The sequence below is a fragment of the Pseudomonas sp. LBUM1663 genome, from assembly GCF_059695905.1.
The window spans coordinates 5668425-5724372 of the sequence record NZ_CP166792.1; the positions used below are offsets into that span (position 1 = coordinate 5668425).

Annotated in this window: 55 protein-coding genes, 4 tRNA genes and 1 pseudogene (1 of these 60 running past the window's edge); 30 read left to right on the top strand and 30 right to left on the bottom strand. The window is 59.3% G+C overall.

The genetic code is table 11. The features are described 5' to 3' along the window. The 11 genes from ACA075_RS25930 to ACA075_RS25980 all read left to right on the top strand — a co-directional run. Nucleotides 1-196, top strand: the end of a protein-coding gene (locus ACA075_RS25930) for a polynucleotide adenylyltransferase PcnB (protein WP_008153304.1). The gene continues 1205 nt to the left of window position 1, outside the view; 196 of the gene's 1401 nt are visible here — the last part of the coding sequence; the start codon falls outside the window, past its left edge; its stop codon occupies nucleotides 194-196. A 3-nt stretch (nucleotides 197-199) separates the two neighbouring features. Further along, entirely contained in the window at nucleotides 200-685 is a 486-nt protein-coding gene (folK, locus tag ACA075_RS25935) for a 2-amino-4-hydroxy-6-hydroxymethyldihydropteridine diphosphokinase (RefSeq protein WP_497296150.1), read from the top strand. A gap of 437 nt (nucleotides 686-1122) precedes the next feature. Then, the gene (gene panB / locus ACA075_RS25940) at nucleotides 1123-1923 is read left to right on the top strand and encodes a 3-methyl-2-oxobutanoate hydroxymethyltransferase (protein ID WP_497296151.1); all 801 of its coding nucleotides are present in this window, start codon (nucleotides 1123-1125) and stop codon (nucleotides 1921-1923) included. Further along, nucleotides 1920-2780 (top strand): pantoate--beta-alanine ligase, encoded by an 861-nt coding sequence (gene panC / locus ACA075_RS25945; protein WP_497296152.1) that lies wholly within the window; start codon nucleotides 1920-1922, stop codon nucleotides 2778-2780. Before panB ends, panC begins: the two co-directional genes overlap by 4 nt. Before the next feature lie 187 nt (nucleotides 2781-2967). Beyond that, nucleotides 2968-3348, top strand: coding sequence for an aspartate 1-decarboxylase (panD, locus tag ACA075_RS25950; RefSeq protein ID WP_003228271.1), 381 nt, complete (start codon nucleotides 2968-2970; stop codon nucleotides 3346-3348). Nucleotides 3349-3573: 225 nt separating this feature from the next. Continuing rightward, nucleotides 3574-5238, top strand: a complete 1665-nt coding sequence (pgi, locus tag ACA075_RS25955; RefSeq protein ID WP_497296153.1) for a glucose-6-phosphate isomerase — start codon at nucleotides 3574-3576, stop codon at nucleotides 5236-5238. Nucleotides 5239-5405: 167 nt separating this feature from the next. Further along, a complete protein-coding gene (gene acs / locus ACA075_RS25960) occupies nucleotides 5406-7343 on the top strand; it encodes an acetate--CoA ligase (protein WP_497296154.1) in 1938 nt (645 codons plus the stop codon). Between the two features lie 50 nt (nucleotides 7344-7393). Then, nucleotides 7394-8266 carry an oxygenase MpaB family protein gene (locus ACA075_RS25965; RefSeq protein WP_497296155.1) on the top strand — a complete coding sequence of 291 codons (873 nt, stop codon included), beginning with the start codon at nucleotides 7394-7396 and terminating at the stop codon, nucleotides 8264-8266. Nucleotides 8267-8489: 223 nt separating this feature from the next. Next, the gene (locus ACA075_RS25970; RefSeq protein WP_497296156.1) at nucleotides 8490-9506 is read left to right on the top strand and encodes a class I SAM-dependent rRNA methyltransferase; all 1017 of its coding nucleotides are present in this window, start codon (nucleotides 8490-8492) and stop codon (nucleotides 9504-9506) included. 104 nt (nucleotides 9507-9610) lie between these two features. Beyond that, nucleotides 9611-12565 (top strand): DUF748 domain-containing protein, encoded by a 2955-nt coding sequence (locus ACA075_RS25975; RefSeq protein WP_497296157.1) that lies wholly within the window; start codon nucleotides 9611-9613, stop codon nucleotides 12563-12565. Next, the gene (locus ACA075_RS25980; protein WP_497299337.1) at nucleotides 12565-12861 is read left to right on the top strand and encodes a DUF2845 domain-containing protein; all 297 of its coding nucleotides are present in this window, start codon (nucleotides 12565-12567) and stop codon (nucleotides 12859-12861) included. The genes ACA075_RS25975 and ACA075_RS25980 overlap by 1 nt, the downstream gene beginning before the upstream one ends. Nucleotides 12862-13144: 283 nt before the next feature. Here ACA075_RS25980 and ACA075_RS25985 read toward each other — a convergent pair whose 3' ends face one another. Next, entirely contained in the window at nucleotides 13145-13498 is a 354-nt protein-coding gene (locus ACA075_RS25985) for a BON domain-containing protein (RefSeq protein WP_497296158.1), read from the bottom strand. A 319-nt stretch (nucleotides 13499-13817) separates the two neighbouring features. Continuing rightward, on the bottom strand, nucleotides 13818-14240 hold the full coding sequence (locus ACA075_RS25990; protein ID WP_497296159.1) for a pilin: 423 nt from the start codon (nucleotides 14238-14240) through the stop codon (nucleotides 13818-13820). Nucleotides 14241-14466: 226 nt separating this feature from the next. Here ACA075_RS25990 and pilB point away from each other — a divergent pair, with 226 nt between their 5' ends. The 5 genes from pilB to yacG are packed head-to-tail and all read left to right on the top strand — an operon-like array spanning nucleotide 14467 to nucleotide 19078. Next, nucleotides 14467-16167 carry a type IV-A pilus assembly ATPase PilB gene (gene pilB / locus ACA075_RS25995; RefSeq protein ID WP_094470602.1) on the top strand — a complete coding sequence of 567 codons (1701 nt, stop codon included), beginning with the start codon at nucleotides 14467-14469 and terminating at the stop codon, nucleotides 16165-16167. A 2-nt stretch (nucleotides 16168-16169) separates the two neighbouring features. Next, nucleotides 16170-17387, top strand: a complete 1218-nt coding sequence (locus ACA075_RS26000) for a type II secretion system F family protein (RefSeq protein ID WP_497296160.1) — start codon at nucleotides 16170-16172, stop codon at nucleotides 17385-17387. 1 nt (nucleotide 17388) lies between these two features. After that, nucleotides 17389-18261, top strand: coding sequence for a prepilin peptidase (locus tag ACA075_RS26005; protein ID WP_497296161.1), 873 nt, complete (start codon nucleotides 17389-17391; stop codon nucleotides 18259-18261). After that, the gene (gene coaE, locus ACA075_RS26010; protein ID WP_497296162.1) at nucleotides 18258-18881 is read left to right on the top strand and encodes a dephospho-CoA kinase; all 624 of its coding nucleotides are present in this window, start codon (nucleotides 18258-18260) and stop codon (nucleotides 18879-18881) included. The genes ACA075_RS26005 and coaE overlap by 4 nt, the downstream gene beginning before the upstream one ends. Beyond that, nucleotides 18878-19078, top strand: a complete 201-nt coding sequence (yacG, locus tag ACA075_RS26015; protein ID WP_059401976.1) for a DNA gyrase inhibitor YacG — start codon at nucleotides 18878-18880, stop codon at nucleotides 19076-19078. Before coaE ends, yacG begins: the two co-directional genes overlap by 4 nt. Before the next feature lie 3 nt (nucleotides 19079-19081). Here the strand turns inward: yacG and ACA075_RS26020 are convergent, their stop codons facing one another. From ACA075_RS26020 to ACA075_RS26030, 3 genes are all read right to left on the bottom strand, one after another. Beyond that, complete coding sequence (locus ACA075_RS26020; RefSeq protein ID WP_497296163.1) at nucleotides 19082-19267, bottom strand: hypothetical protein; 186 nt, start codon at nucleotides 19265-19267, stop codon at nucleotides 19082-19084. Nucleotides 19268-19360: 93 nt separating this feature from the next. Next, the gene (locus ACA075_RS26025) at nucleotides 19361-20050 is read right to left on the bottom strand and encodes an energy-coupling factor ABC transporter permease (protein ID WP_497296164.1); all 690 of its coding nucleotides are present in this window, start codon (nucleotides 20048-20050) and stop codon (nucleotides 19361-19363) included. Beyond that, entirely contained in the window at nucleotides 20047-20514 is a 468-nt protein-coding gene (locus ACA075_RS26030) for an FAD/FMN-containing dehydrogenase (RefSeq protein WP_497296165.1), read from the bottom strand. The genes ACA075_RS26025 and ACA075_RS26030 overlap by 4 nt, the downstream gene beginning before the upstream one ends. 129 nt (nucleotides 20515-20643) lie before the next feature. On the opposite strand from ACA075_RS26030, the gene ACA075_RS26035 reads away from it, so the two are divergent. From ACA075_RS26035 to ACA075_RS26060, 6 genes and pseudogenes are all read left to right on the top strand, one after another. Further along, entirely contained in the window at nucleotides 20644-21270 is a 627-nt protein-coding gene (locus ACA075_RS26035) for a DUF1780 domain-containing protein (protein WP_109634930.1), read from the top strand. After that, nucleotides 21267-21794, top strand: coding sequence for an MOSC domain-containing protein (locus ACA075_RS26040; protein ID WP_497296166.1), 528 nt, complete (start codon nucleotides 21267-21269; stop codon nucleotides 21792-21794). Before ACA075_RS26035 ends, ACA075_RS26040 begins: the two co-directional genes overlap by 4 nt. A 51-nt stretch (nucleotides 21795-21845) precedes the next feature. After that, nucleotides 21846-22019, top strand: a complete 174-nt coding sequence (locus ACA075_RS26045) for a DUF3094 domain-containing protein (RefSeq protein WP_008028730.1) — start codon at nucleotides 21846-21848, stop codon at nucleotides 22017-22019. A 60-nt stretch (nucleotides 22020-22079) separates the two neighbouring features. Next, nucleotides 22080-23378: an NAD(P)/FAD-dependent oxidoreductase gene (locus ACA075_RS26050; RefSeq protein WP_497296167.1), complete on the top strand. Its 1299-nt coding sequence runs from the start codon at nucleotides 22080-22082 to the stop codon at nucleotides 23376-23378. A 530-nt stretch (nucleotides 23379-23908) separates the two neighbouring features. Then, nucleotides 23909-24265: pseudogene (locus tag ACA075_RS26055) on the top strand (FAD-dependent oxidoreductase); the annotation flags it as partial. A 315-nt stretch (nucleotides 24266-24580) separates the two neighbouring features. Further along, nucleotides 24581-24976: an HvfA family oxazolone/thioamide-modified RiPP metallophore gene (locus ACA075_RS26060; RefSeq protein WP_497296168.1), complete on the top strand. Its 396-nt coding sequence runs from the start codon at nucleotides 24581-24583 to the stop codon at nucleotides 24974-24976. Nucleotides 24977-25140: 164 nt separating this feature from the next. Here the strand turns inward: ACA075_RS26060 and ACA075_RS26065 are convergent. From ACA075_RS26065 to rluD, 7 genes are all read right to left on the bottom strand, one after another. Beyond that, nucleotides 25141-25217, bottom strand: a tRNA-Pro gene (locus tag ACA075_RS26065). 95 nt (nucleotides 25218-25312) lie between these two features. Continuing rightward, nucleotides 25313-25388, bottom strand: a tRNA-Lys gene (locus ACA075_RS26070). A gap of 5 nt (nucleotides 25389-25393) precedes the next feature. After that, nucleotides 25394-25470 (bottom strand) — tRNA-Pro (locus ACA075_RS26075). 9 nt (nucleotides 25471-25479) lie between these two features. Then, nucleotides 25480-25555: transfer RNA gene (locus ACA075_RS26080), tRNA-Asn, on the bottom strand. A 300-nt stretch (nucleotides 25556-25855) separates the two neighbouring features. Further along, entirely contained in the window at nucleotides 25856-28420 is a 2565-nt protein-coding gene (clpB, locus tag ACA075_RS26085) for an ATP-dependent chaperone ClpB (RefSeq protein WP_461955766.1), read from the bottom strand. Nucleotides 28421-28550: 130 nt separating this feature from the next. Beyond that, on the bottom strand, nucleotides 28551-29276 hold the full coding sequence (gene pgeF, locus ACA075_RS26090; RefSeq protein ID WP_497296169.1) for a peptidoglycan editing factor PgeF: 726 nt from the start codon (nucleotides 29274-29276) through the stop codon (nucleotides 28551-28553). Then, complete coding sequence (gene rluD, locus ACA075_RS26095) at nucleotides 29273-30235, bottom strand: 23S rRNA pseudouridine(1911/1915/1917) synthase RluD (protein ID WP_007942311.1); 963 nt, start codon at nucleotides 30233-30235, stop codon at nucleotides 29273-29275. The genes pgeF and rluD overlap by 4 nt, the downstream gene beginning before the upstream one ends. 151 nt (nucleotides 30236-30386) lie before the next feature. On the opposite strand from rluD, the gene ACA075_RS26100 reads away from it, so the two are divergent. The 4 genes from ACA075_RS26100 (at nucleotide 30387) to ACA075_RS26115 (ending at nucleotide 34678) form a co-directional block, all read left to right on the top strand. Continuing rightward, nucleotides 30387-31409 (top strand): outer membrane protein assembly factor BamD, encoded by a 1023-nt coding sequence (locus ACA075_RS26100; RefSeq protein ID WP_219096095.1) that lies wholly within the window; start codon nucleotides 30387-30389, stop codon nucleotides 31407-31409. A gap of 113 nt (nucleotides 31410-31522) precedes the next feature. Beyond that, nucleotides 31523-31756, top strand: a complete 234-nt coding sequence (locus ACA075_RS26105; protein ID WP_094470587.1) for a PP0621 family protein — start codon at nucleotides 31523-31525, stop codon at nucleotides 31754-31756. Continuing rightward, entirely contained in the window at nucleotides 31746-33335 is a 1590-nt protein-coding gene (locus tag ACA075_RS26110; RefSeq protein ID WP_497299338.1) for a sensor histidine kinase, read from the top strand. The genes ACA075_RS26105 and ACA075_RS26110 overlap by 11 nt, the downstream gene beginning before the upstream one ends. A gap of 2 nt (nucleotides 33336-33337) precedes the next feature. Next, nucleotides 33338-34678, top strand: a complete 1341-nt coding sequence (locus tag ACA075_RS26115; protein ID WP_497296170.1) for a sigma-54-dependent transcriptional regulator — start codon at nucleotides 33338-33340, stop codon at nucleotides 34676-34678. A 131-nt stretch (nucleotides 34679-34809) separates the two neighbouring features. Here the strand turns inward: ACA075_RS26115 and thiO are convergent, their stop codons facing one another. The 7 genes from thiO to ACA075_RS26150 are packed head-to-tail and all read right to left on the bottom strand — an operon-like array spanning nucleotide 34810 to nucleotide 41573. Next, entirely contained in the window at nucleotides 34810-35910 is a 1101-nt protein-coding gene (gene thiO / locus ACA075_RS26120; protein ID WP_497296171.1) for a glycine oxidase ThiO, read from the bottom strand. A gap of 56 nt (nucleotides 35911-35966) precedes the next feature. Further along, entirely contained in the window at nucleotides 35967-36368 is a 402-nt protein-coding gene (locus ACA075_RS26125; RefSeq protein ID WP_497296172.1) for a type IV pilin protein, read from the bottom strand. A gap of 14 nt (nucleotides 36369-36382) precedes the next feature. After that, entirely contained in the window at nucleotides 36383-39490 is a 3108-nt protein-coding gene (locus ACA075_RS26130; RefSeq protein WP_497296173.1) for a pilus assembly protein, read from the bottom strand. Further along, on the bottom strand, nucleotides 39477-39947 hold the full coding sequence (locus ACA075_RS26135) for a pilus assembly PilX family protein (protein WP_200667037.1): 471 nt from the start codon (nucleotides 39945-39947) through the stop codon (nucleotides 39477-39479). The genes ACA075_RS26130 and ACA075_RS26135 overlap by 14 nt, the downstream gene beginning before the upstream one ends. Beyond that, complete coding sequence (locus ACA075_RS26140; protein WP_497296174.1) at nucleotides 39944-40657, bottom strand: PilW family protein; 714 nt, start codon at nucleotides 40655-40657, stop codon at nucleotides 39944-39946. The genes ACA075_RS26135 and ACA075_RS26140 overlap by 4 nt, the downstream gene beginning before the upstream one ends. Further along, on the bottom strand, nucleotides 40654-41103 hold the full coding sequence (gene pilV / locus ACA075_RS26145) for a type IV pilus modification protein PilV (RefSeq protein WP_497296175.1): 450 nt from the start codon (nucleotides 41101-41103) through the stop codon (nucleotides 40654-40656). Before pilV ends, ACA075_RS26140 begins: the two co-directional genes overlap by 4 nt. Continuing rightward, complete coding sequence (locus ACA075_RS26150; RefSeq protein ID WP_497296176.1) at nucleotides 41100-41573, bottom strand: GspH/FimT family pseudopilin; 474 nt, start codon at nucleotides 41571-41573, stop codon at nucleotides 41100-41102. Before ACA075_RS26150 ends, pilV begins: the two co-directional genes overlap by 4 nt. Before the next feature lie 131 nt (nucleotides 41574-41704). Between ACA075_RS26150 and ACA075_RS26155 the strand changes: the two genes are divergently transcribed. Then, on the top strand, nucleotides 41705-42262 hold the full coding sequence (locus ACA075_RS26155; RefSeq protein ID WP_497299339.1) for a GspH/FimT family pseudopilin: 558 nt from the start codon (nucleotides 41705-41707) through the stop codon (nucleotides 42260-42262). On the opposite strand, the gene ispH is transcribed toward ACA075_RS26155, so the two are convergent. From ispH to murJ, 6 genes are all read right to left on the bottom strand, one after another. After that, on the bottom strand, nucleotides 42231-43178 hold the full coding sequence (gene ispH / locus ACA075_RS26160) for a 4-hydroxy-3-methylbut-2-enyl diphosphate reductase (protein ID WP_109634961.1): 948 nt from the start codon (nucleotides 43176-43178) through the stop codon (nucleotides 42231-42233). The genes ACA075_RS26155 and ispH overlap by 32 nt on opposite strands. A gap of 151 nt (nucleotides 43179-43329) precedes the next feature. Continuing rightward, complete coding sequence (gene fkpB / locus ACA075_RS26165) at nucleotides 43330-43767, bottom strand: FKBP-type peptidyl-prolyl cis-trans isomerase (RefSeq protein WP_497299340.1); 438 nt, start codon at nucleotides 43765-43767, stop codon at nucleotides 43330-43332. A gap of 7 nt (nucleotides 43768-43774) precedes the next feature. Then, nucleotides 43775-44287, bottom strand: a complete 513-nt coding sequence (gene lspA, locus ACA075_RS26170; protein WP_497296177.1) for a signal peptidase II — start codon at nucleotides 44285-44287, stop codon at nucleotides 43775-43777. Then, the gene (gene ileS / locus ACA075_RS26175) at nucleotides 44280-47111 is read right to left on the bottom strand and encodes an isoleucine--tRNA ligase (protein ID WP_497296178.1); all 2832 of its coding nucleotides are present in this window, start codon (nucleotides 47109-47111) and stop codon (nucleotides 44280-44282) included. The genes lspA and ileS overlap by 8 nt, the downstream gene beginning before the upstream one ends. Beyond that, nucleotides 47112-48062 (bottom strand): bifunctional riboflavin kinase/FAD synthetase, encoded by a 951-nt coding sequence (ribF, locus tag ACA075_RS26180; RefSeq protein WP_497296179.1) that lies wholly within the window; start codon nucleotides 48060-48062, stop codon nucleotides 47112-47114. A 129-nt stretch (nucleotides 48063-48191) separates the two neighbouring features. Continuing rightward, complete coding sequence (gene murJ / locus ACA075_RS26185) at nucleotides 48192-49730, bottom strand: murein biosynthesis integral membrane protein MurJ (protein ID WP_497296180.1); 1539 nt, start codon at nucleotides 49728-49730, stop codon at nucleotides 48192-48194. 252 nt (nucleotides 49731-49982) lie between these two features. On the opposite strand from murJ, the gene rpsT reads away from it, so the two are divergent. Next, nucleotides 49983-50261 (top strand): 30S ribosomal protein S20, encoded by a 279-nt coding sequence (gene rpsT, locus ACA075_RS26190; RefSeq protein WP_008154937.1) that lies wholly within the window; start codon nucleotides 49983-49985, stop codon nucleotides 50259-50261. A gap of 185 nt (nucleotides 50262-50446) precedes the next feature. Here rpsT and ACA075_RS26195 read toward each other — a convergent pair whose 3' ends face one another. The 5 genes from ACA075_RS26195 to rplU form a co-directional block, all read right to left on the bottom strand. After that, complete coding sequence (locus ACA075_RS26195) at nucleotides 50447-50911, bottom strand: CreA family protein (RefSeq protein ID WP_010467533.1); 465 nt, start codon at nucleotides 50909-50911, stop codon at nucleotides 50447-50449. Nucleotides 50912-50923: 12 nt separating this feature from the next. Then, nucleotides 50924-52042: a glutamate 5-kinase gene (proB, locus tag ACA075_RS26200; RefSeq protein WP_219096089.1), complete on the bottom strand. Its 1119-nt coding sequence runs from the start codon at nucleotides 52040-52042 to the stop codon at nucleotides 50924-50926. Between the two features lie 123 nt (nucleotides 52043-52165). Next, on the bottom strand, nucleotides 52166-53389 hold the full coding sequence (gene cgtA, locus ACA075_RS26205) for an Obg family GTPase CgtA (RefSeq protein ID WP_010467530.1): 1224 nt from the start codon (nucleotides 53387-53389) through the stop codon (nucleotides 52166-52168). A gap of 192 nt (nucleotides 53390-53581) precedes the next feature. Then, the gene (gene rpmA / locus ACA075_RS26210) at nucleotides 53582-53857 is read right to left on the bottom strand and encodes a 50S ribosomal protein L27 (protein ID WP_003215862.1); all 276 of its coding nucleotides are present in this window, start codon (nucleotides 53855-53857) and stop codon (nucleotides 53582-53584) included. A 34-nt stretch (nucleotides 53858-53891) separates the two neighbouring features. Continuing rightward, a complete protein-coding gene (gene rplU, locus ACA075_RS26215; protein WP_003176051.1) occupies nucleotides 53892-54206 on the bottom strand; it encodes a 50S ribosomal protein L21 in 315 nt (104 codons plus the stop codon). A 240-nt stretch (nucleotides 54207-54446) separates the two neighbouring features. Between rplU and ACA075_RS26220 the strand changes: the two genes are divergently transcribed. Further along, complete coding sequence (locus ACA075_RS26220) at nucleotides 54447-55415, top strand: polyprenyl synthetase family protein (protein ID WP_497296181.1); 969 nt, start codon at nucleotides 54447-54449, stop codon at nucleotides 55413-55415. A 169-nt stretch (nucleotides 55416-55584) separates the two neighbouring features. After that, a complete protein-coding gene (locus ACA075_RS26225) occupies nucleotides 55585-55926 on the top strand; it encodes a zinc ribbon domain-containing protein YjdM (protein WP_010467527.1) in 342 nt (113 codons plus the stop codon). Nucleotides 55927-55948: the final 22 nt, after the last annotated feature.

The following is a 55948-nucleotide window of genomic DNA, read 5'->3' on the forward strand; positions in this document are numbered from 1 at the left end:
AAGCGCTGGCGAGCAGACTGATGGCCTGGGCGAATGGTGGACGGATTATCAGGACGCCAACGACAGCGAACGTCGCGACATGATCCGCGACCTCAGCGGCAAGGATGACGGCACTGGCGCGCCACGCAAACGTCGCCGCAGCGGTGGCGCCAAGCGCAAACGCACCGCAGGCGCACCGAGCGCAACGGGCGAGTAATCCATGGAACGCATCTACATCGGCATGGGCAGCAATCTGGCTGACCCCGCCGAACAATTGCGCAGCGCCGTCGAGGCGCTGGCGCAGTTGCCGCAGACCCAACTGGTCGAGGTGTCCGGGTTTTATCAAAGCGACTCGCTCCTGCCCGGCCAGCCGCGTTACACCAACGCGGTCGCCGTCCTCGACAGCACGCTCCCGCCGCTGGACCTGCTTGATGCGCTGCAAGCCATCGAGAACGGACAAGGCCGCGAGCGCCTTGAACGTTGGGGGCCGCGCACGCTGGACCTCGATATCGTGCTGTTTGGCGATCGCCTGATCGACGAACCGCGCCTCAAGGTGCCCCACTACCATATGCAGGAACGGGCCTTTGTTCTGTATCCGCTGGCCGAACTGGCGCCTGCGGAGCTGCGTCTCCCGGATGGCCGCAGCCTGAAAGAACTACTCGCCGGCTGCCCGTTCGTCGGCCTGGAACGCCTCCCCCAAAATTGAAACCAATCCCTGTGGGAGCGGGCTCCTGTGGCGAGGGGGCTTGCCCCCGTTCGGCTGCGAAGCAGTCGTGAAATCAGTGCATTCGGTAAACCTGACACACCGGTTTTCAGGTTTTAGGGCCGCTACGCGACCCAACGGGGGCAAGCCCCTCGCCACAAGAGCTCGCCCCCACAGTTTTTTTGTGTCGAACACCAGATTGCAGCTGCTGAATCGCATCAGTTACCCCGGTAACACCCCCCGCGTAACAATGCGGTAACACATGCAATTGACTTCCCGAGTTCTCCTCACGACTATAGGCGTCCCGCTGCCGCCAACACGGCGTTGAAGGGCGCAATCCAGGCCTTAAAAGCACGACATCAGAGCGTGCGCCTGTATTTAACGAAGAATCACGCGCGTTACTCGCAGTAGTTTCCAAGCGCCTGAATGAGGAACTTTTCATGCCAGCCATCACCCTGACCACCCTGCAAGGTCTCAAGCAAAAAGGTGAAAAAATCACCATGCTGACCTGCTATGACGCGACCTTCGCCCATGCCTGCAATCAGGCTGGCGTCGAAGTGCTGCTGGTGGGCGACTCCCTCGGCATGGTTCTGCAAGGTCACGACAGCACCCTGCCGGTGACCACCGCGGAAATGGCTTACCACGTGGCTTCCGTCAAACGCGGCAACGCCGATGCGCTGATCCTCGCCGACCTGCCCTTCATGGCCTACGCCACCACCGAACAAGCCATGAGCAACAGCGCCCTGTTGATGCAGGCCGGTGCGCACATGGTCAAGGTGGAAGGGGCGTTGTGGCTTGCCGACTCGATCCGTCTGCTAGCCGAACGTGGCATCCCGGTGTGCGCGCACATGGGCCTGACGCCGCAATCGGTGAACATGCTGGGCGGTTACAAAGTCCAGGGCCGCAGCGAGAACCAGGCGCGGCAGATGCGCGCCGACGCCATCGCCCTGGAGCAGGCCGGTGCCGCCATGCTGCTGCTTGAGTGCGTACCGAGCGAACTGGCCCAGGAAATTACCCAGGCAGTGGGCATTCCGGTGATCGGCATCGGTGCCGGCAGCGACACCGATGGCCAGGTCCTGGTCCTGCACGACATGCTCGGCCTGTCCATTACCGGCCGCGTACCTAAATTCGTAAAGAACTTCATGAGCGGCCAGACCAGCATTCACGCCGCACTGAGCGCCTACGTCAGTGAAGTCAAAGCAGCTACTTTCCCTGGGATCGAACACGGATTCTCTGCATGAACACCGTAAAAACAGTACGCGAACTCCGGGCCGCCGTGGCCCGTGCCCGCAGCGAAGGTAAGCGCATCGGCTTCGTGCCGACCATGGGCAACCTGCACAGCGGTCATGTCGCGCTGATCACCAAAGCGACCCAACGGGTGGATTTCGTGGTCGCAAGCATTTTCGTCAACCCGCTGCAATTCGGCGCTGGCGAAGACCTCGACAAGTACCCGCGGACCCTGGCGGCTGACCAGGAGAAACTGCTCCAGGCCGGTTGCCACTTGCTGTTTGCGCCAACCGTCGAAGAAATGTACCCCGACGGCATGGCCGGCCAGACCCGCGTCAGCGTCCCGCAACTCTCCGAAGGCCTCTGCGGCGCCAGCCGTCCGGGACATTTCGAAGGCGTCGCGACGGTCGTCAGCAAGCTGTTCAACATGGTCCAGCCGGACCTGGCGATCTTCGGCCAGAAAGACTTCCAGCAATTGGCGGTGATCAAATCCCTGGTCCATGACCTGAACATGCCGGTGCAGATCATTGGCGAACCGACCGTTCGGGCGGCCGATGGCCTGGCGCTGTCGTCGCGCAATGGTTTCCTCAGCGAAGAGCAACGGGCCGTTGCGCCGGTGGTGTATCGCGGCCTGAGCCAGATTGCCGAGGCGATCAAACAGGGCGAGCGGGATTTCCCGGCGCTGATCGACGCCCAGATCAAGCAGCTCGAAGCGGCGGGTTTGCGCACCGATTACCTGGAGATTCGTCACGCGCAAACCTTGCGCCCGGCAACCCCGGAGGATCGGGACCTGGTGATATTGGTAGCGGCGTTCCTCGGCACCACACGGCTGATCGACAACCTGCACCTGAACCTCGACGCCCCCGCCTAAACACAAATCCCCTGTAGGAGCCGGCTTGCCGGCGATGACATCACCTCGGTCCGGCAGATGCACCGCGGTGAGGCCATCGCCAGCAAGCCGGCTCCTACAGAGGGCTGCTCCCTCGCGCCTTATATTGCTGCCCACAATGCCTTCGGGCAAACTGCCCGCCGTTCGATTCCGACCTGGGAAAACACTCATGCACGCCATCATGCTCAAAGCCAAGCTGCATCGCGCCGAAGTCACGCACGCCGTTCTCGATTACGAAGGTTCTTGCGCCATCGACGGCGAATGGCTGGACTTGTCCGGTATCCGTGAGTACGAACAGATCCAGATTTATAACGTCGACAACGGCGAACGCTTCACCACCTACGCGATTCGTGGCGAAGAAGGTTCGCGCATGATCTCGGTCAACGGTGCTGCAGCGCACAAGGCCAAGGTCGGTGATCGGGTGATCATCTGCGCTTACGCGCATTACAGCGAAGCCGAGTTGCTCAATTTCAAGCCGCGCATGCTCTACATGGCACCGGGCAATGAACTGAGCCACACCAGCAATGCCATTCCGGTTCAGGTCGCCTGATCGAACCGACGCCCCTCCCGTTTGTCGAACCGTTCCCTGCTTTGTGTATAAAAAAGTACCGGGAACGTGTTAGACAAAGTCAAGACAGATCGCAGCGCGAGGTTTACTGTATTCGCCCTGTGTCATTGAAATCGTGTCGACGCAGTTGACCGGACGCCCACCCACAGCGCTCCGGGATTTTCAGTGTTCAAAAAAGCCGTTCAAGTAAAAAGGAAACCCGCAGCGATGGCGTACTACCGCACTCCTCACGACGTGACCGCTCTGCCCGCCTGGCAAGCGTTGAATGACCACCGCCAAGCCATGCAGGATTTCAGCATGCGCGAGGCTTTCAATGCCGATCCGCAGCGTTTTACTCAATTCACCCTCAGCAGCTGCGGCCTGTTTCTCGATTACTCGAAGAACCTGATCAACGCCGAGACCCGCAATCTGCTGGTGGGCCTGGCCAATGAAGTCGACCTCAAGGGCGCGATCAAGTCGCTGTTCGACGGCGAAATCGTCAACTCGTCGGAAGGTCGTCCAGCCCTGCACACCGCCCTGCGCCGCCCGGTCGGCGACAAGCTGTCGGTGAACGGCGTCAACGTGATGCCTGAAGTGCACAAAGTGCTGAACCAGATCACCGACCTCGTCGGCCGCATCCACGACGGTTTGTGGCGTGGTTACACCGAGAAGCCGATCACTGACGTGGTGAACATTGGCATCGGTGGCTCGTTCCTCGGCCCTGAGCTGGTGTCTGAAGCGCTGCTGTCCTACGCCCAGAAAGGCGTGCGTTGCCATTACCTGGCGAACATCGATGGCAGTGAGTTCCACGAACTGACCATGAAGCTGCGCGCCGAGACCACGCTGTTCATCGTTTCGTCGAAATCCTTCAACACCCTCGAAACCCTGAAAAATGCCCAGGCCGCACGCGCCTGGTACCTGGCTCAGGGTGGTTCGGAAGCCGAGCTGTACCGTCACTTCATCGCCGTGTCCAGCAACAACGCGGCGGCCGTGGCGTTCGGTATCCGCGAAGAAAACATCTTCCCGATGTGGGACTGGGTCGGCGGCCGTTACTCGCTGTGGTCGGCCATCGGCTTGCCAATCGCGCTGGCCATCGGCATGTCGAACTTCAAGGAACTGCTGTCCGGTGCCTACACCATGGACCAGCATTTCCAGAGCGCGCCATTCGAACAGAACATGCCGGTGCTGCTGGCCTTGCTCGGCGTCTGGTACGGCAACTTCTGGGGCGCGCAAAGCCACGCGATCCTGCCTTACGACCACTACCTGCGCAACATCACCAAGCACTTGCAACAGCTGGACATGGAATCCAACGGCAAGAGCGTGCGCCAGGACGGTACGCCAGTGTCCACCGATACCGGCCCGGTGATCTGGGGCGGCGTGGGTTGCAACGGTCAGCACGCGTATCACCAGTTGCTGCACCAGGGCACCCAACTGATTCCGGCCGACTTCATCGTGCCGATTGTCAGCTTCAACCCGGTGTCCGACCACCACCAGTGGCTGTACGCCAACTGCCTGTCGCAAAGCCAGGCGCTGATGCTCGGCAAGACCTTGCCGGAAGCCGAAGCCGAACTGCGCGACAAGGGCATGAGCGAAGAAGAAGTGCATAAAATCGCGCCGCACAAGGTGATCCCGGGCAACCGTCCGAGCAACACCCTCGTGGTCGAGCGCATCAGCCCCCGTCGTCTCGGCGCGCTGGTGGCGATGTACGAACACAAAGTCTTCGTGCAAAGCGTGGTCTGGGGCATCAACGCCTTCGACCAGTGGGGCGTGGAGTTGGGTAAAGAGTTGGGCAAAGGCGTCTACAACCGCCTGGTCGGCAGCGAAGAAACCCCGGCTGACGACGCTTCGACCCAAGGCCTGATCAACTACTTCCGCGGTCGTCACCGCGGTTGATCTGACGTCGTTCCTGCGGGGTACTAACCTTGTAGGAGCCGGCTTGCTGGCGAAGCGGTGTGACAGTCGACAACAATGTTGAATGACACACCGCTTCGCCAGCAAGCCGGCTCCTACGAGGGTCGCGCAGCTCCCCTCTTGTCGCAAAACAAGAATAAGGAACCGTCATGTTCGATATCAGCACGTTCCCCAAAGCCGATGCCGTCCGCCGGGCTGCACACTTGAGTCAAGACGACTACCACCGCCTCTACCGCCAATCCATCGAACACCCCACTGAGTTCTGGGCCGAGCAGGCCACCCGCTTTCTCGACTGGAGCACGCCGTGGGAAACCGTCCAGCGCTATAACCTGAAAACCGGCGAGGCCAGTTGGTTTGCCGGTGGCAAGTTGAACGTCAGTTACAACTGCATCGACCGTCACCTGGAAAAACGCGGCGATCAGATCGCCATCCTCTGGGAAGGCGACGACCCCGCCGAATCGGCGCAGATCACCTACAAAAAACTCCATCACAACGTCTGTCGCCTGGCCAACGTGCTCAAAAGCCGTGGCGTGAAAAAGGGTGATCGCGTGTGCATCTACATGCCGATGATTCCCGAAGCGGCCTACGCCATGCTCGCGTGTACGCGGATTGGCGCGGTGCATTCGGTGGTGTTCGGCGGCTTCTCTCCAGACTCTGTGCGCGACCGGATTCTCGACGCCGACTGCCGCACGGTGATCACCGCCGATGAAGGCGTGCGCGGCGGCAAATACGTGCCGCTCAAGCAGAAGGTCGACGAGGCGCTTCAAAGTTGCCCGAACGTCAGCACCGTCATCGTCGTCGAGCGCACCCAAGGCAAAGTGGACTGGGTTGAAGGTCGCGATCTCTGGTATCACCAGGCCCTGCGCGACGTCAGCGACGATTGCCCGACGGAACCCATGGACGCCGAAGACCCGCTGTTCATCCTCTACACCTCCGGCAGTACCGGCAAACCCAAAGGCGTGCTGCACACCACCGGCGGCTATCTGCTGCAAGCGGCGATGACCTTCAAGTACGTGCTCGACTACCGCGATGGCGAAGTCTTCTGGTGCACCGCCGACGTCGGCTGGGTCACCGGCCACAGTTACATTGTCTATGGCCCGCTGGCCAACGGTGCGACCACGCTGATCTTCGAAGGCGTGCCGAGTTACCCGAGCAGTTCGCGCTTCTGGCAGGTGATCGACAAACACCACGTCAACATCTTCTACACCGCCCCGACTGCCCTGCGCTCGCTGATGCGCGAAGGCCCGGAGCCGTTGAAGGAAACTTCTCGCCAGAGCCTCAGATTACTCGGCAGCGTCGGTGAGCCGATCAACCCGGAAGCGTGGGATTGGTACTTCAATGTCGTCGGCGAACAACGTTGCCCGATCGTCGACACCTGGTGGCAGACGGAAACCGGCGGCATCATGCTCAGTCCGCTGGTCAGCGCGCAACGGATCAAACCCGGTTGCGCCACCCAACCGATGTTTGGCGTACAACCGGTGCTGCTGGATGAAACGGGCAAGGAAATCAAAGGCGCCGGCAGTGGAGTGCTGGCGATCAAATCCAGCTGGCCGGCGCAGATCCGCAGCGTCTATGGCGATCCGCAACGGATGGTCGACACCTACTTCAAACCCTACCCCGGCTACTACTTCACCGGCGACGGCGCGCGGCGCGATGAGGATGGCGATTACTGGATCACCGGGCGCATCGACGACGTGATCAACGTCTCCGGGCACCGCATCGGCACTGCCGAAGTAGAAAGCGCGCTGGTGTTGCACGACAGCATTGCCGAAGCGGCGGTGGTCGGTTATCCCCACGACCTCAAGGGCCAAGGCATTTACGCCTTCGTCACGCCCATGAACGGCACCGAGCCCAATGACGAACTGAAGAAAGAACTGCTGGCCCACGTCAGCAAGGAGATCGGCAGTTTCGCCAAACCGGACTTGATCCAGTGGGCGCCGGCCTTGCCGAAAACCCGTTCAGGCAAGATCATGCGGCGCATCCTGCGCAAGATCGCCTGCAACGAACTGGACAGCCTCGGTGACACCTCGACCCTGGCCGACCCGAGCGTGGTGCAGGAGTTGGTCGATAAACGCCTGAACCAATAAGCCCTGCGCGGTCAGTAATGGCCGCGTTTTATTTTCGCCACTGAGTTGCCATGGAATTCATCCGTACCCGCATCGAAAGCCAGCTCATGAGCTTGACCGGTCTGTCCCTGGGCAAACTCGATCTGGAAAACCCCAAGGGCGATCCCGGTCTGTTCGGCCCCGACTCGGTGAGCTGGCAAGTCCATGGTGATTTCAGCAGCATGCTCATTGGCGGCATCAGCGCGCTGATGCTGCAAGCGCTACATCCACTAGCCCTGGCCGGGGTTTGGGATCACTCGAATTTTCGCGAAGACATGATCGGCCGATTGCGCCGCACCAGTCAGTTCATCTCCGGGACGACGTTCGGCTCGAGCAAGGACGCCGACTGGCTGATCGAGAAGGTTCGCACCATTCACCTGCAAGTGGTCGGCATTGCCCCAGACGGCCGGCCTTACGCCGCCAGCGATCCCGAGTTGCTGACGTGGGTGCACGTGGCCGAGGTCAGCAACTTCCTCGGCGCGCATCTGCGTTATCGCAATCCGCACCTTTCGTTGATTGATCAGGACCGTTACTACGGCGAAATCGCACTGGTTGCCGAACGCCTGGGCGCCCGCGATGTGCCGCGCAGCCGCAAGGAAATCGCAGATTACCTTGAACGAATCCGCCCGCAATTGCTGTGCGACCAACGCAGTCGCGAGGTGCTGCGACTGCTGTTGAACGCGCCCGCCCCCAGTCGCCTGGCCAAACCGTTTGGCGGTTTGATGATGCAGGCCGGGATCGATCTGCTGCCGGACTGGGCCAGTGACATGCTCGGCGTCAAACAGCACCCGTTGCAACGCCAACTGATCCGCGCCAGCGTCAAGCGCAGTGCGCCAATGCTGCGCTGGGCTATGCGTAATGGCTCGGTGCAGCGGGCCAAGCGGCGGATGGGGTTGTTGAGCTGACCCGCCGCCCCTGCATCGATATACCTGTGGCGAGGGAGCTTGCTCCCGCTCGAGTGCGAAGCGCTCGCGAAAATCCCCGATAAGGGCTGAGATTTTGGGGCCGCTGCGCAGCCCAGCGGGAGTAAGCTCCCTCGTCACAGGCAAGCCCCTCGCCACAGAGCACCTCGCTCCCCTGCCAAGCTGTTAAACTCCCGCGCCAAATTCCCTCCTGCAAGGCGCCAGCATGTCTTCCTTGAATCAGGCGCTGCGCGCCGCCCTCGATCATCGCCAGGACCTGCTCGCCGAGCTGCATCAGCAAGGCACCGATTGCTATCGCCTGTTCCACGGCAGCCAGGAAGGCGCAGGTGGCTTGACCCTCGACCGCTACGGCCCGCAATTGCTGGTGCAAAGCTTCCACCAGGCGCTGGAACGTGACGCGTTGCTGCAACTGCACGAGACTGTCAATCAACACCTGGGCCTCGAAACGCTGCTGGTCTACAACGACCGCTCCCGTGGCAACTCACGCATCGACCGCGAAGACACGGTCTACCGCGCCGACGAGGCAGCCCTGCAAGACCTGATCGGCCACGAATGGGGTCTGAACTACCGGGTTCGCGGGCGTCATGCCGGCCAGGATCCGCTGCTGTTCCTTGACCTGCGCAACACGCGCGGCTGGGTCAAGGAGCACAGCAAAAACAAAAGCGTGCTGAACCTGTTCGCCTACACCTGTGGTGTCGGCCTCAGTGCTGCGGCCGGCGGGGCAAGTGAGGTCTGCAACCTGGATTTCGCCGAGGGCAATCTGGCGGTCGGCCGTGAAAACGGTCTGCTCAATCCGCAATTGCCTGAGATGGAGTTCATCCAGTCCGATTACTTCCCGGCCATCCGCCAACTGGCGGGGCTGCCGATCAGTCAGCGGCGCGGGCAGAAACTACCGACTTACACGCGTCTTGAACAGCGTCAGTACGACCTGGTGCTGCTCGATCCACCCGCCTGGGCCAAGAGCGCGTTCGGCACGGTCGACCTGCTGCGCGACTACCAGAGTCTGCTCAAACCCGCGCTGCTGACCACCGCCGACAACGGCGTGCTGATCTGCTGCAACAACCTGGCAAAGGTCAGCATGGACGATTGGCGCGAACAGGTTTTGCGTTGCGCGCAGAAGGCCGGGCGTCCGGTGCGTGAGTGGACCGTCATGAAGCCGGGTGGCGATTTCCCGTCGATGGATCAACAGCCGCCGCTGAAAACGTTGATTCTGCAACTCTGATCACGCAGGAAAATTCCTACGCTAATTTCTGAAAAACCAGAAGAGTGCGATCACTTCGGAACCGGAATCGCGTGCCATACTCCAACGCACTCCGATTCAGACAGATGAAGCCGCACATGCCCAAAGGATTGATTCGCGCTATTGGCGCTTTGTTGACTGCTCTGGCCCTTTACAGCCTGCTGGGGTTTCTGATTTTGCCGGGTATCGCGTTGCGGGTCGCCAACCAGCAATTGGCCAACTACGCGACGATGCCCGCCACGATTTCCCGGATCGAACTCAACCCTTTCAGCCTGGAAGTGACCCTCTGGGGTCTGGTCATTGGCGAGCCGGGCAAGGAACAGGTCGGTTTTGAACGCCTGTATGCCAACCTGCAGATCGACAGCCTGTGGACCAAGGCGCTGCACCTGTCCGATATCGAACTGGACAAACCCAAGACCGAAATCCTCTTCAGCAAGGACGGCAAACTCAATCTGCTTGGCCTGTTCAAACTCCCCGCCAGCGAACCGACCCCAGCCGACCCGAACGCCAAGCCATTCCCGTTGCGCGTGGAACGGATCAAGCTGGCTGGCGGCAATGTGCACTTCCAGGATGCACGCCCCAGCGAACCCATCGAATTCCTATACGACAAGCTCGACTTCGAACTGAAAAACCTCAGCACCCTGCCCGAAGACAGTGCCGACATGACGTTGGTGGCCGTCGGCCCGGCCGGTGGACAGATCGACTGGAGCGGTAACTTCAGCCTGATCCCGATTGCCTCCGAAGGTAAGCTGAAGATCACCGACGGCAAGATGAAAGCCTTTTGGCCCTATGTGCGTGACGCTTTGCCCCTGGTGCTCAAAGACGGCGTCGTCAACCTGAGCACCGACTACAAACTCAACCTGTCCAAGGAAACCGAGCTGCTGCTGAGTAACGTCGCCGTCAGCATCGCGCCATTCGCCATCAACGCCCCGGATGGTCGACCGCTGGCGAAACTCGAGCGTCTGGACATCAGCGAAACCACGGTGGACCTCGCCAAACAGCAAGTGGTGGTCGGCAAGATCCGTAGCAATAAACTGGAAACCTGGGCCGCCTTGGAAGCCGATGGGCAACTCGACTGGCAAAAACTGTTCGCCAGCCAACCGTCCAAAGCAGCGGTAAAAGCCAACGCCGAACCGGCGAAAACTCCGGCGGCAGCCGATTCGCCTAAAGCCGAACCCGCGCCACCGAGCAAACCGTGGCAGGTGTTGCTCAAAGACGTGCAACTGCGCAATTACCAGGTGCATCTGGCCGACCGCAATGCACAACCCGCGGTGGCACTGGATGTGGGCCCGCTGAACCTCGACTTGCAGAACTTCGACAGCCTCAACGGCTCGCCTCTTAACCTCAAGCTCGACACCGGCGTGGGTAAACAGGGCAAGCTCATGGCCGACGGCGTGGTCAATCTGGCGCCGGTCAGCGCCAAATTGAACGTGCAGACCAAGGACATCGACCTGCGTGTCGCCCAGTCCTACATCAACCCATTCATTCGCCTGGAACTGCGCAGCGGCATGCTCGGCAGCGATCTGGCGGTCGACTTGAAAAGCACCGAGCCATTGGCGTTCAGCGTCACCGGTAAAGCGCAGGTCGATCAACTGCACACCCTCGATACCCTCAAGACCCGCGACTTCCTCAAGTGGCAGCAGTTGGTGCTCGAAGGTCTGAACTATCAGCATGGCGACAGCCTGTCGATCGACAAGGTCAACCTGTTCCAGCCTTACGTGCGTTTCATGATCAACGATGACCGCACCACTAACATCGATGACCTGCTGATCCCGCAACCGGCCGACACCGGAGTTGCCAAGACAGCCGCAGGCAAACCCGCCAGCAAGGACAAACCGCTCGGCATCCATATCGGCGGCATTGCCATCAATGACGGTTCGGCGAACTTCGCCGACTTCAGCCTGACCCCGAACTTCGCCACGGCCGTGCAACAGCTCAACGGGCAGATCGGCACCATCGATAGCCGGCAGGCGAAAACGGCCAGCGTCGATATCAAAGGCAAGGTCGACCGTTACGCGCCCGTGACCATCAAGGGTTCGGTCAACCCGTTTGACCCGATGGCCAGCCTCGACATCGCCACCAGTTTCAAACGCGTGGAACTGACCACGCTGACGCCCTACTCCGGCAAGTTCGCCGGGTACCGCATCCGCAAGGGCCGGCTCAATCTCGACCTGCACTACATCATCGTCAAGGGCCAGCTCAAAGCCGAGAACAAAGTGGTGGTCGAGCAGTTGCAACTGGGTGAGAAAGTCGACAGTCCGGACGCTGTCAGCCTGCCCCTGAAATTGGCGATTGCCTTGCTCAAAGACGTTGACGGCAAGATTTCCATCGAGCTGCCTGTGACCGGCGACCTGAACAATCCGCAGTTCAGCGTCATGCCGATTGTCTGGCAGACCCTGCGTAACCTGATCGTCAAAGCCGCTGCTGCCCCGTTCAAGATGATTGGCGGGCTGGTCAGTGGCGGTGGTTCGCAAGACTTGGGCACCGTCTCGTTCGCACCGGGTTCAAGCGAACTGAGCAAGGACGCCGAGGGTTCGCTGGTCAAACTGTCCCAGGCCCTCAAGGAACGTCCGGCCCTGCGCCTGGAAATCGAAGGCACGGCCGCTGCAAGCAGCGACGGCCCGCTGATTGCCGAGCAACGGCTTGAACGCGAATACCAGTACAACTACTACAAAATGCTCCAGCGGCGCGGGGATAAGGTTCCGGCCCAGGCTTCCTTGGTGCAGGTGCCGGACAGCGAAAAAGGTCCGCTGCTGGAAGGGATCTACCGCACCCGCCTGAAGACCCAGCCACCGGCCGAATGGAAGGACCTGGGCAAGGAAGAACGCACCGCAAAATTGCGCGCAGACGTGATCAAATTCTGGAGCACCAGCGATGTGTTGCTGCGCCAACTGGGCCAGGAACGCGCCAGCAGCATCAAGGATTATCTGGTGGACAAGACCCAAATGGCCGATGACCGCGTCTACTTCATCGACGCCCAACTGGGCGAGGCGGAAAGTGACGGTCGGGTGGTAACACCGATGCACCTGGATGCCGAATGATGAACAGACAATTGCTGATCAGCCTGACCCTGGCGCTGGCGGCCGGTCAGGCCTCGGCGGCCGATACCCTGCGCTGTGGCAGCCAATTGGTCAGCGTCGGGGACAGGTCCAGCGAAGTGTTGCAGAAGTGCGGTGAACCCGTCAGCCGTGATTTGCTGGGCTACAAGCGCAGCGCCAACCGACGGGAAGAGTTTCAGGTCGAGGAATGGACCTACGGGCCCAATGGCGGGATGTATCAATACCTGCGGTTTGAAGGTAATCGCCTGAAACAGATCACCAGCAAGCGCGGTAACTGAACCCATAATCCAAAGTGGGCACATACAAATGTGGGAGCGGGCTTGCTCGCGAAGGCGGAGTGTCATTCAGCATTGATGTTGGCTGACACACCGCCTTCGCGAGCAAGCCCGCTCCCACATTGTTTTTTGTGGTGCCCACAATAGAACAGGCCCCCGACACGAATGTCGGAGGCCTGTAATGGCCACATCCTTGTGGCCTTTCGCATGAACTCTCCAAAGGCGGCTGGCGTATTGCTCGGCCCGCCTGCCGCGCCTTCTCCCGGTCCAGGCGAGAAGTCTTGCCTTACTCGGCTTTCAGGCCGTCAGCGGAGACCGCTTTGACGCCTTTGATTTTCTTGGTGATGGCCACCGCAGTGGCTTTCTGAGCGTCAGTCACCGCGACGGTGGACGACAGCGATACAACACCTTTGTTGGTTTCGACTTTGATGTCGGTGCCAGGGATGCCTTTTTCGGTTACCAGGTCACTTTTGACTTTGGTAGTAATCCAGGTATCGGAAGTGGCTTCTTTAGCCTTGGTTACTTCACCCGCCGCCAGAGTCATCGGAGCCTGGGTGGTAGTGGTCTGTGCAAATGCAGCGTTGGCCATAGTCAGGGTCAGCGCGGTAGCAGTAGCGGCAGCGATAGCGAACTTCTTCATACGAGTAACTCCTGTTTTTCTAGAAAGTCTGCTGCGTGTCTTGTCAGCAGGGTTACTGGGTATATTGCGAACGCTGTGCCAACTTTGAGACAGGCAATAAATCCTTATAAAACAGCAACTTATGAAACTGGCCGATTTTCGCAATCATGCAAAATGCATGACTTCGAGATTCTCTACATGCAAGTTGCGGGTTTTGACGTGGGCCTAAGGCCATGAATTGTCGGGGTTTTCTCGTTTATCGAAATCTGAGGATGTCGTACCAACAAAAAAGCCCCGCTTTTTAAGGCGGGGCTTTGGCATTCAAGGGAATAGTCGAGCGTTATGTTGCGGAACCGGTGCAACCTTTAGGCAGGAAGTCCTGCTGAGCTGTACTGGTGCAGACCCAGCCAGTGGTTGCATCACGGGTCAGTGTGATTGTCTTGCTAAGCACTGGCGCTGGAGCGTTCAAAATCGTACATACGATGGTGCCCGCGCCTGAGGATGCAGTCCCCGTCACAGATATTGTGCAGTTAGGGGTAGTCGCAGTACCCGCCGGAGCCACGTTGGCTATCGTGGGCGCAGTCCCCTGATTGATCACCTCTTCATAAGGCACTTTCATCGCCGAAATCTCGGCCAGGCCCGCAGTGACCTTGGCTTTCGCTTGATATTTGGAGTACATCGGCAACGCAAACGTCGCCAGAATCCCGATGATCGCGACGACGATCAGCAGTTCGATCAGGGTAAAACCTTTTTGAGTATTCATAGACAGGCTCCATGCATGAGTCGAAATCTCATGATCTGAATTAAACCGCAGCACAGCCCATGCCAAGCGCCAAGCCCCCTGCTGGCGGGGCACGAGACCACCATAGAGACCTTTCCTACCCCCAGGATCCGCACTATCTGACACTATTTGTCACCTGATGGCCGCTGGTTTGGCTCAGCGCCTTGACTAGGCTATAAGTCATGAACTGTCTGCATCCGGTATCCCAATGAATGACATCGCCCTTAGCGGTCTGGCCAAGCAACTGGTCCTGGCCGAACTGCTTACTGAACAAAGCGCGCAACAGGCGTATCAGCAAGCCCAACGCAGCAGAATCTCCCTGGTCAGTTACCTGGTGCAGAACAAACTGGTGAAGAGCCGACAGGTCGCCGAGATTGCGTCGGAGCATTTCGGCATGGCGCTGCTCGACCTCAATTGCCTGGACAGGGAAACCCAGCCCCGAGGGTTGGTCAGCGAGAAGCTGATCCGTCAGCACCACGCCCTGCCCCTCTGGCGCCGTGGCAACAAACTGTTCGTGGGGATTTGCGACCCGACCAATCATCAAGCCATCAATGACATCCAGTTCAGCACCGGGTTGAACACCGAAGCCATCCTGGTGGAGGACGATAAACTCAGCGACGCCATCGAGAAATTCTTCGACAGCCATTCCACCGGCCTGGAAGACATGGCCGATGTTGACCTTGACGGGCTGGACATCGAGTCGGTCGACGACAACAAAAAGGACGCCATCGCCGGCCAGGATGCCGATGACGCGCCGGTGGTGCGTTTCGTCCACAAGATGTTGCTCGATGCGATCAAAAGCGGCTCTTCCGACCTGCATTTCGAACCCTACGAAAAAACCTACCGGGTGCGGATGCGCACCGACGGCATGCTCCGCGAAGTCGCCAGTCCGCCAAGCCAACTGGCCAACCGCATTGCGGCGCGGCTGAAAGTCATGGCCAGCCTCGACATCTCCGAGCGGCGCAAACCCCAGGACGGGCGGATCAAGATGCGCCTGTCCAAGACCAAGTCCATCGACTTCCGGGTCAATACCCTGCCAACCCTGTGGGGCGAGAAAGTGGTGATCCGGATCCTCGACCCGTCCAGCGCGCAAATGGGCATCGATGCCCTCGGCTACGAGCCTGAGCAGAAAGACTTGTACATGGCCGCGCTGAAGCAGCCACAGGGGATGATCCTGGTCACCGGGCCGACCGGCTCGGGCAAGACCGTGTCGCTCTACACCGGCCTGAATATCCTCAACACCGTGGACATCAACATCTCCACCGCCGAAGACCCGGTGGAGATCAACATGGAGGGCATCAACCAGGTCAACGTCAACCCCAAGCAAGGGCTGGATTTCGCCCAGGCGCTGCGATCATTCCTGCGTCAGGACCCGGACGTGATCATGGTCGGTGAAATCCGCGACCTCGAAACCGCCGAAGTCGCCATCAAGGCCGCCCAGACCGGGCACATGGTGCTTTCCACCTTGCACACCAACAGTGCTGCAGAAACCCTGACCCGCTTGCACAACATGGGCATTCAGGGCTTCAACATCGCCACCTCGGTCACGCTGATCATCGCCCAGCGGCTGGCGCGCAAACTGTGCAGCCATTGCAAAAAACCCATCGTGATTCCCCGCGAAGCGCTGCTCAAGGAAGGCTTCCCCGAGGAACGCATCGGCTCATTCACGATCTATGAGCCGGTCGGCTGCGATCAGTGCAACCGCGGTTACAAAGGGCGAGTGGGGATTTATGAAGTGGTGAAGAACACACCGGACCTGCAACGACTGATCATGGCCGAAGGCAACTCACTGGAAATCGACATCCAGATGCGCAAGGACGGTTTTAATGACTTGCGCACCTCGGGCTTGATCAAGGCCATGCAAGGCGTCACCAGCCTTGAAGAAATCAACCGGGTCACCAAGGACTGAACATGGCGGTCAAAGCAGCAAAAATCAGTGTCTACGCCTGGGAAGGAACGGACAGGAAGGGTTCCAAAATGACCGGCGAGTTGAGCGGTCTCAACCCGGCGCTGATCAAGGCTCAGTTGCGCAAGCAGGGGATCAACCCCGGCAAGGTGCGCAAGAAATCCGCCTCGATTTTCAGCTTCGGCAACCGCATCAAGGCTCAGGAAATTGCCCTGTTTACCCGGCAGATGGCAACGATGATGAAAGCCGGCGTGCCGCTGCTGCAATCGTTCGACATCATCGGTGAAGGCTTCGACAACCCGGCCATGCGCAAACTGGTGGACGAGGTGAAACAGGAAGTCGCTGCGGGTAACAGCTTCGCCGCGTCTTTGCGTAAAAAGCCGCAGTATTTCGATGAGCTGTACTGCAACCTCGTAGACGCAGGTGAGCAGGCCGGCGCGCTGGACACCCTGCTGGAACGGGTGGCGACCTATAAGGAAAAGAGCGAAAGCCTCAAGGCCAAGATCAAGAAAGCCATGACCTATCCGATCGCGGTCGTCTTCGTGGCGATCATTGTGACCGGGATTCTGCTGGTCAAGGTGGTGCCGCAGTTCGAGTCGGTGTTCAAGGGCTTTGGCGCCGAATTGCCGGCCTTCACCGTGATGGTCATCGGTTTGTCGGAGTTCTTGCAGCACTGGTGGTGGGCGCTGCTCGGCGGGCTGATCGCGGCCATCTTCGGCATGCGCCACGCCTTTAAAACATCCCAGGCCTTTCGGGACCGGATGGACACCTGGCTGCTGAAGCTGCCGCTGATCGGCACCTTGATGTACAAGTCTGCCGTGGCCCGTTACGCCCGCACCCTGTCGACCACGTTTGCCGCTGGCGTGCCACTGGTGGAGGCCCTGGAATCGGTGGCCGGCGCGACCGGCAACATCGTGTTCAAGCGTGCGGTGCTGCGCATCAAGCAGGACGTGTCGACCGGTATGCAGCTGAATTTCTCCATGCGCACCTCCGGCATCTTTCCCAGCATGGCCATTCAACTGACCGCCATTGGCGAAGAATCCGGTGCACTGGACGACATGCTCGATAAGGTCGCGAGCTTCTACGAGGACGAAGTGGACAATATGGTCGATAACCTCACCAGCCTGATGGAGCCGTTCATCATGGTGGTGCTGGGTGTTATTGTCGGTGGCCTGGTGGTTGCGATGTACCTGCCCATCTTCCAACTCGGCTCAGCGATCTGACATGCCCTTGAACGAAATCCTGATCCTCTACCCGCTGGTGTTCGTGGTCATCGCCCTGGCGGTCGGCCTGCTGGTTGGCAGTTTCCTCAACGTGGTGGTCTGGCGCCTGCCGAAAATGCTCCACCGCGAATGGCGGCTGCAAGCCCATGACGTGTTGGGCGTTCCGCCCGAAGCACCGGGCCCGGCCTACAACCTGATGCTGCCTCATTCCCACTGCCCGCAGTGCGACCATCGAATCCGCGCCTGGGAAAACATTCCGCTGCTCAGTTATCTGTTTCTACGGGGTCGATGCTCGAACTGCGCCGCGCCAATCAGCAAACGTTATCCGCTGACTGAACTGGCCTGCGGTCTGCTCTCGGGGTTTATCGCCTGGCATTTCGGCTTCGGCTGGCAGGCCTGCATGGTGCTGGTGCTGACCTGGGGTTTGCTGGCCATGAGTCTGATCGACGCCGAGCACCAACTGCTGCCGGATGTGCTGGTACTGCCGCTGCTGTGGCTGGGGTTGATCGTCAACAGTTTCGGGTTGTTCGTGTCATTGCATGAAGCGTTGTGGGGCGCAGTGGCCGGTTATATGACGTTGTGGTCAGTGTTCTGGCTGTTCAAGCTGCTCACCGGCAAGGACGGCATCGGCCATGGCGATTTCAAGCTACTGGCCCTGCTCGGGGCCTGGGGTGGCTGGCAGATATTGCCGCTGACCCTCCTCCTGTCATCGCTCGTGGGGGCCATCATCGGGGTGATTTTGCTGCGCTTGCGTAACGCGAAAACCTCGACTCCGATCCCCTTCGGACCGTTTCTGGCAATTGCCGGCTGGATTGCCTTGCTCTGGGGTGGTCAAATAACCGGCTTCTATTGGCAGTTTGTCGGTTTGAAATGAATACCCCTGTGGAAAAACCCTGGATTCTGGGCCTGACCGGCGGCATCGGCAGCGGCAAAAGCGCGGCTGCCCAGCACTTTATCGACCTGGGCGTGCACGTAGTGGACGCCGATCACGCCGCCCGTTGGGTCGTGGAGCCGGGACGCCCGGCGCTGGCGAAGATCGCTGAACATTTCGGCCCCGGCGTGTTGCAAACCGACGGACAACTGGACCGCGCGGCGTTGCGCAAACTGATCTTCGAGATGCCGGAGGAACGCCGCTGGCTCGAAGCGTTGCTGCATCCGCTGATCGCCAAGGAAATCGCCGATCACCTGGCCAAGGCACAATCGCCTTACGCGATTCTGGTTTCGCCGTTGCTGATCGAGTCCGGCCAGTACGCCATGACCCAACGGGTCCTGGTGATCGACGCCCCGGAACAACTACAGATCGAACGCACCTTGCAGCGTGACCAGACCAGCGAGCAACAGGTCCAGGCGATCCTCAAGGCGCAATCCAGCCGCCAGGACCGCGTGAGCCACGCCGACGATGTGGTGGTCAACGACCGCGACCTCGCCTGGCTGCACAGCGAGGTCGAACGCCTGCATCACTTTTACCTTACTTTGCGTGGAGGCCAGTCATGAGCCAGACCCCAACCGTCAATTGCCCAACCTGTGGCGCCCCCGTTGAATGGAGCGCCGAGAGCACGTTCCGGCCATTCTGTTCGGACCGTTGCAAACTGATCGACCTGGGCGCCTGGGCATCGGAAGAACACAAGATTCCGGTCAGCCCGGACGCCGAAGACGAGATGTTCAGCGAAGACTTCGAGCCGCGCCACTGACACTCAGGGCCGCATAAAGCCATAGTCCTGGTCTTCATCGAGGTTTTCCGCGAGAAAGCGCAACTCGTCGGCCAGGTCTTCGGCACTGCGCACGGCCTTGCTCTGCTGCACCACCGCACTGAGCAAGGCGCGCAGGCTCAATCCCGGATCAAACCCCACTTCCTGCGCGCCATCCAGACTCTGACGCAATTCCTGCCTTGCCCATTAGTACACACTCATTTCGATGCTCCTGAAGGTTTTGCGGAGCATGGAAGCGTCAGCGATTGTTGGATTTGATGTGGATCAAGACTTGGGATCGTCGTCTTTCCAGGGCGCCGAAAGGTAGCGTGTGCGGTTGAAGGTCTCCAGCCATTCCGGGCTGAACACCACCAGCGCGCTGACAATCATTCCGTTGATGAAAGCTTCCGGAAAAATCAGCAGCCACAGATAACCGACAAAATCTTCCAGCCAGTACGGCATCTCGAAACGTTCGTTGAACCACAACAGCCACAGCGCCAGTAATAGGCACAGCAACGCTGACAGCGCCGCTGCAAAGAAGCCGGAAACGAAGATATACACAAAGGGATTTCGCGGCTGTGCGCGCTCGACCAGGATCGCACAGCACTCGGTCACCAGCACCGGCAACAAAATCAGCAGCGCACCGTTGACCCCGACGGCCGCCAGGTCCTGACGCCCGAGCAGCACCAGCCCGCATTGCGCCACCAAGGCGCCGATGATCGCCAACGGCCAATCCAGAAGCAACGTCACAGCCGTCATGCCAATGAAGTGATACGACACGCCTGTATCGAAATCACGTCGTACCAGCCACAGCATGAACAGCGCGAACACCGTGCCAAACAGCAAATGCTGACGGCGGCTGTCGGTGAACAGCTCAACCCACGGTGCACGCCAGATGGCCCAGAGCAACACAGGCACAAGAATCAGCCAGCCGACTGTCAGCGTTTGCAGGGACAGCAGCTCGGCACCGATCATGGTCGAACCTTCTCCAGTGCCTCATGCAGCTGCGCAGCCGTGGCATATTCGTGTTGCGCAACCAATTGACCGTCTTTGAGTTGCAGCCACAGCACTTTATCCACAGCCCCGGGATAACGCGGCGCCACACGTCCCTCTCGGTCCAGCATGACCCGGTAGGCATAATCGCGCATCGCCGGAACCGCAAACATCTTCGCGATCAGCCGTGGCATGCGCTGGATGTCCGCTAAAAACACGACGTGGCGCGCCTCCAGATAACCCTTGGGCTGGCCTTGCAGCGCAGCGTCAACCAGTTTGGCAGCGTCCATGCTTCGCGCCACCAGCAACGTCTGAGTCTGCTTGTCGAGCGTGAAAGCCTGGTCGAACTGATCGAGCAAGGTCCAGGGCGCCAGTCGCTCACCCACCTCCAGCGCCTGGGCCCATAAGGGCAGAAGACTCAGCAGTAACACCGGCCAATATTTCACGTTCAACCCCTTGTCAGATCGCTTAGGCATCATTGCCATCAGTCTACACCGCCCGTTCCGACTGCCCAGTGACGTCCTTTACCGGTAAACGCTTTCTGCTTGTCGCATTTGAACGCTAAGCTTGGGCCTATGGATGACTCAGATTATTTACGCCTGCTGACCATCGCGGCCGAGCAAGCCAACGCCTTTCTGTCCAATGCCCGCAAATGGGAGCGTGAGCGTTGGGTCTGCCAGCGCCTGCTGCAAGGCCTCAACATTCCCTATCGCGCCGACGAGTTCGCCCCTGCCGGGGAGCCTCCAGACGTGCTGTTTCGCGACGCCAGCTTCGAGGTGTTCTTCGTCCTCGACGAAGGCCGGCGCCTCAACGACGAATGGCGCGATGAGCTGCAACGCCGACGCAGTGCGTTTTCCCTGAGCCAACTGGTACGTCGCGAGGCCAAGCCCCGGCGCATTCCCGCTAATGAATTTCTGCTGAGACTGGCGCCGACCTTGCGTAAAAAAGCGCACAACTACAAAGAGCGTGGCATGGACCTGGGCGAGCTGGACATCATCGCCTTCGCCAGTCTCAAGCGTGAAGTGCTGGACCTCAACAGCCATTTCCCGCCGCCAACCGAATACCTGCGCCAGGGCTGGCGCTCGCTGTCGCTGGTCGGCCCGACGTTCGCCCGCGTGCTGTTTGCCCACCCGGATGCCCCGGATTTCCTGCGCAATAACCTGGGGCGCAGCATCGTCTTCGACGTCGGGATCAGCCTGTGAGCCCATTACAGGAATTAATCGCCGAAGTCCCGCAAACCGGCCGCGTGCGCTGGATCGGCGTGCGCCCGGAACCTCACGTGCCAATGATCGAACTGGATGCCGTGGAGGCGCGACTTGAAGCCGGCCTGACCGGCGATCGAGCCCGCCCCGGTGTCCGCAATGCGCGGCAAGTGACGTTGATTCAGTGGGAGCATCTGGCGGTGATCAGTTCGCTGATGGGCCGCCCGCACGACAAACCGGTATTGCCTGAAGAGTTGCGGCGCAACCTCGTTATCAGTGGTCTCAACCTGTTCAGCCTCAAGGGTCGTCGCTTCCGCATCGGCCAGGCCATTTTCGAAACCACCGGCTGGTGCCAGCCTTGCGCGCGTCTGCAAAACAACCTCGGCCCCGGGACGTTTCAGGCCGTGCGCGGACATGGCGGAATCACTGCCCGAGTGTTACAAGGTGGAATCATTCGCCTGGACGATAGGGTGAGCGTCGAGCCCATTCCCGACAGCGGCTATGCTCCGTTCAACGTTCGTTAATCAGCCTGTAGCTTCTACACCTTCAGCAACGTCTACCTGACGAGGCCCAATATGACCAGCCGCCTGAACCCCGACGACCAGAAGCATGTCGAAGAGTACCTGCACTTGTCCCAGCACCGAGTCGAGCGCCGGCCTTTCCGGCCGTGGATGCTCCTGGTGGTGGTGTTGGCAGTGACCATTGGTTTAGGCCTGTTGAGCCGATTTATCAGTTACCTGACGCTATGAGCAGCTTCGCGCTCGCTCGGGTAATTGCACCGATTTCTTTTAGCCTTGCGAGATATCCCTATGACTCATCGTATTGTCATCGTTGGCGGCGGCGCCGGCGGTCTGGAGTTGGCTACCCGTCTGGGTAAGACTCTGGGCAAACGTGGCACGGCCAGTGTGATGCTGGTCGACGCGAACCTGACCCACATCTGGAAGCCGCTGTTGCACGAAGTGGCGGCCGGGTCGCTGAACTCTTCCGAAGACGAACTCAACTATGTTGCCCAAGCGAAATGGAACCACTTCGAGTTCCAGCTGGGGCGCATGAGCGGGCTCGATCGCGAGCAGAAGAAAATCCAGCTGGCCGCCACTTACGACGAAGCCGGCCTGGAACTGGTGCCGGCGCGTGAAGTGGCTTACGACTCGCTGGTGATTGCGGTTGGCAGCACCACCAATGATTTCGGCACGCAGGGCGCGGCGCAGCATTGCCTGTTTCTCGACACCCGCAAACAGGCCGAGCGTTTCCATCAGCAACTGCTCAATCACTACCTGCGCGCCCATGCCGGACAGACCGACAAGGTCGAGCAGATCAGTGTCGCCATCGTCGGCGCGGGTGCCACCGGGGTTGAACTGGCCGCTGAGCTGCACAACGCCGCGCATGAGCTGGCGGCCTATGGCCTGGACCGGATCAAACCGGAAAACATGCACATCACCCTGATCGAAGCTGGCCCACGGGTGCTGCCAGCCCTGCCGGAACGCATCGGCGGGCCTGTGCATAAAACCCTGGAGAAGCTCGGGGTCAACGTCATGACCAATGCGGCGGTGAGTGAAGTGACCGCCGACAGCTTGATCACCGCCGATGGCAAAGTGATCAACGCCAGCCTGAAAGTCTGGGCCGCTGGTATTCGTGCACCGGGTTTCCTCAAGGACATCGATGGCCTGGAAACCAACCGCATCAACCAGCTGCAAGTGCTGCCGACCCTGCAAACCACCCGCGACGAAAACATTTTCGCCTTCGGTGACTGCGCGGCCTGCCCGCAACCGGGCACCGATCGCAACGTACCGCCGCGCGCCCAGGCTGCGCACCAGCAGGCCTCGTTGCTGGCCAAATCGCTGAAACTGCGGATCGAAGGCAAGGCGTTGCCGGAATACAAGTACACCGACTACGGCTCGCTGATCTCGCTGTCACGTTTTTCGGCTGTGGGTAACTTGATGGGCAACCTGACCGGGAGCGTGATGCTTGAGGGCTGGCTGGCGCGGATGTTCTACGTGTCGCTGTATCGCATGCACCAGATGGCGCTGTATGGCGCGTTTCGTACGGCGATGCTGATGCTCGGCAGCAAGATTGGGCGCGGGACTGAGCCGCGGTTGAAGCTGCACTAGTACGTAAGTGCGTTACTAATGAAAACGCCCGGTTGTTTTACAACCGGGCGTTTTACTTGCTGATGCAGCACTTCATCAGATCACTTGAACACAGCGTATAGGACTACGTGCCAACTCTTGACCGTCATCCCATAATAGAATCTGAAAGCAACACTGCCCTTTCGGTAAGGTTGTATTGATCTGCAAATTGAAATGACCTTCGTCTCCCATTTTCTGCTGATCACTCAAGTTTTGTGTACTGTCTGGGGTTATCACTCGCACACGGTGACGAGCGTGCCCACCCCCCTGAACGCGAAAGTTTTGAGGCACTTGGGCGTTTTCGGCTGGCGAGTTGATGTAGGGCGGAGATACTGGTTTTGGAGGGCTAGGATCACCGGGTTCGTGTGGCATGATTCATTTCCTTATTCAAGTAAGTAAGAGAGGCAAACTGCAATTTGTTTTTAGTCTGATTGCGAGCTCATTACACCTGTCATAAATGACAGTGCCGACTAACGGTGCAGAAAGATTAGATAGTTGCCCCTACTGTATTTCCCGCACAACTTCTTCCCTGCACTCCCCCCCTACGGCACATCAGTAGCACCCAGGCTGCGCACCAGCAGGCTTCGTTGCGGGCCAAATCGCTGAAACTGCGGATCGAGGGCAAGGCCTTACCGGAGTACAAGTACACCGACTACGGCTCGCTGATCTCGCTGTCACGTTTTTCGGCTGTGGGTAACTTGATGGGCAACCTGACCGGTAGCGTGATGCTCGAGGGCTGGCTGGCGCGGATGTTCTACGTGTCGCTGTATCGCATGCATCAGATGGCGCTGTATGGCGCGTTTCGCACGGCGATGTTGATGCTCGGCAGCAAGATCGGACGCGGGACTGAGCCGCGACTCAAACTGCACTACCCCCCTGTGGGAGCGAGCCTGCTCGCGATAGCGGCGTTACATTCAGCTTATCTATTGAACGTAAATGCCAATCGCGAGCAGGCTCGCTCCCACATTTGCTCTCCATCGATCTGCAGATCTGTGTCTCACTGTATCTCCCGCCACGATTCCACCCCTTCGCTTACAAACTCCCCCTTGCGCGACACAGTAGCGATACACCCCGCCCTTTAAATGGCCACATCCGAGCAAGGCAACTCGCCCGCTACGGTTATCGCCGCACTCACGTGGCGTCCTTTATCGAACGGTTGTGTCGTGCAACCCAGGAGTATTGAAATGTCCCGTACTAAAAACACTATTGGTCTGCTCGGCGCTGTTCTGGCCGGTGGCATGATGTTGTCCGGTTCCGTATTCGCTTCGCAGCCTCTGACTCAGGGCTACCTGCTGGCCTCGGCTGAGCAAGTGGTGAAAACCCCTGAAGGCAAATGTGGCGAAGGCAAGTGTGGCGATGCGTCGATGGCGAAGACCGATACCGATGGCGACGGCAAGGTATCCCGCGCCGAATTCCAGAAAGTCGCGCCGAAGTCCAATTTTGACAAGATCGACACCAACCATGACGGCTTCATCGACGAGCAAGAGGCTTACGACAACGTAAAAGCCAACTTCGAAGCCAATGGCAAGAAAATGCCAAAAGGTCTGTTCGAGCACTTGAAAGACCAAGACGGCGCCTAAGCTGCCAAGCATCAAACCGCGCTTTTCCATCGGGAGGCGCGGTTTTTTTCGTCTGGCGGATTTACACCTGGAAGCGCCGCCCAGTAGTTGTACGATGACCGAAGTGTTGTTTTTTCGAAGCCAAAAAAAAATCCCCGTATCTTTCGATACGAGGATTTTTAATATGGTCGGGGTAAGGGGATTCGAACTCCTGACATCCTGCTCCCAAAGCAGGCGCGCTACCGGACTGCGCTATACCCCGGTAAAAAAAAGGCACCCGTTAAAGGCGCCTTCTGCGAACAGAGCTTTTGGCGTCTGATCTTAAGATCTGATTCCAGCGTTAACTGGTTTCAAAAATGGTGGGTCGTGTGGGATTCGAACCTACGACCAATTGGTTAAAAGCCAACTGCTCTACCAACTGAGCTAACGACCCAAAAATGGTCGGGGTAAGGGGATTCGAACTCCTGACATCCTGCTCCCAAAGCAGGCGCGCTACCGGACTGCGCTATACCCCGGCTTGAAATTGGCTCCGTGACCAGGACTCGAACCTGGGACCCAATGATTAACAGTCATTTGCTCTACCGACTGAGCTATCACGGAACTACATATTTCAATTACAACGTTTGACGCTTTGTCGCACTCTCTTCGACCCGTTCGCATCGCTGCGTTCGTGTGTCTGAGGCGCGCTATTCTACAATCTTAAGCACCTCTGTCAACCCCTTAAATTGCATTCAAGTTAATGATTTGCAACTTATTTCAGATTCCTGCTTGGGGAGCAGGAACCCTTACGGGCGACTTACTGCGGGGCGCACTTTACAAGCCTTTTCCTTTCAGTTCAACAACCTGACGAAAAAAAGGCCTCGCGATGCGAGGCCTTGTTTATTTCACTGCCGTGACGGGTCAGGCAAATACGATTTCGTCGTTCTCCACCGTGCCGACAGCCGTGTCGCCAGGCATGAAACGACCGGACAGAATCAGCTGTGCCAGCGGGTTCTCGATCCAGCGCTGAATCGCCCGTTTGAGCGGTCTTGCGCCGTACACCGGGTCGTATCCCACCGCGATCAGCTTGTCCATGGCCTCTGGACTCAGCTCCAGCTTCAGCTCGCGCTCAGTCAGACGACTGCGCAGACGACCCAACTGGATCTCGGTAATGCCCGCGATCTGATCCCGCGCCAAAGGCTCGAAGATCACCACTTCGTCGACCCGGTTAATGAACTCCGGCCGGAAGTGCGTGGAAATCGCATCCATCACCGCCGCACGCTGCGCTTCGCGATCACCGACCAGTTCCTGGATCTGTACCGAGCCCAGGTTGGAGGTCATGACGATCACGGTGTTCTTGAAATCCACCGTGCGACCATGACTGTCCGTCAGGCGGCCATCTTCCAGTACTTGCAGCAAGATGTTGAACACATCCGGGTGGGCCTTCTCGACCTCGTCCAGGAGGATCACCGAGTAAGGCTTGCGACGCACCGCCTCGGTCAGGTAACCGCCCTCTTCATAGCCCACGTAGCCCGGTGGCGCACCAATCAGTCGGGCCACGGAGTGTTTCTCCATGAACTCGGACATGTCGATCCTCACCATTGCCTCTTCCGTATCAAAGAGGAACTCGGCCAGCGCCTTGCACAGCTCGGTTTTACCGACACCGGTCGGGCCGAGGAACATGAACGAACCGCTTGGGCGATTCGGGTCGGACAACCCGGCTCGGGAACGCCGCACCGCGTTGGAAACGGCGATCACCGCTTCGTCCTGTCCGATCACACGCTGGTGCAACAGGCTTTCCATCTTCATCAGCTTGTCGCGCTCACCCTCGAGCATTTTCGACACCGGAATGCCGGTCCACTTCGAGACGACTTCGGCGATCTCTTCTTCTGTCACCTTGCTGCGCAGCAACTGGTTTTCGCTTTTGCCATGCTGGTCGACCATTTGCAGGCTGCGCTCCAGGTCCGGGATCACCCCGTATTGCAGCTCGGCCATGCGGTTCAGGTCGCCTTTACGGCGCGCGGCTTCCAGTTCCTGACGGGACTGTTCGATTTTCTGCTGGATCTGCGCAGAACCCTGTACTTCGGCTTTTTCCGAATTCCAGATTTCTTCGAGGTCCGAGTACTCACGTTCGAGGCGGACGATTTCTTCCTGAAGTTTTTCCAGACGTTTTATCGCGGCTTCGTCACTTTCTTTCTTCAGCGCCTGGGATTCCACCTTCAGCTGAATCAGACGACGTTCCAGACGATCGAGCACTTCCGGCTTGGAGTCGATCTCCATGCGGATACGGCTGGCCGCTTCGTCGATCAGGTCGATGGCCTTGTCCGGCAATTGACGGTCAGTAATGTAGCGATGGCTGAGCTTGGCCGCGGCGATGATGGCGCCGTCGGTGATCGCGACTTTGTGGTGAACCTCATAACGCTCTTTGAGGCCACGCAGAATCGCGATGGTGTCTTCTTCGCTCGGCTCGTCCACCAGGACTTTCTGGAAGCGCCGTTCGAGGGCCGCATCCTTCTCTATATATTGGCGGTACTCGTTGAGCGTGGTCGCGCCGACGCAGTGCAGCTCGCCGCGCGCCAGCGCAGGTTTGAGCATGTTGCCCGCATCCATCGAGCCTTCGCCTTTGCCGGCGCCGACCATGGTGTGCAGTTCGTCGATGAACAGAATGATTTGCCCTTCCTGCTTCGACAGCTCGTTGAGCAAGGATTTGAGGCGTTCTTCGAACTCGCCGCGGTACTTGGCACCGGCGATCAGCGACCCCATGTCCAGGGACAACAGGCGCTTGCCCTTGAGACCGTCCGGCACTTCACCGTTGATGATGCGCTGGGCCAAGCCTTCGGCGATGGCGGTTTTACCCACGCCAGGTTCACCGATCAGCACCGGGTTGTTCTTGGTGCGACGTTGCAGGACCTGGATGGTCCGGCGAATTTCGTCGTCACGGCCGATCACCGGGTCGAGCTTGCCTTCTTCGGCACGCTTGGTCAGGTCGACGGTGTACTTGTCCAGCGCCTGGCGCGACTCTTCGTGGTTGGCGTCATTGACCGCCTCACCGCCGCGCAGGTTGTTGATCGCATTTTCCAGGGCTTTTTTGCTGACGCCCTGGCCGAGCAACAACTTGCCGAGCTTGCTGTTCTCGTCCATGGCGGCAAGCAGCACCAACTCACTGGAGATGAACTGGTCGCCCTTCTGCTGGGCCAGACGGTCGGCCTGGTTGAGCAGGCGCGCCAGATCCTGCGACATGTTCACGTCGCCGGTCGGGTTCTGGATTTTCGGTAGCTGGTCGAGCTCTTTGGTCAGCTCTTTACGCAGGCTGTTAACGTCGAAACCGACCTGCATCAGCAGGGGTTTGATCGAACCACCCTGCTGTTCAAGCATGGCCTGCATCAAGTGCGCCGGCTCGATGCCGGGATGGTCGAGGCCGACGGCCAGCGATTGGGCGTCGGATAGAGCTAACTGTAATTTGCTGGTTAAACGATCTATACGCATGGGTCACCTTCCTTTTGAGCAGGCCGGACCTATAAAACATCCTGAATGAAGAAACCTGCCAGATACCTCACTAGATGTGGTCGATTCTGGGAGATTCAAGCGTCGTACAGTTGATGTAGATCAGGAAAGCTTAGTCTTCGAGCCAGACAAGGGAGGCAAACCGACCGGTGCGTGGGTTGCGGCGGTAGGAAAAGAAGCGAGGATCGGTGACGGTGCAGAAACCGCCGCCATAAACAGCGGTGACACCACGAACGGCCAGACGCAGGCGCGCCAGCTCGTAAATGTCAGCCATGAACTTGCCAGCATTTTGGCTCGGCACGAAAGCTTTGGCGGCTTCGGGCAATTGCTCGACGAAGGTTTCTTGTACTTCCGGGCCGACTTCAAAGGCTTGCGGGCCAATGGCCGGGCCCAGCCAGACCAGCACGTCTTCTGGTGGCACTTCGAGACTATCGAGGGTGGCTTCGAGCACACCCGACGCCAATCCACGCCAACCGGCATGGGCCGCCGCTACGCGAGTGCCCGCACGGTCGCAAAACAAGGCTGGCAGGCAATCAGCGGTCATTGCCGTGCAGGCAATGCCAGGTGTTGCGGTCCAACTTGCGTCGGCAGTGGCCACGAGGCCTGGATCAGCATGAGCCACGACAATGCCGTGAACCTGCTTTAACCAGGCCGGCTGAATAGAGAAATGATCGGTGAGGCGACGGCGGTTTTCGGCAACCGCTTCGGGGCTGTCCTCGACGTGATCGCCGAGGTTGAGGCTGTCGAACGGCGCCAGACTGACGCCGCCCGCACGGGTGGTCACACAGGCTTTCACCCCGGCAGGCGCAGGCCAGTCGGGAATCAGCCAGTCACTCATCCGATGAACGCCTCACGGTCTTGCTTAAGCAGGGTCAGCAACCAGACGAAATCGTCCGGCAGTGGCGATTCCCAGCTCATGCGTTTACCGGTGGTCGGGTGATCCAGCTCCAGGAACCGCGCATGCAGCGCCTGACGCGGGAACGCCTTCAACGATTCGACCATGGTCACACTGGCGGCCGGTGGAATGCGGAAGCGACCACCATAGGCAGGGTCTCCGACCAACGGATAGTTGATGTGAGCCATGTGCACGCGAATCTGGTGTGTACGACCGGTTTCCAGCTTCACCCGCACGTGCGTGTGGGAGCGGAAACGCTCGAGCACGCGGTAATGGCTGACGGCTTGCTTGCCCCCTTCCATCACGGCCATGCGCTGGCGTTGCTGGCCGTGACGACCGATCGGCGCATTGATCTTGCCGCCGGCCGTCACCACACCGATCACGATGCATTCGTAGATCCGGCTTACGCTGCGGCTCTGCAATTGCGTGACAAGCTGTGTCTGCGCCTGAATGGTCTTGGCCACCACCATCAGACCGGTGGTGTCCTTGTCCAGGCGATGCACGATACCAGCGCGGGGCACATTGATAATGTCCGGCACGTGGTGCAGCAAGGCGTTGAGCAAGGTGCCATCCGCGTGACCGGCGGCAGGATGCACCACCAGACCCGCGGGTTTGTTGATCACCAGGATGTCGTCGTCTTCATAGACGATGTCCAGCTCGATGTCTTGAGCGATCCATTCGCCCTGAGCTTCCTGCTCGGCAGTCAGTTCAAGAATGGCGCCACCATGAACGATGTCTCGCGGGCGGATAACCGCCCCATCCACAGTCAGGCGGCCGTCTTTGATCCAGGCGGAAAGGCGCGAGCGCGAGTGCTCAGCGAATAATTGTGCGGCGACTTGATCGAGGCGTTGGCCGCCCAATTCGGACGGCACCTCTGCGCGAAGTTCAATTTTATCGGACATGCTCAGACTAGGCGTCGGCACAGCCTTTGGTTTCGGCTGCGCGCTTGTGGTTAAATACGGCGTCTTTTGCCCCGAGGCTTATCAACGGGGCGCTCATCATAACAGGACGGCCCCGCCCAAGACAGCGGCCGTCATAGGGACGCAAGCCGCCATGCAAGTGAAACACCTGCTGCTGATCGCCATCCTCGCATTGACCGCTGCTTGCTCATCGAAGGAAGTCGTAGACGAAAACCTTAGCGAAGTCGAGCTGTACCAGCAGGCTCAGACCGACCTGGACAACAATAGCTACACCGCCGCCACAGCCAAGCTGAAGGCGCTGGAGTCGCGTTATCCGTTCGGGCGCTACGCCGATCAGGCTCAACTCGAGCTGATCTACGCCAACTACAAGAACACTGAGCCTGAGGCTGCGAAGTCTGCTGCCGAGCGTTTCATTCGTTTGCACCCACAGCATCCGAACGTGGATTACGCGTATTACCTCAAAGGCCTGACCTCCTTCGACCAGGACGTCGGCCTGTTATCGCGTTTCCTGCCGCTGGACATGACCAAGCGTGACCCGGGTGCTGCCCGCGACTCGTACAACGAGTTCGCCCAGCTGACCAGCCGTTTCCCGAACAGCCGCTACTCGCCGGACGCCAAGCAGCGCATGATCTACCTGCGCAACCTGTTGGCGGCCTACGAGATTCACGTTGCCGACTACTACCTGACCCGTCAGGCCTATGTCGCCGCTGCGAACCGTGGCCGTTACGTAGTGGAAAACTTCCAGGAAACCCCGTCGGTCGGTGACGGCCTGGCGGTGATGACTGAAGCCTACCAACGTCTGCACCTGGACGACCTGGCAGCCACCAGTCTCGAAACCCTGAAGCTCAACTACCCGAACCATCCAAGCCTGGTAGACGGTCAGTTCAAGCCTTCGGTCGACGAAGCCGACAACCGTTCCTGGCTGAGCAAGGCCACCCTGGGCCTGATCGAATCCCGTCCGCCGCTGCCGCCGGGCGAAACCCGCGCCAACCAGGACGTGCAGAAGCAGTTCCAGGATGCCAAGGACGCGATTCCGAACGATCTGAAGCCTAAAGATGCAGATGGCGACGTGATCGAAGAAGAGGAACACGAAGCGCAAGGCAACAACGAAGACCGCTCGTGGTTCAGCTACATGACCTTCGGTGTGTTCGACTGACACATCGGGTTATGCAAAAAGGGAGACTCTTGAGTCTCCCTTTTTTATTGCGCTGTGCGCAGGTCTGGTCCTTGGCTAAACTGCCTGCTCATTAGCCAATAAAGCAGCTCACCATGCTTCGTTTACTGTTCTGGATCGCCCTGATTGCCGCTGCGGTATGGTTCTGGCGCAAGTTCAAGGCTTCGACTTCCGCGCCCAGGTCATCCGCCGAGCTGGATGCCGCGCCAATGGTCCGCTGCGCGCATTGCGGCGTACACCTGCCCCGCGATCGCGCGCTGAGCCTTCAACAACAATGGTATTGCAGCCAGGCTCACCTTGAGCAAGGCCCGGGCCCAAGTGGTCGCTGAGACGTCCAGTCCCGGCGGCAAACAGGCCCAGCGACTGCTGCGCCTTTATCATCTCTACCGTTTAAGCGTCGGCATCACTCTGGTGCTGTTGATTTCCAGCAACATGGACAGCCAGTTGCTGGCCTTCGCCCAGGACGACCTGCTGCGCAGTGGCAGTTGGTTGTACCTGGTGCTGAACATCCTGCTGGTGGTCTTTTGGGAGAACACCCGACGGCCTTCACAGCTTTTCAGCCTCGCATTGGTCGATGTCCTGCTGCTGTGCGGCCTGTTCTATGCCGCGGGCGGCGTGGCCAGCGCCATCGGCAACCTGCTCATTGTCTCGGTGGCCATCAGCAACACCCTGTTGCGCGGACGTATCGGCTTGTTGATCGCGGCGGTCGCCGCCCTTGGCATCGTCGGCCTTGGCCTCCTCCTGAGCTTCAGTCACCCGATCAGTCCCGGCGAGTACCTGCAAGTCGGCACCCTCGGCGCGCTGTGTTTTGCCGCCGCGTTGCTGGTGCAAGGTCTGATCAGGCGACTGGAAGTCAGCGAGCACCTCGCCGAACAACGGGCCAGTGAAGTGGTTGGCCTGGAAGCGCTCAACGCGTTGATCCTGCACCGCATGCGCACGGGCATCCTGGTGCTGGACGACCAGCGACGGGTGCAACTGGCCAATCACAGCGCCTTGATCCTGCTGGGGCAAAACGACCTCGATGGTCAATTGATCGACGACTATTCTCCGACACTGGTCGAACGCCTTCAGCTGTGGTTCAACAATCCATCGCTGCGACCGCAAAGCCTGAAAATCGCCAGCAGTGGCCTGGAACTGCAACCCAGCTTCATTGCCCTGGACCAAAGCCCGAACCACCATACCCTGGTGTTTCTCGAGGACCTTGCCCAGATCGCCCAACAAGCGCAGCAACTGAAACTTGCCGCACTCGGTCGCCTGACGGCCGGTATCGCCCATGAAATCCGCAATCCACTGGGCGCCGTTAGTCATGCCGCGCAGCTATTGCAGGAATCCAAGGAACTGAACGGCGCGGATCGGCGTCTGACGCAGATTATTCAAGACCACTCTCAGCGAATGAATCGGGTTATCGAAAACGTCCTGCAACTGTCCCGCCGCCAGCAAACCGTATCGCAGCGGCTTGATCTGAAGCCGTGGCTGGAGCACTTCGTCGCCGAAACCCGTGAAGGCACGACCGATCGCCAATTGATTCACCTGCACATCGGCCCGGGCGACTTCAAAACCCTGATGGACCCGAATCAGCTGACCCAGATTCTCGACAATCTGTTGCGCAATGCCTGGCGCCATAGCGCCCTGAATCACGACTTGGCGCAGGTCTGGCTCGAGTTGTTTGTCGAGCCCGACAGCCAGTTGCCGACGCTCGAAGTCCGGGACAACGGCCCCGGCGTGGCGCCGGACCAACAGACGCATTTGTTCGAACCGTTCTTCACCACCAGTAGCCAGGGCACAGGCCTGGGGCTTTATCTGTCCCGTGAGCTGTGCGAAAGCAACCAGGCCCGCCTAGACTTCAAACCACGCCAAGGCGGCGGCTGCTTTCGCATCACTTTTGCTCACGGACGGAAACAAAGTTGAACATGAGCCCACGGCCAAAAGTCCTGATCGTCGACGACGAACCGGATATCCGCGAACTCCTGGAAATCACCCTGGGACGGATGAAACTCGATACCTACAGTGCCCGCAACCTTGGCGAAGCCCAGGCCTTGCTGACGCGGGAGTCATTCGACCTGTGCCTGACCGACATGCGCCTGCCCGACGGCACCGGCCTTGAGTTGGTGCAGTACATCCAGCAGCGTTACCCACACGTGCCGGTGGCGATGATCACCGCTTACGGCAGCCTTGAAACGGCGATCAACGCCCTCAAGGCAGGGGCTTTCGACTTCCTGACCAAGCCGGTTGACCTTACGCGCCTGCGCGAACTGGTCACCAGTGCCCTGCGCTTGCCGGCACCGGGTGGCGCCAGTACGGCCATCGATCGCCGACTGCTGGGCGATTCACTGCCCATGCGCAGCCTGCGCAAACAAATCGACAAACTCGCCCGCAGCCAGGCGCCGGTGTACATCAGCGGCGAATCCGGCAGCGGCAAGGAGTTGGTCGCCCGTCTTATTCACGAGCAGGGCCCGCGGGCCAGTCAACCCTTCGTTCCGGTCAACTGCGGGGCGATTCCGTCGGAGTTGATGGAAAGCGAATTCTTCGGTCATCGCAAAGGCAGTTTCACCGGCGCCATCGAAGACAAGCCCGGGCTATTCCAGGCCGCCCACGGCGGCACACTGTTTCTCGACGAAGTCGCCGATCTGCCCTTGGCGATGCAGGTCAAACTGCTCCGGGCCATTCAGGAGAAAGCCATTCGCAGTGTCGGTGGTCAGCAAGAAATGGTGGTCGATGTCCGCATCCTTTGCGCCACCCACAAAGACCTCGATGCCGAAGTCACCGCCGAACGCTTTCGCCAGGATTTGTACTATCGGTTGAACGTGATCGAACTACGCGTTCCGCCTTTGCGCGAGCGCCGCGACGACATCGAACCGCTGGCCAGCCATGTGCTCAAGCGCCTGGCGGCCGGTAGCGGTCAACCCGCCGCAAAACTCCATCCGCTCGCCTTGGACGCACTGAAAAGCTACCGCTTTCCGGGCAACGTGCGGGAGCTGGAGAACGTACTGGAACGGGCTTACACCCTGTGCGAGAACAAACAGATCGAAGCCAGCGACCTGCGACTGGCCGAAGGCAACTGCACGGCAGAGAACGGCGCGCCGGACCTGACGCAGATCGACAACCTGGAAGACTATCTGGAAAACGTCGAACGCAAACTCATCCTCCAGGCACTGGAGGAAACCCGGTGGAATCGCACGGCGGCGGCTCAGCGGTTGAATCTTTCATTCAGGTCGATGCGTTATCGGCTCAAGAAATTGGGTCTGGATTGAGGGCCCCTTCGCGGGCAAGCCTCGCTCCTACAGCGGATCTGCGTCGTTCACAAATATACTGATCGACTCAAACCTGTAGGAGCGAGGCTTACCCGCGAAAGCGATCTGGCAGGCAATAAAAAATCTTGCTGTCAGATCCGCCCGGTCGGCGCATACGGCGCAGGATCAATAATCGGCGCCCTGCCCAACATCACATCCACAAACAACTGACACGATGCCGGCGCCAGCACCAGCCCATTACGGTAATGCCCGCAATTGAGCCAAAGCCCCTCGAACCCTGGCACTCGGCCAATATAGGGAATCCCCTCCGGCGACCCCGGTCGCAATCCGGCCCAATGCCCCACCACTTCGGCATCCGCCAGCGCAGGAATCAGCTCCACCGCCGATGCTTTCAGACTCTCCAGCGCCGAGTCGGTCGGCGTCTTGTCGTAGCCTTCGTGCTCCAGCGTACTGCCAATCAGAATGTGCCCGTCGCGCCGGGGGATCGCGTAACGTCCTTTGGCCAGCACCATGCTCGGCAGGAAGTCCGCCGCGCATTTGTACAGGATCATCTGCCCTTTGACCGGCTCGACCGGCAACTCAAGGTCCAGACTCTTGAGCAAGTCACCACTCCAGGCGCCAGCCGTCAGGACCACCTGATCGCCGTGGATAACGCCCGTCGAGGTCTGCACACCGACGACTCTATCGCCTTCACGAATAAACCCGCTGACTTCGCACTGCTCACGAATTGTCACGTTCGGCAGCGCCAGCAATGCAGCCTTGAGGGACTTCACCAGCCGCGGATTACGCACGTTGGCCACATCGGCCATATAGATCGCCCGGGAAAACCCGGCGCCCAGCACCGGTACGGCATCGTGTGCCGCCGAGATATCCACAGCCCGCAGCGGACGGTTTTCCCGTTCGGCCCAGGCCAGCGCCTCGGCCTCGTCATCCAGATCCAGCCAGTACAGGCCGGTAGTGTGCACTTGCGGATCAACCCCGGTCGCTGCGAACAGTCGCTCACCGAGCTGTGGATAAAAATCCTGGGACCAATGCGCCAACGCGGTGACTGCCGGGCTGTAGCGCCACGGATAGAGCGGCGAAACAATCCCGCCACCGGCCCATGACGACTCCTGACCGACGTTCGAACGATCCAGCAACACAACACTTTGCACTTCGGACGCGAGATTGAACGCCGTCAGCAGCCCAATCACGCCGCCGCCGACAATCACCACTTGCTGTTGCCTGCTCATGTTCTGATCCAACCGATAAATAGACAGAGGCGCAAACAGGCGCCCGAAAAAGGAACTCAGCGACCCCAGCAATCTTTGGTGACGAGCCCGGACGTCGCATTGACCATGCTTCTGACGCCGGTGTTGGTGAGGGTGAAATCCCCGCACTTGTCGGTCGCCATCGCAGTGCCGGTCTTGCGCGTTGCCGTCAGCAGGAAGGTCTGGTCGGTCAGGGTCGGAATGATGGTGTAGAAGTCATTGCCGGCGCTCAGTCCAGTGGCTGCGGTGTAGACATTGTTCTTCGAGTAGAACCGCTCAAGAATCTGCGCCTGCTCGGAGAGCAACCCGGCCACTTCGGTGCGGCGACCCTTTTTCACATACTCTGTGAGGCTCGGGGCGGCAATGGTCATGACGATCCCGATGATCGCAATCACGATCATGATTTCGATCAGGGTGAAACCTCGGTTGGATCTGCGCATTCCTTAACTCTCACTTACTGTATTTGTCGCCACATGATGCGACGGCTGCCACCGCCGGATTTTTCCGCCAGGGTGTTGATGCCGCCACTGGAATCGCTCGCGACCTTGCGGGTCGCGCCGTTGACGATGGCGTTCAGGGTCGGGATGCCACCGGTGAAAATCACTCCGCTGGACACCGTGTCCGTGCTGTCGACCGTCCCATCGTTGTTGGTGTCGAGCACCGCATAGTTGAGCATCTTACCGCTGAACGCATCCAGTTCGACCAGTTTGCCGGTGCCGAAACTGGCACACGGGTCGGTGGTGTCCACACTCGCCGTGGTAAAGACGATTCGCCCCAGCACCAGGCTGGCCTGATTGATCACCCGCTCCCCCGTCAGCACGCTGTTGTACACCAGCGGCAGGTACCAGCCCTTCTCCCCCGGATAGGTCACGTCGTTCTGGCTGGTGGTGATGAATTGCCCGGTGCTGCCCGAGAACACACCCGTCACCGCTTGAGCCTGCAAACTGGACACGGTGATCTGGCCCGACCCGCCCTCCGCATCCCACACGGCGTAGAACGCCTGCAAATCCTTGTTGGTCTTGTCGGTAGTCTCGTTGAATTTGCCGGTGCCGAAAAACACTTCCTTGCCGCCCAGTGAATTGTCCGCCAGCAACGGCTGCACAGTAATGGGCTGGGTGGCGCCACCCGCCGTGGTAAACAGCGGCTTGCCGGAGAATGCCACACCCCAGGTGTCGGGGGCGGTAGCGCTCAAATCGAACTTCCATAACCGCCCTTTCAAGTCGCCACCATAGGCGGCCTGCACCACATTCTGCGAGTTGACCCTGAGCTTCACCGACGACAGGCCATTGCTGGTGTCGGTGCTGTCGACCACGATTTTCTTGATCAACGAGCCGTCACGAATGTCCACCACATACAACGCCGCCACCCCGGTGTTGCTGCCATACCCGTTGGAGATGAACGCAGCCCAGCGACCGTCGGCCAAGCGTGCCACTTCCGGTCGAGCATAGGCATAACCCAGGTCATTGAAAACGTTCGCCGTGCTGGCGGTGGCCGGCGCACTGATCTCCCACAACGCCTTGGTCACGTTACCCGCTGACGCATCGAACAGCTGCAACGCATAAAAAGTCCTGCCGCCGGCCCCGGTTCCGCCAATGGCCAGGGTTTTCCAGGCGCTGCTGGATTGGGCATCGAACACCCCGACCTGACCATCGACCAGAAACTTGTGGCTCACACCGTTGATGTAGGTCGGATCGGCGATGTAGCGCAGTGATGGCAACACACTTGAAGGCATGTAGGCATAACGCCGGACGCCATTGGCCGAGTTGATGACATTCACAAACCCGTCGTTGGCATTCACCACCAGGCTGGTACTCATGGTGGCGGCTTTGGTGGTCAAGTAGGTGCTGTAAGTGGTGTCGCCCACCAGATCGGAGGCGGTTTTGTCCGTGGGTGACGCCAGTACAAGGGGCGAATTGACAATGTCGCCGAGCAACACGCTGCGCACCTTGAGCCCGGTTTTGTTGGTGCCTTTGCTCCACTCCACCAGATCGCTGCCGGTGATGCCGGTGGGCAGGCTTTGACTGAGAGAGGTCTGCTGCGCCGGGGAGAAACTGGCAAAAGCGAGGGTGACGGCGGCGTTGGTCAGGGTGTTCCAGGACTGGTAAGTCGGCGCTGTGGCACCCGGGACGATCGTGGTGTCGGTGGTCCATAGTGTCGCAGCGGTATTCACGATACCCGCCGATGTGAAGCCAAAGGATTTGATCGTGCCGCGCCAGTCCTTGGGGTCATAACTGGTCTGAAAGTAACTCGAATTGCTGGCCAGGGTGGTGCCGCTGGCGACGCCGCCGCCACCGGAACCGGCCTTTGAGGTGATATCGCTCAGCGCCGAGGACAATGCACTGTTGAGCCCTGCGCTGTCGGTCGCCTGATAGTACTTGCCCTGCCCGTAATCGGCCGCGTCCGACAACATCTGGTTCGCGGCGGTAAAGCCCACGGTGTAGGTGTTTATATTCTGCTTGGGAAAATCCGCAGCATTCCAGCTTTTGCCTGCCAGATCGGTTCCTGTGGAGCGCATATCGATGTCAAACGCAAACTTGGCGATGTCATCCAGATACAGCGTGTCGCCCTCTCCGTCACCACTCAGGTTGTCACCATCGTTATTCACACCATCCCAGTTGGGCAGACGAGTGCCACCCAGCGGATCGGTAGTCGGAAAAGTCCGGTCATAGGTCGGCAAGCCATCGGTAATTACCACACCATAGTTTTTCTGACAGCGATATTGAATCGGGCTGGTGTAAGTCGCAGGCGTCGAGTTATAGAACGGCGCCAACCCCCGAAAATAACGATTTATTTCATAGTAGGTTTCCGCCAATGGGGTATTGGCAATTGCATTCAAACCACCAATCGATGAAATCAGGTTGTCGAAGTTGGTTTGCGCCTGGCCTTGGGTGACGCTGCCGACAGGAGACAGATCACTGACAGCACGGACAACTAATCCGCCGGGGCCGGAATTACTGCTCGTGGGCGGATTGAACGTCGCCAGCCCGATACGCAGTGCGCGATTACTGGTTACAAGGTCTGTGGAAACGTCCTTCGCAACGTTCATTCGGAATTCATTGGGGATCGCCCCGGTACCACTGGTGAAATCCCTGCTCGAACCATTGGCCAAGCCCACCAGATAAGACAGATAGTCAGCCGTATAACGAGTGTTTTCGTTGCCCACCGGGTCGGGCAGCTTCAAGCAGATCGATGACAGTCCCAAAAAACCACGATAGAAACCGTACCAGTTGCCGTTCGTCGAACAACCGCCGCGATTCAGACTCGACAACAAAATATTGCTATCACTCATGTCCAGATTCTGGCCGCTTAAACAGGATGAGTTGGAACTGCAAATCGCTATCTGCGCACGGTTTACCGTTGGATCGAAACCAGGCGCCCAAATGATGTTGTTCATACTCCCCGAATCGTCGATCAGCAGCATGACGTTCGGAGCGACGGCTGCCGCGCTTAACAGCGGTGAATCCGACGGTGTGAAGGCATACGCCGGTGCGGACAGGTAAAGCCCCAGCACAACGCCGCAAAACAGCTGCCAAACGCTACGGCGCCCTTCAATACTTCGCATAAATACTCTCCACGACGCTGCGCGAATTGCCCGCGATGCCGACAGCGGTCACCCGGTAAAGCGTCGCCGAGGTGTTGCTCGGCACATTCACGGCGTTGACCGTAGTGCCGATATTCTGCACACCGTAAAAGCCCTTGCCCGAGGCGATCCAAGTCACGCCGGGGGTGGAACCGGGGCCGGCGGCAGTGACCGTCAACGCGTCCGACGGTGGCGCGCATTGACTGCAGACCGGCAATGAATAGCTGTCCAGCTGCACCGCGCTTTCACCTACGCGTAACGCCGCTTCGGCGCCCTGGAACGACTGGTTGCGCAAGCTCACGCTGCCGGCCATTTTTTCCTGCAGGGTGGCGTTCTGCATCGATGAAAGACCGATCAAGGTCAGCAACAGCAGAAACACCAGGCTGACCAGCAGTGCCATCCCGCGCTGGGCATGAAAGGTCATCGAGGCCTCCTTCATGGCAACCTGTTGCGCAAGGCGGCAACCACGGTGAAGGTTTGATTTTTAACCCGACTGTTCGGGTCGTAGAGCGTCATCGTCAGGCGCACGCTGCGAATTCGCGCGGGGTCGGACGGGTTGGCGCTGTAGCTGGAAGCGGCTACATCAGTGGCGGAATTGGCGAGGCCGAAGAGTACGCTGAAGGCACTGACGTTATCGACCAGTACGAACTGGGTCGGTGTGCCGGGACCGGAGCCCATCATGATTTTGTTATTGCTGAAGCTGTAGATCAGCCGCCGTATCGGAAACGCCAACTGCCCCGATGTCAGAGCCGGTGGATTCGTATACGCCGTCGCCGTGTTTCGACAATCGGAAACCACTGTCCAGGCTGGCGCCCCGCCACCCGCCCCCACATCGGCGGTCACCAGGGTCAATTTGAGGTTGGCATTATCCCAGCTGATCGGTGTTATCTGACTGACAGCGAAGCTCCCCCCCGTACTTGAATCGGTGATCGTCCCCAGGCAGCCAAACATGCCGACCATGCGGATTTCCTGAATCATCTTGCTGAGCACAAAACGCGCATCTTCCTGCATGGCGGCGGCGGCGTTCTGGCTGATGTAGGTGTTCTTGGCGGCGATGAAGATCTGCGCCACGCCCAGCACCACAATCAAACTCAACGCGAGTGCGATCAACAGCTCGATCAGCCCGAAACCTCTGCTGGACCGCCTCATGGCGTTGCCACTGGGTCGACAGCGGCGCGACTGGTCAAGACAAAGCTGCGGCGTGAATTGGCGGTATTGGCGGCACGCGAGTCATCCCAGTTGATGGTGATGGTGTATACCCGCTGGCTCAGCGTAACGGTGCCGGTGGCCGTCGCGCCGCCGAAATTGACGATGCTGGTGGTGAAATCGTAGAGATCCTGATCGCGGGCGACGTTCAGGTTGCCCGAGGTCGGTGGCGTCACGCTGTAGTCGGCCCCGGAGTTGGCGCGGATACGGTCCATCATGTCGTAGGCAATAAAACTCGCCTGACTGGTCATCCGCGAGCTGTCGGTGTATTTCAGCGCATTGAGCTGAATCGCCGCCGCGCCCAACAGCCCCACGGTCAGAATCACCAACGCGACCAGCACTTCGATCAGCGTCATGCCCTCCTGTGCATGTTTGCTCCGTTCCCTCATCCGCAACTTCCACCCAATAGAATTCGTCCGTTCAGACACACATTCAGCGTCCTGCTTTGCGCCCCCAATACGTAGCTGATCACCACGGGGGTGGATGGCGCCGACAGACCGCCCAGATTGTTGAAATCGATGGCGGTCACTCCTGAGGTTAGCGTCAGAGTCGCGCCGCTGCTCATCGCTGGAACAACCCGCAATACATTGGCCAAATTGCCAGTACCGTCATAGACCGTCAGCTCTCCGGTCCAGACGCTGCCGCCAGCCGTTGGCCGAACCCGAGTGGCGACGCCCCGGTCGATGGCCTCAAGTCGTGCGAAATTGAGTCCGCGTTGCAGGTCGCCGATTTCGGTGTCGGCCTTGGTGCCTTGCACCGACCGGGTAAACGCCGGTACGGCCAGGGTGATCAGGATCAAAAAAACCGCGAGCGAGACCAGCAGCTCGATCAGCGTGAAACCTTTTGTACGATGATCCATCGGTGCCCTCCGTTGCCGTCGGCTATACCTGCTTCTACACGCTAGAACATTCGACCGACCTGCGTACGGTTGATTTGCCATTACTCGCGCACGGATTGCGCGGGCCGCAGCACTCCACGGAGGGAGATGACATGCATCAGCGAGGTTTCAGCCTGCTCGAACTGCTCATGGGACTGACAATTGCCGGGATTGTTCTGCTGTTGGTCAGTCCGGCGTTCGCGGCCCTTACAGAATCGAATCATCGCGAGGCGGCGGCGAAGTCGCTTGCCAGTGGTATTCGCAGCGCCAGAAGCGAAGCACTTGCGCGTAATCAGCCCATCGTCATTCATGGCATCAACGACGACTGGGGTCAGGGCTGGCGAATCATTCTGGATATCAGCGGCAAAGGGCCGGAGGACAGCAGCAATCCGCTGCTGATTGAGCGCGCGAGTGGCGCTCGGGTGCCCATTGTCGGCAATTGGCCAGTCAAGCGATACGTACGTTTCAGCCGTATCGGCGAACCACAGATGCCTGGCGGGGCCTTTCAAGCGGGGACACTGCACATTTGCGCAGCCCGCGAACCGGTGAGCCAGCTCCAGGTGGTGCTGGCTGCGACCGGTCGCGTCAGCCTGCGCAGCGATAAGGCTGAGCAGGCGCTGTGTCCGGGAGGGAAAAAAGTTAAAGCAGGGAGCGCACGCGCAACTCTTTAGGCATGGAGAACGTGATGTTCTCCTCGCGACCGGCCAATTCATCGGCCCCGGTAGCGCCCCAGGCCTGCAGCTGCTGGATCACGCCACGCACCAGCACTTCCGGCGCGGAGGCGCCAGCGGTGATGCCGATACGCTCGACACCGTCGAACCAGCTCTTTTGCAGGTCTTCGGCGCCGTCGATCAGATAAGCTGGGGTGGCCATGCGCTCGGCGAGCTCACGCAAGCGGTTGGAGTTGGAGCTGTTCGGGCTGCCGACCACCAATACCACGTCGCATTCGTCGGCCAGTTGCTTGACGGCGTCCTGACGGTTTTGCGTGGCGTAGCAGATGTCGTCCTTACGCGGACCACCGATCGCCGGGAAGCGTGCACGCAGGGCGTCGATCACACGGCTGGTGTCGTCCATGGACAGCGTGGTCTGGGTCACGAACGCCAGTTTGTCAGGATTGACCACCTGCAGCGAGGCAACGTCTTTCTCGTCTTCAACCAGATAGATCGCGCCACCGTTGCTGCCATCGTACTGGCCCATGGTCCCTTCGACTTCAGGGTGGCCGGCGTGGCCGATGAGTATGCATTCACGTCCGTCGCGGCTGTAACGCGCGACTTCGATGTGCACCTTGGTCACCAGCGGGCAGGTCGCGTCGAACACTTTCAGGCCACGGCCAGCGGCTTCGGTACGCACAGCCTGGGAAACGCCGTGGGCACTGAAGATCACGATGACGTCGTCCGGCACCTGATCCAGCTCTTCGACGAAGATCGCCCCGCGAGCACGCAGGTCTTCGACGACAAATTTGTTGTGGACCACTTCGTGGCGCACATAAATCGGTGGCCCGAAGACTTCCAGGGCGCGGTTGACGATTTCGATCGCCCGGTCCACACCGGCACAGAAGCCACGGGGGTTGGCGAGTTTGATTTGCATGCTGTGCCTCGTGTCTTGCGCGCGAAAACAGTGAAAAACCAATGTGGGAGCGAGCTTGCTCGCGATGGCGGAATGTCAGTCAACATCAATGTTGAATGTCAGGTACTCATCGCGAGCAAGCTCGCCCCCACAGTGGACAGTGTCCAGTCAGTTACAGCGATTTGACGCTGATGATCTCGACGTCAAAGGTCAATGTCTTACCGGCCAGCGGGTGGTTGAAGTCGATGGTCACTTGCTCGTCATCGTATTCCTTCACCACGCCCGGCAGCTCAGTATTGGCCGCATCGTTGAAGATCACCAGCAACCCCGGCGACAGCTCCATGTCCTTGAACTGCGAACGCGGGATGATCTGCACGTTTTGCGGGTTCGGCTGGCCAAACGCGTTCTCCGGCTGAATCGTCAGCGTGCGCTTGTCGCCGGCCTTGAAGCCGAACAGCGCTGCTTCGAAGCCTGGCAACAGGTTGCCATCGCCGACCTGGAAGGTCGCCGGGGCTTTGTCGAAGGTGCTGTCGACGGTGTCGCCGTTCTCCAGGCGCAGTGCAAAGTGCAAGGTGACTTCCGTGTTCTGGCGGATGCGTTGCTCAGCCAATACCTGTTCAGTCATGAACGGTTTCTCCGGTCTTTTTACTTTTGAACATGTCCAGCGCGAGCATCACGGCCCCGACGCTGATGGCGCTGTCGGCAAAGTTGAACGCCGGGAAATACCAGCGGTTCTGCCAATGCACCAGAATGAAATCGATCACATGACCCAAGGCAATGCGGTCATACAGGTTGCCCAGCGCCCCACCCAGCACCAGCGCCAACGCGACAGCCAGCCAGGTTTCGTTGCGCCCCAGACGCTTGAGCCACACCACCAGCACCGCACTCACCACAATGGCGATCAGGGCAAACAACCAGCGTTGCCAGCCGGAGCTGTCAGCCAGGAAGCTGAACGCCGCGCCGGTGTTGTAGGCCAGGGTCCAACTGAACAGATCGGGAATGATCACGATCTGCTGGAACATTTCGAGCTTGTTTTCAAAGTAGAACTTGCTGGCCTGGTCGATGACCAGGACCAGCAAACTCAACCAGAGCCAGCTCAACCGTCCGAAACGGCCAACGGCGTTAGGCATAATGACGAACCTCGCCCGCGCCGCTGATGTTGTCGACGCAACGACCGCAGATTTCCGGATGCTCCGCGTTCACGCCGACGTCTTCACGGCAGTGCCAGCAACGGGCGCACTTGGCGAAGGCCGACTTGACGATTTTCAGCTTCAGGCCGCTGACTTCGGTGACTACCGCGTCCGCAGGTGCCTGAACAAAAGGCGCTACGCTGGCGGTCGAGGTGATCAGTACGAAGCGCAGTTCGTTGCTCAGCTTGGCCAGGTCGGCGCTCAGCGCGTCTTCGGCGAACAGCGTCACTTCGGCTTGCAGGTTGCCACCGACGGCCTTGGCCGCGCGCTGGATTTCCATTTCCTTGTTCACCGCGACCTTCACCGCCATGATCCGCTCCCAGTAGGCGCGACCCAGTTCGACGTTGTCCGGCAGTTCGGTCAGGCCTTCGTACCAGGTGTTGAGCATCACCGATTCGTTGCGCTCGCCAGGCAGGTATTCCCACAGTTCGTCGGCGGTGAAGGCGAGGATCGGCGCGATCCAGCGCACCAGCGCTTCGGAGATGTGGTACAGCGCGGTTTGCGCCGAACGGCGAGCCTTGCTGTTGGCGCCAGTGGTGTACTGACGGTCCTTGATGATGTCGAGGTAGAAACCGCCCAGCTCCTGCACGCAGAAGTTGTGGATCTTAGAGTAGACGTTCCAGAAGCGGTATTCGCCGTAGTGCTCTTGCAGCTCGCGTTGCAGCAGCAAAGTGCGGTCCACGGCCCAACGGTCCAGGGCGAGCATTTCATCGGCCGGCAGGATGTCGGTAGCCGGGTTGAAACCCGTCAGGTTGGAGAGCAGGAAGCGCGCAGTGTTACGGATGCGCCGGTAGGCGTCCGCACTGCGTTGCAGAATCTGCTCGGAAACCGCCATTTCACCCGAGTAATCGGTGGAAGCGACCCACAGACGCATGATGTCGGCGCCCAAGGTGTCGTTGACCTTTTGCGGCGCGATCACGTTGCCCAGCGATTTGGACATCTTGCGACCGGACTCATCGACGGTGAAACCGTGAGTCAGCAGTTCGCGATACGGCGCGTGGTTGTCGATGGCGCAGCCGGTCAGCAAGGACGAGTGGAACCAGCCACGGTGTTGGTCCGAACCTTCCAGGTACAAGTCGGCACGCGGGCCGGTCTCGTGGCCCATCGGGTGCGAACCGCGCAGGACGTGCCAGTGCGTGGTGCCCGAATCGAACCACACGTCCAAGGTGTCGCTGATCTTGTCGTACAGCGGCGCCTCGTCACCCAGCAGTTCGGCAGCGTCCATCTTGAACCAGGCTTCGATGCCTTCGACTTCGACGCGCTTGGCGACTTCTTCCATCAGCTCGGCGGTACGCGGGTGCAGCTCGCCGCTTTCCTTGTTCAGGAAGAACGGGATCGGCACGCCCCAGTTGCGCTGACGGGAGATGCACCAGTCCGGACGGTTGGCGATCATCGAGTGCAGGCGTGCCTGGCCCCAGGCCGGGACGAACTGAGTCTCTTCGATGGCTTTAAGTGCGCGCTTGCGCAAGGTGTCGCCGCTGACAGGCTCTTTGTCCATGCCGATGAACCACTGCGCGGTGGCGCGGTAGATCAGCGGGGTCTTGTGACGCCAGCAGTGCATGTAGCTGTGTTCGATGATGGTGGTGTGCAGCAGCGCACCGACTTCGGTCAGTTTGTCGACGATGGCCGGGTTGGCTTTCCAGATGAACTGGCCGCCGAAGAACTCCAGCGATGTCACGTAAACGCCGTTGCTCTGTACCGGGTTGAGGATGTCGTCGTTGACCATGCCGTATTTCTTGCAGGTCACGAAGTCGTCCACGCCGTAGGCCGGGGCGGAGTGAACCACGCCGGTGCCAGCGCCCAGTTCAACGTAATCGGCCAGGTAAACCGGCGACAGGCGATCGTAGAACGGGTGACGGAAGTTGATCAGTTCCAGTTCTTTACCGGTGGTGGTCGCGATGACCGAACCTTCCAGGCTGTAGCGGGCCAGGCACGACTCGACCAGCTCTTCAGCCAATACGAGCAGTTTGTCGCCGACATCGACCAGGGCGTAGTTGAATTCCGGGTGAACGTTCAGCGCCTGGTTTGCCGGGATGGTCCACGGAGTGGTGGTCCAGATCACGATCGAGGCAGGCTTGGCCAGGGAAGCCAGACCGAAAGCGGCAGCCAGCCTGGCTTCGTCGGCAATCGGGAAGGCCACGTCGATGGTCGAGGACTTTTTGTTTTCGTACTCGACTTCCGCTTCGGCCAGGGCCGAACCGCAGTCAAAGCACCAGTTCACAGGCTTCAGGCCCTTGAACACAAAACCGCCCTTGACGATTTCGGCCAAGGCGCGGATCTCACCGGCCTCGTTCTTGAAGTCCATGGTCTTGTACGGGTTGGCGAAGTCGCCCAACACACCCAGACGGATGAATTCGGATTTCTGGCCTTCGATCTGCTCGGTGGCGTAGGCACGGCACAGTTCGCGGGTCTTGTCCGCGCCCAGGTTTTTGCCGTGGGTCACTTCGACTTTGTGTTCGATCGGCAGGCCGTGGCAATCCCAGCCCGGAACATAAGGCGCGTCGAAACCCGACAGGGTTTTCGAGCGGATGATCATGTCCTTGAGAATCTTGTTCAGCGCATGACCGATGTGAATCGTGCCGTTGGCGTAAGGAGGACCGTCGTGAAGTACGAACTTCGGACGATCCTTGCCAATCTCGCGCAACTTACCGTACAGGCCAATGCTGTCCCAGCGCTGCAGAATCTGCGGTTCGCGCTGAGGCAGGCCGGCCTTCATTGGGAAGGCGGTGTCCGGAAGGTTTAGCGTGGCTTTATAGTCGGTCATTTAAGGCTCTTCATTAGCGATTGGCGCTAGGTGCGACAGGGCACGGGCGGCGGCAACATCCGCATTGATCGCCGTCTTAAGCGCCTCCAGAGAGGCGAAACGCTGCTCTTCACGCAGCTTTTGGTGGAAACCCACCGTCAAACGCCGGTCATACAGATCGCCGGCAAAATCTAAAAGATGTACCTCGAGGTGGGCTTTGCCATCACCTTGTACCGTGGGCCGCACGCCAATGTTGGCGACGCCGGGCCAGGTCTTGCCGTCGATGTCGACGTTGACCAGGTACACCCCGGTCAACGGCACGCGACGACGCTTGAGTTGAATGTTGGCGGTGGGCGTACCCAGTTGGCGCGCCAGCTTCTGGCCATGCAGGACCCGCCCGGTGATCTGGAACGGACGCCCGAGCAGCCGCTCGGCCAGGGCAAAATCGGCAGCGGCCAATGCATTACGCACTTGAGTGCTGCTGACCCGAATGCCGTCCAGCTCGACGGTTTGCGCCGCTTCAACGGTAAAGCCCTGAACGATGCCGGCCTGCTGCAGAAAATCGAAATCCCCTACTCGGTCACAGCCGAACCGGAAGTCGTCACCGACCTCCAGGTGCTGGACGCCGAGACCGTCGACCAGAATGGCATCGACGAATTCACTGGCACTGAGCTTGCTCAGCCGGTGGTTGAAGGCCAGGCACAGGACCCGGTCGACACCTTCGTCGGCCAACAGCTGCAGTTTGTCCCGCAGCCGGGCCAGACGGGCCGGGGCCGTGTCCGGGGCGAAGAATTCTCGCGGCTGCGGTTCGAAAATCACCACGCAGCTGGGCACGCCCAACTCGATAGCGCGCTCACGCAGCCTCGCCAGGATAGCCTGGTGGCCACGGTGAACACCGTCAAAGTTGCCAATAGTGGCGACACAGCCCCGATGCTGGGGGCGCAGGTTGTGGAGGCCTCGAACCAGCTGCATAACGCGCTTCTTGCTCATAAAGTGGTCGATTATAACCACACCCGGCGGCCGACGACAGGCAACACCGTAACCCAAAGTAATCGAGCCGACAAAACCGCCGGTTCGCCCATGTTTATCGAGGCCAAAGCCTCAGCTCAGCGCCTTGCGATTGAAATCGCGCAAACGGAAGCCCATCAACAGCAGCATGCCGAAATAACTGACCACGCCGGCCGCGACCAAACCGCCCAGGCGCAGGAACCGCTCCAGCATATGTCCCTGATCCCAGGCCGGCATAAAGTGCATCCCGGCCAGCAGCACAGCAGACATCACCAACACCGCAATCACAAGCTTGAGGCCGAACTTGGCCCAACCCGGTTGCGGCTGATACATCTGCTGCTTGCGCAGTTGATAGAACAATAGCCCGGCGTTGATGCAGGCACCGATGCTGATGGCCAGGGCCAGACCGGCGTGAGCCAGCGGGCCGATGAGCACGAGGTTGAACAGCTGGGTAACAATCAGGGTAAAAATCGCGATTTTTACCGGGGTGCGGATGTTTTGTTGAGCATAAAAGCCCGGCGCCAGCACTTTAATTACGATAATCCCGAGTAAACCGACCGAATAGGCAATCAACGCCCGCTGGGTCATGGAGGCATCAAACGCGCTGAATTGGCCGTACTGGAACAGCGAAACGGTCAGCGGCTCGGCCAGAATCCCCAGCGCCAGAGAACACGGCAACACCAGCACGAAGCACAGACGCAGGCCCCAATCGAGGATGCGCGAGTATTCGTGGCGATCTTTGCTGGCGTAGGTCTTGGCCAGCGTCGGCAGCAGAATGGTACCCAATGCCACGCCCAGCACGCCGGACGGCAACTCCATCAAGCGGTCGGCGTAATACATCCACGACACGGAGCCGGCGACCAGGAACGAGGCAAAAATGGTGTTGATGATCAGGGAGATCTGGCTCACGGACACGCCGAGAATCGCCGGCAACATCTGTTTCATCACCCGCCAGACGCCGCTGTCACGCAGATTCAGGCGTGGCAGCACGAGCATGCCGATCTTTTTCAGGTGCGGCAGCTGATAAAGCAACTGCGCCAGGCCACCCACCAGCACCGCCCAACCCAAGGCCATGACAGGAGGATCGAAGTACGGCGTCAGGAACACCGAAAAGACGATCATGCTGACGTTGAGCAATGTCGGCACGAAAGCCGGCACCGAAAATCGGTTGTACGTATTAAGGATCGCACCGGCCAATGAAGACAGGGAGATCAGCAATATATAAGGGAAAGTCACCCGCAACAGGTTGGTGGTCAGCTCGAATTTTTCCGGCGTATCAGTGAAACCCGGCGCGGTGGCCCAGATGACCCACGGCGCGGCAAGCATGCCCAGCGCCGTGACCAAGGCCAGCACCAGCGTCAGCAGGCCCGATACGTAAGCGATGAAAGTTCGCGTCGCCTCCTCGCCCTTCTGGTTCTTGTATTCAGCAAGGATCGGCACGAACGCTTGGGAAAACGCCCCTTCGGCGAAGATTCGCCGCAGCAGATTGGGAAGTTTGAAGGCGATAAAGAAGGCGTCCGTCGCCATCCCGGCGCCAAATGTGCGTGCGATGAGGGTGTCACGAACGAACCCCAGAATCCGGGAAAGCATCGTGATAGAGCTGACGGCGGCTAACGATTTGAGCAGATTCATTGAAAGAGTTTGTGCCTGTCGATAAACAGCAGGCGAACAAAGCGCCTACTTATGCGATACTCCGCGCCGCAGCAGCACAGAGCCAAAGCTCGCGAGTTTACAGGTCAAGCGCCGGAAATAAATATCCCGCCTCTTTATACCTACCACTTAGCGGAACGTCTCAACCGCCCTTGACAAGACATCAACTCATCGGCATGATTCGCGGCCTATTTTGTTTGCTATTTCCTAAAAAGTCTTTCGAGGAGCTCGACGGTGGCCAACACACCTTCCGCCAAAAAACGTGCAAAACAGGCTGAGAAGCGTCGCAGCCACAACGCCAGCCTGCGTTCCATGGTTCGTACCTACATCAAGAATGTAGTTAAGGCCATCGACGCAAAAGACGCTGAAAAAGCTCAAGCAGCTTACGTTCTGGCTGTGCCAGTTATCGACCGTATGGCCGATAAAGGCATCATCCACAAGAACAAGGCAGCTCGTCATAAGAGCCGCCTGAACGGTCACGTCAAGGCTCTGAACCTTGCTGTTGCCGCATAAGCGATAAGCTTGTTGAAAAACCGACCTCAGGGTCGGTTTTTTATTGCCTGCGATTTGGTAAACGCCGCGCAAAAAAAATGTGGGAGTGAGCCTGCTCGCTATAGCGGCGTAACACTCAACATTGATGTCGACTGTTACGCCGCTATCGCGAGCAGGCTCACTCCAACATTTCGATTTGCATCAGCTTATTGGGCGTGTGTCCACGGCAGAATCGGGATCGCCGTCACCGCATTCTGCGGGCTGCCTTCGATCAAGCGATCGCTGTAGACCAGGTACACCAGCGTATTGCGCTTCTTGTCGAGGAAGCGCACCACCTGCATGGTCTTGAACACCAGCGAGGTGCGCTCCTTGAACACCTCATCACCATCCTTCAGCTCACCCTTGAAGCTGATCGGACCGACCTGGCGGCACGCGATAGACGCTTCAGCGCGATCTTCCGCCAACCCCAGCCCACCTTTCACACCGCCCGTCTTGGCCCGCGACAGGTAGCAAGTCACGCCCTCGACCTTCGGATCATCAAACGCCTCGACGACGATACGGTCGTTCGGGCCGACGAACTTGAACACCGTCGACACCTGGCCAATCTCCTCGGCCGAAGCTAGCAGCGGCATTGCCAACAGCAGACCCAACAATCCTTTTGCCACACGCATTCAAATATTCCTTCAGACCAGAATCAGGTTATCGCGATGAACCAGTTCCGGCTCCGCCATGTAACCCAACAGACCGACAATCGCCTCAGACGACTGACCGATGATTTTTTGTGCTTCCAGCGCGCTGTAGTTGGCCAGGCCACGGGCAATTTCACGACCGTCCGGCGCCACGCACACCACCATTTCACCGCGTCGAAAACTGCCCTGAACCAGCTTGACGCCAACCGGCAGCAAACTTTTGTTGCCCTGGGACAGCGCCGTCACCGCCCCCGCATCCAGCACCAGCGTGCCACGGGTTTGCAGATGCCCCGCCAGCCATTGCTTGCGCGCCGCCAGCATGCCGCGCTCAGGTGACAACAGGGTGCCGATGCGCTCGCCAGCCTTCAGACGGTCCAGCACGCGCTCAATGCGCCCGCCGACGATGATGGTGTGCGCACCGGAACGCGCAGCCAGACGTGCAGCACGCAATTTGGTCTGCATGCCGCCACGACCCAATGCACCACCGGTACCGCCAGCGACGGCATCCAGTGCCGGATCATCGGCGCGCGCCTCGTAAATCAGGTTGGCGTCGGGGTTATTACGCGGATCGGCGTCGAACATACCGTCGCGATCGGTAAGGATCACCAGCAAGTCAGCCTCCACCAGGTTGGCCACCAGCGCTGCCAAGGTGTCGTTATCGCCGAAGCGGATCTCGTCGGTGACCACGGTGTCGTTTTCGTTGATCACCGGGATCACTTTCAGCTCGACCAACGCACGCAGGGTGCTGCGGGCGTTCAGGTAACGCTTGCGGTCGGACAAGTCATCGTGAGTCAGGAGAATCTGCGCGGTATGCCGGCCATGCTCGGCAAAGCTCGACTCCCAGGCCTGCACCAGGCCCATCTGACCGATGGCGGCAGCGGCCTGCAGCTCGTGCATTGCACTGGGTCGCACGCTCCAGCCCAGACGACTCATCCCCGCCGCTACCGCCCCGGAGGACACCAGCACCAGTTCGACGCCCGCCTCATGCAACGCCACCATCTGCTCGACCCAGACACTCATTGCCGCGCGATCCAGGCCCTTGCCGTCAGCCGTCAGCAAAGCGCTGCCGATCTTCACGACCCAACGCTGCGCACCTGTCACCTTGCTCCGCATCATCTTCAACCTTAGCTTGAGGGCAGCGCGACCCAGCGCCGCCCGTAACGTTATTCGTGACTACCAATTTCCAGATACTAAAACGCCGCTCGATTGAGCGGCGCTTAAGTTTACTGCAACGAATCAGTCACGCACGTAAATGATTTCCGGACCGTCTTCGTCATCCACATCTTCTTCGTCCCAATCATCGTCGCCGATGTCATGGACCGACTTCACGCCGCTGCGACGCAGGGCACGCTGGTCATCCAGCGCCTGCAACTGGGCACGAGCCTCGTCTTCGATGCGCTGATCGAGTTCGGCCAACTCTTCCTTGTAGACCGGGTCGTTAGCCAGACGGTCAGCACGGTCTTCCATGTAACGCATGATGTCGTGGCACAGACGCTCGGTGCCCAGCTTGGAGATGGCCGAGATCACGTAGACAGGACCGGTCCATTCCAGGCGATCAACGATTTCCTTGACGCGAGCGTCATGCTCTTCTTCAAGGATCTGATCGCACTTGTTCAGCACCAACCAGCGATCACGCTCAGCCAGGGACGGGCTGAATTTGGTCAGCTCGCTGACGATCACTTCAGCAGCATCCGGGGCGCTGGCGTCATCCAGTGGCGCCATGTCCACGAGGTGCAGCAGCAAACGGGTACGCGACAAGTGCTTGAGGAAGCGAATCCCCAGGCCCGCGCCATCGGAAGCGCCTTCGATCAGACCCGGAATATCCGCGACTACGAAGCTCTTCCAACGATCGACGCTGACCACACCCAGGTTCGGCACCAGCGTGGTGAACGGGTAGTCGGCGACTTTCGGCTTGGCGGCCGAAACGGAGCGAATGAAGGTACTTTTACCGGCGTTCGGCAAGCCCAGCAGGCCAACGTCAGCCAATACTTTCATTTCCAACTTGAGATCACGCGCCTCGCCCGGTTTACCCGGAGTGGTCTGGCGCGGAGCACGGTTGGTACTGGATTTGAAACGGGTGTTGCCCAGACCGTGCCAGCCGCCATGAGCCACCAGCAATTTCTGGCCAGCCTTGGTCAGGTCGCCGATCACTTCCTGAGTCGCGGAATCGATGACCGTGGTGCCGACCGGAACACGCAGTACCAGCTCTTCACCTTTTTTACCGGTGCAGTCGGTGCTGCCGCCGTTGGAACCGCGCTCGGCATCGAAGTGCCGGGTGTAACGGTAGTCCACCAGGGTGTTGAGGTTTTCGTCGGCGATCATGTAGACCGAGCCGCCATCACCACCATCACCGCCATTCGGGCCACCGTTTTCAATGAATTTCTCGCGACGGAAGCTCATGCAACCGTTGCCGCCGTCACCGGCCTTTACTCGAATCGATACTTCGTCAACAAACTTCATAACAAAACGCCTCTCGTCATACGGACGAGCCGAAAAAATCTAGACATAAGACTCTTGCAAAAATGAGCGCAGCGACCTCAATCAACGACCGCAATCCAGCGCTGGAGCCCATCACAAACAGCTTTGCAAGAGACTCACCCCACAAACGAAAAAGCCCCGTCGCGAGACAGGGCTTTTCCAGCAACTACGCAATTATGCCGCGACGACTTCAGTCTTCGGGACAATGCTCACGTAACGGCGGTTGAAAGCGCCTTTTACTTCGAACTTGATCACGCCGTCGATTTTAGCGAACAGAGTGTGATCTTTACCCATGCCAACACCGTAACCGGCGTGGAATTGGGTGCCGCGCTGACGCACGATGATGTTGCCCGGAATGATAACCTGGCCGCCATACATCTTCACGCCAAGGCGTTTGGCTTCTGAGTCGCGACCGTTACGGGTACTACCACCAGCTTTTTTGTGTGCCATGAGTCAATTCTCCTAGTGAGGAATTAGGCTGAAATTAAGCCTGAATACCGGTGATTTTGATCTCGGTGTACCACTGGCGGTGGCCCATACGCTTCATGTGGTGCTTACGACGACGGAACTTGATGATGCGGACTTTATCGTGACGACCTTGGGAGATCACTTCAGCCACAACGGTAGCGCCAGCAACAACTGGAGCGCCGATGTTCACGTCATCGCCATTGGCGACCAACAGAACGCGATCAAAAGTAACGGATTCGCCGGTAGCGATTTCCAGTTTTTCGATCTTCAGGTATTCACCTGGGGCGACCTTGTATTGCTTGCCACCAGTAACAATTACTGCGTACGACATGGTATTTCTCCGATAATCCTGCTCACCCAGCTCTTTATAAGAAGAGGTATTGGCTGGCATGGCTGCATAAGGCTGGAAGGCCGGTTTGCAATTGCGTAAGGCAGGTGCTGCCCAGGAAGTTCAGGGTGCGCGATTGTACGCAAGCTGCCGGGGCGATGCAAGGGGCCGTCCATCGTGCCTTGACACCCGCCGACGTGGGTCCTAGCATGCCGCGCAACCCTTCTGGAGCAACTGTCGCTGATGCAACCCCAAGCTTTCTACCGCGCGGTGGCGGACGATTTTAGCGCCGTCGACGGCATCATCAAGAAGCAGCTGACTTCCCGAGTGCCGCTGGTATCGAAAATCGGCGATTACATTACCTCGGCTGGCGGTAAACGCCTGCGCCCTCTATTAGTGTTGCTGTGTGGCAAGGCCCTGGGTCGCGAAGGCGATGACCTGCGCCTGCTGGCCGCGACCATCGAGTTCCTGCACACCGCCACCCTGCTGCACGACGACGTGGTCGACATGTCCGGCATGCGCCGTGGCCGCTCGACCGCCAACGCCATGTGGGGCAACGCGCCAAGCGTGCTGGTGGGCGATTTCCTGTATTCGCGCTCCTTCGAAATGATGGTCGAACTGGGCTCCATGCCGGTGATGAAAATCCTTTCGCAAGCCACGCGCATCATCGCCGAAGGCGAAGTGTTGCAGCTGTCCAAGGTCCGTGACGCCAGCACCACCGAAGAAACCTACATGGAAGTCATCCGCGGCAAGACCGCGATGCTCTTCGAGGCTTCGACCCACAGTGCTGCCGCGCTCTGCGAAGCCACAGCGGAACAGGCTGAAGCCCTGCGCACCTTTGGCGACCACCTGGGCGTGGCCTTCCAACTGGTCGACGACCTGCTGGATTACAAAGGCGACGCGGAAACCCTGGGCAAGAACGTCGGCGACGATCTGGCCGAAGGCAAGCCGACCCTGCCACTGATCTTCACCATGCGCGAAGGCACGCCGGAACAGGCAGCCTTGGTGCGCAAGGCGATCCAGAAAGGCGGCATCGAGGATCTGGAAAGCATCCGCGAAGCGGTAGAAGCCTCTGGCTCGCTGGAATACACCGCGAAACTGGCCCGCGATTACGTAGCTCGCGCGATCAAATGCCTCGATGCGCTGCCCGCCAGTGAGTACCGCGACGCATTGGTTGAGTTGAGTGAGTTTGCAGTAGCCCGCACGCACTGATCCACCCTTGTAGGAGCCGGCTTGCTGGCGATTGCATCACCTCGGTGCTCCTGACACACCGAGGCGTGTACATCGCCAGCAAGCCGGCTCCTACAGGTCGTACACCCCTCTCCCGCCTAAAACCCTATACAATGTGCGCTTTTAGCGATCCTGAACCCAAGGAGCTTTAGTGAGCACGTTGCCACCCTGCCCAAAATGCAATTCCGAATACACCTATGAAGACGGCGCTCAGCTGATCTGCCCCGAGTGCGCCCACGAGTGGTCTGCCAGCGGCGAAGCCGAAGCGGCGTCCGATGACACCGTGAAGAAGGATTCGGTCGGCAACGTCCTGCAGGACGGCGACACCATCACCGTGATCAAGGACCTGAAGGTCAAAGGCACGTCGCTGGTGGTCAAGGTCGGCACCAAGGTCAAGAACATCCGCTTGTGCGATGGCGATCACGACATCGACTGCAAGATCGACGGCATCGGCCCGATGAAGCTCAAATCCGAGTTCGTCAGAAAAGTCTGATTCTGTTGTCTTCCATCCCGCG

What these genes read in the sequence shown, in the direction of transcription:
- folK (WP_497296150.1), top strand. Translation starts at nt 200, where the DNA reads ATGGAACGCATCTACATCGGCATGGGCAGCAATCTGGCTGACCCCGCC.
- panB (WP_497296151.1), top strand. Translation starts at nt 1,123, where the DNA reads ATGCCAGCCATCACCCTGACCACCCTGCAAGGTCTCAAGCAAAAAGGT.
- panC (WP_497296152.1), top strand. Translation starts at nt 1,920, where the DNA reads ATGAACACCGTAAAAACAGTACGCGAACTCCGGGCCGCCGTGGCCCGT.
- panD (WP_003228271.1), top strand. Translation starts at nt 2,968, where the DNA reads ATGCACGCCATCATGCTCAAAGCCAAGCTGCATCGCGCCGAAGTCACG.
- pgi (WP_497296153.1), top strand. Translation starts at nt 3,574, where the DNA reads ATGGCGTACTACCGCACTCCTCACGACGTGACCGCTCTGCCCGCCTGG.
- acs (WP_497296154.1), top strand. Translation starts at nt 5,406, where the DNA reads ATGTTCGATATCAGCACGTTCCCCAAAGCCGATGCCGTCCGCCGGGCT.
- ACA075_RS25965 (WP_497296155.1), top strand. Translation starts at nt 7,394, where the DNA reads ATGGAATTCATCCGTACCCGCATCGAAAGCCAGCTCATGAGCTTGACC.
- ACA075_RS25970 (WP_497296156.1), top strand. Translation starts at nt 8,490, where the DNA reads ATGTCTTCCTTGAATCAGGCGCTGCGCGCCGCCCTCGATCATCGCCAG.
- ACA075_RS25975 (WP_497296157.1), top strand. Translation starts at nt 9,611, where the DNA reads ATGAAGCCGCACATGCCCAAAGGATTGATTCGCGCTATTGGCGCTTTG.
- ACA075_RS25980 (WP_497299337.1), top strand. Translation starts at nt 12,565, where the DNA reads ATGAACAGACAATTGCTGATCAGCCTGACCCTGGCGCTGGCGGCCGGT.
- ACA075_RS25985 (WP_497296158.1), bottom strand. Translation starts at nt 13,498, where the DNA reads ATGAAGAAGTTCGCTATCGCTGCCGCTACTGCTACCGCGCTGACCCTG.
- ACA075_RS25990 (WP_497296159.1), bottom strand. Translation starts at nt 14,240, where the DNA reads ATGAATACTCAAAAAGGTTTTACCCTGATCGAACTGCTGATCGTCGTC.
- pilB (WP_094470602.1), top strand. Translation starts at nt 14,467, where the DNA reads ATGAATGACATCGCCCTTAGCGGTCTGGCCAAGCAACTGGTCCTGGCC.
- ACA075_RS26000 (WP_497296160.1), top strand. Translation starts at nt 16,170, where the DNA reads ATGGCGGTCAAAGCAGCAAAAATCAGTGTCTACGCCTGGGAAGGAACG.
- ACA075_RS26005 (WP_497296161.1), top strand. Translation starts at nt 17,389, where the DNA reads ATGCCCTTGAACGAAATCCTGATCCTCTACCCGCTGGTGTTCGTGGTC.
- coaE (WP_497296162.1), top strand. Translation starts at nt 18,258, where the DNA reads ATGAATACCCCTGTGGAAAAACCCTGGATTCTGGGCCTGACCGGCGGC.
- yacG (WP_059401976.1), top strand. Translation starts at nt 18,878, where the DNA reads ATGAGCCAGACCCCAACCGTCAATTGCCCAACCTGTGGCGCCCCCGTT.
- ACA075_RS26025 (WP_497296164.1), bottom strand. Translation starts at nt 20,050, where the DNA reads ATGATCGGTGCCGAGCTGCTGTCCCTGCAAACGCTGACAGTCGGCTGG.
- ACA075_RS26035 (WP_109634930.1), top strand. Translation starts at nt 20,644, where the DNA reads ATGGATGACTCAGATTATTTACGCCTGCTGACCATCGCGGCCGAGCAA.
- ACA075_RS26045 (WP_008028730.1), top strand. Translation starts at nt 21,846, where the DNA reads ATGACCAGCCGCCTGAACCCCGACGACCAGAAGCATGTCGAAGAGTAC.
- ACA075_RS26050 (WP_497296167.1), top strand. Translation starts at nt 22,080, where the DNA reads ATGACTCATCGTATTGTCATCGTTGGCGGCGGCGCCGGCGGTCTGGAG.
- ACA075_RS26060 (WP_497296168.1), top strand. Translation starts at nt 24,581, where the DNA reads ATGTCCCGTACTAAAAACACTATTGGTCTGCTCGGCGCTGTTCTGGCC.
- clpB (WP_461955766.1), bottom strand. Translation starts at nt 28,420, where the DNA reads ATGCGTATAGATCGTTTAACCAGCAAATTACAGTTAGCTCTATCCGAC.
- pgeF (WP_497296169.1), bottom strand. Translation starts at nt 29,276, where the DNA reads ATGAGTGACTGGCTGATTCCCGACTGGCCTGCGCCTGCCGGGGTGAAA.
- rluD (WP_007942311.1), bottom strand. Translation starts at nt 30,235, where the DNA reads ATGTCCGATAAAATTGAACTTCGCGCAGAGGTGCCGTCCGAATTGGGC.
- ACA075_RS26100 (WP_219096095.1), top strand. Translation starts at nt 30,387, where the DNA reads ATGCAAGTGAAACACCTGCTGCTGATCGCCATCCTCGCATTGACCGCT.
- ACA075_RS26105 (WP_094470587.1), top strand. Translation starts at nt 31,523, where the DNA reads ATGCTTCGTTTACTGTTCTGGATCGCCCTGATTGCCGCTGCGGTATGG.
- ACA075_RS26115 (WP_497296170.1), top strand. Translation starts at nt 33,338, where the DNA reads ATGAGCCCACGGCCAAAAGTCCTGATCGTCGACGACGAACCGGATATC.
- thiO (WP_497296171.1), bottom strand. Translation starts at nt 35,910, where the DNA reads ATGAGCAGGCAACAGCAAGTGGTGATTGTCGGCGGCGGCGTGATTGGG.
- ACA075_RS26125 (WP_497296172.1), bottom strand. Translation starts at nt 36,368, where the DNA reads ATGCGCAGATCCAACCGAGGTTTCACCCTGATCGAAATCATGATCGTG.
- ACA075_RS26130 (WP_497296173.1), bottom strand. Translation starts at nt 39,490, where the DNA reads ATGCGAAGTATTGAAGGGCGCCGTAGCGTTTGGCAGCTGTTTTGCGGC.
- ACA075_RS26135 (WP_200667037.1), bottom strand. Translation starts at nt 39,947, where the DNA reads ATGAAGGAGGCCTCGATGACCTTTCATGCCCAGCGCGGGATGGCACTG.
- ACA075_RS26140 (WP_497296174.1), bottom strand. Translation starts at nt 40,657, where the DNA reads ATGAGGCGGTCCAGCAGAGGTTTCGGGCTGATCGAGCTGTTGATCGCA.
- pilV (WP_497296175.1), bottom strand. Translation starts at nt 41,103, where the DNA reads ATGAGGGAACGGAGCAAACATGCACAGGAGGGCATGACGCTGATCGAA.
- ACA075_RS26150 (WP_497296176.1), bottom strand. Translation starts at nt 41,573, where the DNA reads ATGGATCATCGTACAAAAGGTTTCACGCTGATCGAGCTGCTGGTCTCG.
- ACA075_RS26155 (WP_497299339.1), top strand. Translation starts at nt 41,705, where the DNA reads ATGCATCAGCGAGGTTTCAGCCTGCTCGAACTGCTCATGGGACTGACA.
- ispH (WP_109634961.1), bottom strand. Translation starts at nt 43,178, where the DNA reads ATGCAAATCAAACTCGCCAACCCCCGTGGCTTCTGTGCCGGTGTGGAC.
- lspA (WP_497296177.1), bottom strand. Translation starts at nt 44,287, where the DNA reads ATGCCTAACGCCGTTGGCCGTTTCGGACGGTTGAGCTGGCTCTGGTTG.
- ileS (WP_497296178.1), bottom strand. Translation starts at nt 47,111, where the DNA reads ATGACCGACTATAAAGCCACGCTAAACCTTCCGGACACCGCCTTCCCA.
- ribF (WP_497296179.1), bottom strand. Translation starts at nt 48,062, where the DNA reads ATGCAGCTGGTTCGAGGCCTCCACAACCTGCGCCCCCAGCATCGGGGC.
- murJ (WP_497296180.1), bottom strand. Translation starts at nt 49,730, where the DNA reads ATGAATCTGCTCAAATCGTTAGCCGCCGTCAGCTCTATCACGATGCTT.
- ACA075_RS26195 (WP_010467533.1), bottom strand. Translation starts at nt 50,911, where the DNA reads ATGCGTGTGGCAAAAGGATTGTTGGGTCTGCTGTTGGCAATGCCGCTG.
- proB (WP_219096089.1), bottom strand. Translation starts at nt 52,042, where the DNA reads ATGCGGAGCAAGGTGACAGGTGCGCAGCGTTGGGTCGTGAAGATCGGC.
- cgtA (WP_010467530.1), bottom strand. Translation starts at nt 53,389, where the DNA reads ATGAAGTTTGTTGACGAAGTATCGATTCGAGTAAAGGCCGGTGACGGC.
- rpmA (WP_003215862.1), bottom strand. Translation starts at nt 53,857, where the DNA reads ATGGCACACAAAAAAGCTGGTGGTAGTACCCGTAACGGTCGCGACTCA.
- rplU (WP_003176051.1), bottom strand. Translation starts at nt 54,206, where the DNA reads ATGTCGTACGCAGTAATTGTTACTGGTGGCAAGCAATACAAGGTCGCC.
- ACA075_RS26220 (WP_497296181.1), top strand. Translation starts at nt 54,447, where the DNA reads ATGCAACCCCAAGCTTTCTACCGCGCGGTGGCGGACGATTTTAGCGCC.